Consider the following 57,671-nt stretch of genomic DNA (forward strand, 5'->3'; position numbering starts at 1 on the left):
TTATCGGCTAATCTTCTTGGCCCAGTGATTCCCGTTTTAGTTGGCCCGGTATCGCCGTAATGACTGGCCCAATGACTACCGTATTAGACAGCTTATCTCTGGAAACCTGCAATTGGCCATTAAAGTTGCCGCAATTTCACTTAACCGATATCAAGGATTAACCTTTAGCCTAAACATTTTATATAGATAAAGTGTTGAAAGAAAAAATTATGATATGCAATCATTTAAGATACAACTATTAGAAAGTAACCTGACTATTGAGCCTCAGGAAAACGGGACCTACCGTATTTTGGAAGGCGAAAAGAAAATTGGCGTAATTTATCCAGAACCTGCGGGAGATCAAGTAATTTGGAATACTCAGGATGAACTTGACTTTGATTTTATTCAACAGATTGGGGAACTAATCACTGAGCACAATATGTAGGATAAAACAGACTATTAAGAGGATTTTCGCAGTAATCTGAAAAATAGTATAGTAGTTACTCACCAGATTATACTTCATAAATAGGAAGATTTGGATTGGTATGTATTTTGTTTACCAAAATTATATATCCAAATATCTACTATGAACGCAAATCTTATATTCCAGAACCTAGAATTGTCCATTCATCAGGACGCATTGCAATCTTTTGCACTTAAATTTACAAATGATGAAGATGATGCAAAGGATCTTGTTCAAGATACGATGCTTAAAGCCATCCGCTATTCTGATCGTTATCAATCGGGCACCAATTTAAGAGCTTGGCTCTATACAATTTTAAGAAATACTTTTATAAACGATTATCGTAGAAATTCCCGTCGGGAACAGGTTGTTACAGTTACTGATGATATCAGTTCAGCACAGCTGAGCAAATCGGCGGCATGTAATTTAGGAGAAGGAAAATTTACGATGAATGACATTCAGTTTGCGCTTAAAAAATTGCAACCAGAGCTTTACACACCCTTCATTAAATATTTCGAGGGCTATAAATATCATGAAATTGCTGATGAACTGAACATTCCTATCGGAACAGTGAAAACCCGTATTCATGTTGCCAGACAACTGCTAAAAAAAACGCTTTCGATCTATCAGGCACATTGGGCTTAAAATCGGATACAGGCAATACCTTCCAGGAGATGACTCGGCTTTGTTGCGGGGGTATTTTTTTTATTATCCAGAAAGATACAAAAACGCTAAAAATTATTGATTTAATGAAATAGAACGAAGCAAGGTTCAACAAAAAAATATCTCGAAATAGTAAACAAAAATTATACTGGTGCGTTTTACACCAATAAAATTAAAAATTTACCACTCAATTAAGAAAAACATTATGGCAACTACAACATCATCTTCAACAAAAAGCACTAAATCAGCTAGTAAAACAGGTAAAATGGAAAACTCTGAATTCCATAAATTCTTCGTAGACGAATTGAAAGACATCTATTGGGCAGAGAAACACTTGTCAAAAGCATTGCCTAAATTGAAGAAAGCAGCCACTAGTCCTGAACTGGCGGCCGCATTTGAAAAACATACCGAGGAAACTAAAACACATATTGCTACTTTAGAACAGGTGTTTAGCTTACTTGGCGAGAAAGCGCAAGCTAAAAAGTGCGACGCCATGGAAGGTTTGCTAGCAGAGTCTGACAGCATCATCGAGGACACTGAATCCGGAACTCTTGTAAGAGATGCTGGACTCATCCTGGCTGCTCAAAAAGTTGAACACTATGAAATTGCTACTTATGGAACATTAGTAGTATTTGCCCAAAATATGGGGCACACTGACGTAGCAGATCTATTGCAGTCCACTCTAGATAACGAAAAAGCAACTGATGTTGCATTGACTAAGATTGCAGTAAGCGCAATCAACGAGCAGGCTGCTGCTGAGTAAGTTTTTATGAGCCCCGGGACCTTGAATATCCGGGGCTTTTTTTTTCCGGAATTCTACAAACTACAATTACCTCTGCAAATTTCTCCTTATTGTGAAGATTGAAAGATTAAATATTCAAAAACGTAGGAAAACGGTTAAGGTATCTAAACGCTCTTTTATGCTGAAACTCACTCAATATACTTTCTTGGCTTTTGTTTAGTTGCTTTATTTGCACAGCCAATTGCCAGTCTGGTCAACAAGGATCTTACTAAAGATTATCTTAATAAGATCCTAGTTATGTACGATACAAGTAATCATTAGTAAGGTAGTATGATTACGGGTTCTTAATCGCATATCCAGCAAACAGGAATAAATGACCTGCAGATTTTCTATCTTCCCAGTAGAGTTCTGGGATATGTATAATCGTTACAACAATATGGATAAAACTTGTATGATGTAACTGATCAGACAATTTCACAATGTAATGAGTCACTTACACTTGCTGAGTCTCCCGCAATAAATGAGATATATCCTTCAAAATTTTGATTCAGGATGTTTTCCGGTAACTCAATAAAATCGCTTCCTTCGCTACGAAGTGCGCTATTTAAAAAATAAATAGCTTTATGGGTTTCCGGAAAATAGATCATAACCATAGCTCTATCTCGTTTTAAACTCCAGGAGAGATCACTAGGAATATCCCATGTAAATTGAACTCCGTTGACAAGTTTCTGTATTTTGGGATTAAGAGCAGATTCAAGAGTTCCTGAACTAATTTTCACAAGGCTGTAGTCAATTCTCTGATTAGGATATTCTCCGATAATAGCGTTTTTTTTTATTTGAGACATTCCTTCATTATAGGCATTTTTGTCAGTACCCTCTACAGCAAATTTAAAACCCACCTTGATAAACGGAATTATCGGTTGAAGAAATTCATTAGCCAATTTGATTTTTTGTCTGTCGGCTAACTGTTTGACACTAGGCTGTTTATTTGTGCGTCCAATATTTCTGATTACATTTTTCCCATTAAGCATATAACTGACAGTTTTGCCAACTTTACCGAAGACTGTACCAGTCGAATCCATTTGCCCCATAAACAATATATTATATATCTAGCAAATATATGTTTAAAACATATATGAAACAATATTGAGACATCGTTGGTTCATGGTTACTACATCTACGGATGTATCAAGGATGTACCAACCATGTATCAAGGATGTACCAAGGATGTATCAACCTACTGAGAATATTAGATTAGTCCTTATTAGGTTATTTAAATGTCTTTCTGGAAATGGTCATAATCCGTTGCTTGGTGAATGCCGTTTATATATCCCCTTTTGTAGGAAGGCGCTTGGTCTTTCTGTAAATGATTTTAATAGCTAACCGGCAGAAATTTCATATAATCATTAAGCTTCATGTGGTCTTCTTTAGTAAAAGGAGCACAAGGTGATTTAATGGATTTAATACGAGATACCCTAAAATCGCGGTATTCATTTCGAAGTTGGCACCATGCAATAAGATGCCAGTTGAAGGCGTAGAATATGAGGCCTATGGGTTCAACCCTGCGGATACTATTTTCTGAACTGTGACTAGTATAGACAATATCTATACAATGCTGAGATGATATAGCTTCTTGCAAAGCTGATAAATGTTCAAACTCGTTTTTGAATGAATCATGAAGCTGAAACTTAATATTATCATTGAGTACTTCCAGCTTTTCCTTTTGCGAATTTTTAAGAACTGCCTTTACTTTATTCAGCGCCGTGGTATAATGTTTATGGATAGATCGGTCGGCAAAGCCTGACGCCAATCTTTCCATCATTAAAAGTGCATTCGCCTCTTCAGTATTAAACGACACGGGCGGAAGAAAATAACCGGAAACAATAAAGTATCCTTTTGGCTGCTCAAAACTGATGGGAATCCCTTGCTCGGTTAATGCCTTTATATCCCGGTAGACCGTTCTGATACTAATTTCATATTGTTCAGCAATTTTCTCTGCAGAAACATACTTTCTGGTTTGAAGGAGCACTAAAATACCAAAAAGGCGGTCGATACGATTCATGTCTTAGAATAAGGTTACTGCTCTGGGCGGGACTGGAATATTGATTTTTATTCCCTGACTCCTAGTAGTTTATGTTCCTTTAGCAACAAAGACGCCACGAATGACGCTTTTATTTGAATTTCTACCATTTCTTACATTTCAAAAATGTAGCCTTCATAACCGAATTCTAATAACTAGTATGAGCTACGTTTCTTAATATTAAAGATACCGTATTCTCTTTTGTTTTCAAAATCAAAAATGTAATTGTTAGAATGCTAATTTCGATAAGTTTGGTGTAATTAAGATGTTCGACGAATTAACATTAACTCGGATGTAATACAGATTCAAGGCTCTGGTAAGCCAGTTTATGCTTTTGAGGAGAAAACTTTTCCAAGTCTAATCCCGATAGGGTATAAAGCAATTATATTAATATATTATAATCCCGATGGGGTATAATTAATTAAATTTACTTATATTTGTACCCGAAAGGGTATAAATATGTTGTCAAATTATTTGAAGAAAAAAAGGAAATCGCTAAATCTTACACAGGAAGATCTGGCGTCAAAGGCAGGTGTTGGGCTTAGAGTTGTTCGTGAAATGGAACAAGGAAAACCAACGTTACGGATGGACAAAGTGAACCAGGTGTTGATGTTGTTTGGCGCAGAACTTGGAGTAATATTAAAAGTAAAAAACGATGAGTAGAAAAGGTTTGGTTTATTTTCAAGGTACTTTGGCTGGTGTGCTTGCGGAAACTGATGATGGTTACGAATTTACTTACCAAGCAGATTACTTGGAGCATAAGAATGCAAAGCCTGTGAGCTTAACGCTACCATTGTCAACCCAGAAATATGAAAGTAAAGTATTGTTTGCTTTTTTCGATGGCTTGATACCGGAAGGTTGGCTGCTGGATCTGGCAACAACACACTGGAAGGTCAAAAGCAATGACCGGTTTGAATTATTACTTCTAACATGCAGGGATGCGATCGGAGCTGTGACGGTTATTCCTGAAATAGATTAAGCTATGGCAAATTGTTGGTTTTGTTATCAGGATGCAGGTACGTCGTCTTATCATGAAAAATGTTCAAGGCGATTTTTTGGTACGGCTAAAGTACCTGAGCTGGAATTGAATAATGAACGCTTAAAAACGTTGGCCGAACAAACCATCAACGAGAGGATCGTTGTGACTGGAGTTCAGCCCAAACTTTCTGTGACCCTGGAAAAGACGAAGGAGCAGAACCGTCTGACTATAGTAGGGCTTTGGGGTGAATACATACTTAAACCGCAGCATCCTGATTTTCCGGAAATGCCGCAATCAGAAGATCTGACCATGCATTTGGCAAGCTTGTTTAAAATGCCAACTTGTGATCATGCTTTAATGGAAGCTTCAGATGGTAGTTTGGTTTATCTTGCCCGGAGGTTTGACCGGGTGAAGGGTCATAAAATTCATATGGAAGATTTCTGCCAGCTTTCTGAATTTTTAACAGAAAATAAATACAAGGGATCTTATGAAAAGATCGGTAAGCTTATCCTGAAATACTGCACGCAAACTGGTTTTGATGCGCTGACTTATTTTGAACTGGTGTTATTTTCTTTTTTGACAGGCAACAATGATATGCACCTGAAAAACTTCTCCGTGCTATATGGGGATGAAGGAGTATGTTTAAGCCCAGCCTATGACCTGATCAATGTGAATTTGGTTAATCCACAGGACGATGAAGAACTGGCCTTGACAATAAACGGCAAGAAGAAAAGAATTAGATTATCTGATTTTGATGTGTTGGCAAGAAGCATGAATATACCTGCAACCACCGTCCGGAACACGTATAATAAATTTTCTTCTGGTAACAAGGAAGTTGGGGAGATGATTACGGCATCTTTTCTAAGTCCCGAAAAAAAGGAATTATACCTCGAAATTTGGGACAAGAAGCAACGGTTGTTTAATTGACAAGACGCTCTTACATATTATAGGTTGTTTCTTCTGGTGAGGGGAAAAATAAAATCCTTATTCCTGCAGTCGCGAAGATAGCCCACGGAATGGATAGCCATGCAAATGTATTTATTTAAGAGCTAAATAGGTTGGTAAATACTAGTTTGTATTTTTTGAAGTAAATACCTTTTCTTTGTAAGTATGGTTTCATACATATCTGCATCGTACGTCTATACAAACGTTGGGTTGCCCATTAAAAACGGTATTCTTGGCATTGATGCAGAAGGGATTATAGCGGAGGTACTTACCCCAGAGGAAGCTGCCCATATAGGGCATAATCACATTAAATATTACAACGGACTGATTGTTCCGGGCTTTGTAAATACGCATTGCCATCTGGAACTTTCACACTTAAAAGGCGCCATTACAAAACATAAAGGCTTGCCGGCTTTTGTACAGGATGTAATGGATTTGCGGAATGCGGAAGAATACAAGGATGAGTATGTGCAGGATACCGCCATGCTGCGGGCAGACATTCAAATGTTTGATTCTGGGATAGTTGCAGTTGGAGATATCTCTAACAGCGCTGTTTCAAGAATGACAAAGCGAGGAAGCTTGATTCATTATCATACGTTTATTGAAGCCTTAGGATTTAATCCTGAAACCGCTGAATTGGCGGTTCAAAGGGCTGTGGCGCTGAAAGATGAATTTGCACCTTTGCCAGCATCTATTGTTCCCCATGCTCCATATTCTGTGTCGGAAGTGTTATTTGATAAATTGAAGAAAATAGCAGAGGCTGATAATAGTATCGTAACGATACACAACCAGGAGACGGCCGATGAAAATGCATTCTTTATGGATAAGGAAGGTGAGTTTTTGGAATTATATTTTATGCTGGCGCTGGATATAGAATTTTTTAAGCCTTCTGGCAAAACCTCCCTTCAAACCATTTTGCCTTTACTGTCCAATACGCAGCCAACCTTGCTGGTCCACAATACTTTTACTTCGGCCGAGGATGTTGCCTTTGCAAAAAAAGCACATACTAATTTATATTGGTGCCTTTGTCCGAATGCCAACTTGTACATTGAAAACCGGTTGCCGGATGTAGATATGCTAAGAGCTGCGAGACTTAAGATTACGTTGGGTACGGATAGCCTGGCCAGTAATGATAAGCTGAGCATTTTTGACGAAATGCTTATTTTGCAGGAGCGGTTTGATGTACCTGTTGACGAGTTGCTAAAGTGGGCCACCTTGAATGGCGCTGAGTTTTTAGGTTTGGGCGACCGTTATGGCAGTTTGGAAAAAGGGAAAAGGCCTGGTATTAACCTGCTGGGGTTTACAGAGTTGGATGGAAAGATTAAATTGGCTGAATTCTCCAGGCGTTTGTACTAACTTGTGTGACGAGTTTATTATACAAAAGAAAAGGCATGAGGAAATGAATTTCCACTAGTTTTGTTTTTTAGAAATACAGCATTGACAAAAAAATGAGTAAGATACATTTAGCGATAAGGATAACAGGAAAAGTACAGGCGGTTACTTTTAGGGAGACTACCAAATACGTCGCCGATCAGTCTGGTATTAGAGGTTTGATTAGAAATGAAAAAGACGGATCTGTTTATATTGAAGCAGAAGGGGAGCAGTGGGAGCTGGATTCTTTTATAGAATGGTGTAATGAGGGGCCAGACAGGGCGAAAGTGGAGCACTGTGAGGTAACTCCAGGGGAAGTAAAAGATTTTAAGGACTTCGTAATTCTTAAAAAATAAGGATGTCAGTATTTAAGAAATTTGCAGGAGATACCGCTATTTATGGGCTGAGTACCATGGTTTCCCGGATGATCGCATTTGCATTGACGCCGATTTATGCAAGGGCATTGCCTGTTGGCGGGAACGGTATTTTTACGGCGATGTATGGGTATGCTTCTCTCATCAATCCTATTCTGGCGTTCGGGATGGAAACTACTTTTTTTAGGTATTTGCAAAAAAGGTCTGACAATAAACAGCTGGTTTATAACAATGCTTTTGGAGTAGTTATCAGTACTTCTTTGGTTTTTTTATTGTTTTCGCTTCTTTTTCTGAATGGTATTATACACTTTTTGCAGGCGGGTGATTTGAAAGATCAGGCTGATTATGCTTTTTATGTGAAATGCTTTTTGGGGATACTGGTTGCTGATGCATTTTGTGTGATTCCTTTTGCTAAGATCAGGGCAGATAGCAGACCTGTAAGGTTTGGGACAATTAAATGCCTGAACATTTTTACGGTAGTGTTTTTTAATGTTTTCTTTTTGTTCATCGTACCTGTTTTTATAGAGCAGCATTTGCCCGGGGGAGCATGGATGGCGGGCTGGTACAGGCCGAAATGGGTAGGCTATGTTTTTTTGTCTAACGTAATAGCCAGTGTTTCCACCATTCTTTTTTTACTTCCCGAAATTACGAAAATGAAGTTGAAGTTTGATTTGACTATGTTTAGGGAAATGTTTGTGTATAGCTGGCCGGTGTTGATAGCCAATATTTCTTTTATCATTAATGAATCACTGGATAAGGCAATGCTGAAGCATCTGCTGCCTGATTCGATTAGCGATCAGGAGGTGGGTATTTATGGTATGTGCGCTAAAATAGCGCTGTTCCTGAGTATTTTTGTACAGGCTTTCCGTCTTGGTGCTGAGCCTTTCTTTTTTAGTCATTCGAAGAATAAAAATGCGGGGGAGACTTATGCCCGAATTATGAATTATTTTGTGATCGCAGTTTCTTTAATTGGGGTTGCGCTGATTGCCAATATCAACCTCCTGGCTACTGTAATTGTAGGTAGCGAGACGCATATCAAAAATCATCATCTTGTTTATAATTTGTACTGGTCGGGTTTGGGAGTAGTGCCGCCATTAATATTTGGGTATCTGAGTTTGGGTATTTATATGAACTTGTCGGTATGGTATAAATTATCTGACCAAACCAAGTATGGTTTATATATTTCTGCAATTGGGGCTTTGTTTACAATTGTATTGAATTGGTTGTTGATTCCGAAATATAGTTATATGGCTTCTGCATGGATCTCTTTTGGTGCTTATGCGGGCATGATGGTGCTCTCGTATTTGTGGGGACAAAAGAACTATCCAATTCCTTATAGTGTTAAGAAAAACGTAGGTTATATCCTTGCATCAGGGATCATCGTCTTTTTGTCTTTCCATGTTTTTAAGCGCAATGTTTTTGTTGGCAACGGACTTTTAATGTTGTTTGTTTTTGCAGCATATTTTATGGAACGAAAGGAGCTAATCGCAATTTTAAAAAAGAATTAATATTTAAAAAAATGAATATAAAAATCATAAACAACTCTACCCACCCACTTCCGCAATACGAAACTGCTCATGCAGCTGGAATGGATATGCGAGCTTTTGTAGAAAGCGCGATCACGATTAAACCTTTACAGCGTGTTTTAGTTCCAACTGGTTTACACATAGAATTGCCTGTTGGATACGAAGCACAGATCCGTCCGCGTAGCGGATTAGCTTATAAACATGGAATTAGCATCGTTAACTCCCCAGGTACTATAGATGCAGATTATAGGGGCGAGATTAAAGTGCTTCTTGTTAATCTTTCGGATACCGACTTTATAGTAAATGACGGCGATAGGATTGCGCAGATGGTAATTGCAAAACATGAAACCGTTAGCTGGACTACAGTTGAGGAATTGAGTGACACCGCGCGCGGTGAAGGGGGATACGGGCATACCGGTAAATAGGTGAATAATGAAGGCTAAATGGTTTTTGCTTCTTGGATTATCATATAGCGATCCGCTGTGGGCGCAGGTGCCTAGAGTTACGGCTATTGATACCACAATGGTAAAAGGTTTGTTTTTTGCAGGGCTTCAGGATAAATTGAGCGAAAATTACAGCAAGGCCGCCGAGAGCTTTAGTAGAATTCTTACCATCGATCCGAATAATGCTGCTGTTTATTTTGAGTTGGCAACAGTTAATTACCGACAAAATAAAATGCCAGAGGCAGAAATAGCCATTAAGAGAGCTACAGAAATAGATGCCGGTAATATATGGTATTGGAAATTTCTGGTGGAGATGTTCAAACGTAAGGGCGATATGAATGCGCTTGTGAGCACTTTTAATCAGCTGATCAGTTTGGATCCAAATAATGATTCTTACTATTTCGACAGGTCAAACGCCTTCTTGCTGGCAGGTAAAGTTGAGGAAGCTACCAAAAGTTATAACGAGCTGGAGGCAAAATTTGGACCATCAACAGAGCTGACTAAGGCGCGGCAGAGAATTGGAAATAAAAAGGCTGGAGATAGTAAAGGACCAGCTGAGGGCAATGATCTGGAAGCGTTAATCAAGGCTAAACAGGAAGATCCGGATAATTTTGAGCTTGACCTCGCGATAGCGGATGCCTATAAAGCAGAAAAGAAAAATGCTGAAGCCACGGTTGCGCTGCAATCTGCATTTGCCAACCCTAGCATGCCCGTTGACCAGAAGGTTAAGATCATTATGGTATTGTTTACTGGCACAAAAAATCAGCAGCGAATGAATGATGCGAAAGAGCTTGCGAATATTGCTGTGAAAACGCATCCGAATGATGCGGCTGTGAGAGGTGTATACGCAGAGGTGTTATATCAGCAGGGTGAATTGCAGAAAGCACTAACAGAGTTTCAATCTGTATTAAAAATTACCGATCAGCTTTATAAGGCCTGGGAGCAAGTATTGAACATACAGATTAAGCTTGGTTTGTTTAAAGAGGCGATGAAGACTGGAGATGACGCGCTGGCCATTTATCCAAACCAAGGTATTTTATACTATTATTTGGCTATGGCCATGAATGGTAATGGCCAATATGCAGATGCGCTGACACAAATTAAATCTGCTTTGCAATTAGATACAGAAAATGCCGTTTATATGGAGTTGTACAAGACGTTAAATAAGAAGGTTAATGAGAAGAGAGATATTAAATAAATTGCTGCTTGTACTGTTAATGCTTACTGTAATCGCATGTAAACCGAAGAAACATTTGGTTAAATCCAGTGTTACGCCCGTGCCTCTGGCCACTAATAAAAAAGCAGAAAACCTGATACAACTCAAAAGTAAAGATATTAGTTTTAATACGCTGGCCATCAAATCTAAAACTGTACTTGATTTTGCAGGAAGCAAAAATGGTGTAACGATGAATATCAGGATGGAGCGGGATAAACGCATTTGGGTAAGTATTACTGCTGTTATCGGCATTGAAGTGGCCAGGGCATTAATTACGCCGGACAGCATTAAGGTTAGGAATAACCTGCAAAGTACTTATCTTAAAAAACCTTTCAATTATGCCTATCGCTATACCAGCAGAAATGTAAACTTCAAAATGCTACAGGCAATTTTTGCAGGTAATACAATTCCGGACTTCATGACTGAGCTTTCTGATATCGATCGGCAAAATGCCGCATGGGTTATAAAGGGTGAGGATGGAACTTTAGCTTTTACGGTGCTTTTTAATAACTTATTGAAAGTGCAGGAAAATAATTTAAATGACCTTAGTTCTGGTCAGGCGCTTAAAGTTGCCTATGGGGCTTATCAGCAGGTTAATGATGGATTATTTCCTTCCACTATTAGCATCAATTCTATGGCGGGCACTAAAAAAGTAAATATTGAGATGGATTACCAAAAGGTTGATAGGAATGTGCAACTGGACTTTCCTTTTAGTGTTCCTAAAAACTATGAACTTGTAAACTGATTTTTATACTTTTGAACAGATGAGACCACACAAATTATTGCTATTTCTGTTTCTTTTATTTTCTGTATCTGCCGCGGTAGCACAAAACAGTACCGAACTGAAAAGGAAGAAAGAAGCCCTGCAACGTGAAATTGACCTGCTGCAAAAGAATGCAAATCTAGCAGCGAGCAATAAAAAGCTAACTTTAAGCCAGATTAATGCACTAAATACTAAAATAAGGCTGATGCAAAGTAAAATTGGTGTCATCAACTCTGAGATGAAGAATCTGGATACTCAAATCCATGAAAACACCAATACCGTACATACATTAAAGGACCAGTTGGAGCAATTGAGAAAAGAGTATGCAAGTATGATCAGGTTTGCACAACGCAATAAGAATGCTTATGATAAGATGATGTTCATTTTTGCGGCTAGTGATTTTAATCAGGCCTATAAGCGAATTAAATACCTGCAGCAGTTTGGTCAGTATAGAAAGAAGCAGGCAGGTTATATCAATGGAAAAGAAAAGGACCTTAGCTACAAGATTGTGGTGCTTGACAAGAATTTAAAAGAAAAAAGTAGCTTGTTGCATGAACAAGAGAGTGAGCGAAGTAAGTTGGGTAAAAGTAAGAACGAACAAGCGAAGGTACTTAACAAATTTAGCAGGGAAGAAAAACAATATAAACAGGATATTGCATCAAGAAGGAAACTGCAGATTGCGATAGACCGCAGTATCCGTGCGGCAATTAACAGGGAAATTGAGGCCGCTAGAAAAGAAGAAGAAGAGAAAGAGCGATTGGCAGCTGCGAGAGCTAAAGCAGACAATCTGCCTGCCCCTGCAGCATCTAAAGTAAAAACAAGCGGTGCATATCTTACTGCTACACCAGAATCTGCAAAGCTTTCTGCTGCTTTTGAAAGTAATAGGGGTGCGTTACCATGGCCTGTTTCGGTAGGTTCGATTACTGAAGGATTTGGAAGACACATGGAAGGTCAGGCTTCATATACTAATGATGGTGTAAATATTGAGACCGCTGAGAATGCTGCGGTAAGGGCGGTATTTAATGGACAAGTTAGGGCGGTAGATATTCAACTTGGTAAATATTATGTATTGATTAAGCATGGGGAGTATTTTACTGTTTATCAAAACCTTAAATCTGTGAGTGTAGCAAAGGGAGATAATGTGACTACAAAGCAGTCCATAGGTGTTGTAGCCAATTCAGAAGGCACCCCGCAATTGCAGTTTCAGATAAGAAGGGGTGCTGCTGCTCAAAATCCTGAAGCGTGGATTGCGAAATAAAAGTTATTATTAAATAGTTATATTTGTAAACTTAAAATAGATAAGCGATGTATAGTGCGACGTTAGTTGAATTTCTGAACATGGGTGGTGGAGAGATCATGTTGATCCTTGCAGTGGTGTTGTTGTTGTTTGGTGGTAAAAAATTGCCTGAGCTTGCCAGGGGATTGGGGAAAGGGATAAGGGATTTTAAAGATGCATCTGAAGGTGTAAAGAGGGAAATCCATCGGAATATAAATTCCGTAGGTATTGCAGACGAAATTGATTCGGTAAATAACGAGAACCATACCGGCAGCAGGTATCATCCGGAGGAAACGGTTGCCAGTAATTTAACTACTGCAAACGAAGGTATTAATCTGGAAAAAAACACAGCTGTTGCTGAACCTATAAACAATAGAATAGAAACTGATAAAACTAACCTTTAACTAAAATATCATGTTAAACACAACAATATTAGCCGCTTTAGGTGGCATGGAGATTGCCGTTATCCTGGTTATCGTTCTTTTACTGTTTGGAGGAAAGAAAATTCCTGAACTGATGAAAGGATTAGGGAAAGGCATTAAAGAATTTAAAGACGGAAAAGATGGTTTGGACGAGGATGAGCCAATAGACCGCAATCGTTCCAATACCAACAAGCCTTTATAGGTCTTATCTTTTAATTTAATTGTATTCCTGAAGTTTGAAGAAGTATAACTCTCTTAAAGAGATAAAAGCGCTTATAGATAAAAAGGTACTTACGCTACCGCAGTTATTAGAATATTATTTCCAGCAAATAGAAGATTATAAACACCTCAATGCATTCAATGAGGTGTTTTTTCTTTCTGCTTCTGCTCAGGCTAAACGCGTTCAGGAAAAAATAGAAAATGGCACCGCCGGTAGACTGGCAGGTATGGTAATTGGTCTTAAGGACAATATTTGTTACAAAGACCATGAAGTAACGGCATCTTCAAAAATGCTGGAGGGATTTGTTTCGCCGTATTCGGCCACAGTTACTGAAAGGTTGTTACAGGAAGATGCCGTTATAATTGGCAGGTTAAATTGTGATGAATTTGCAATGGGAGGTTCTAATGAAACCTCTTTTTATGGTCCGGTAAAAAATGCTGCCGATCCTAGTAAGGTGGCAGGTGGTTCCTCGGGTGGCTCTGCAGTCGCGGTTCAGGCCGACATGTGTCTTTCTGCGCTTGGAACAGATACCGGTGGTTCTGTTAGGCAACCAGCCGCATTTTGCGGATGCATCGGTTTCAAGCCTACCTATGGAAGGATATCGCGTTATGGGGTTATTGCATACGCATCTTCATTTGATCAGGTGGGGACTATTACCTCTTCCGTTAGCGACGCGGCTTTACTACTTGAAATTCTTGCTGGAGCAGATGAATATGACAGTACCGTTTCTCAATTGGAAGTACCTGCCTATTCTTCCAATTTGATTTCTGGTGGCAAGCGTAAAATTGCAGTGCTGAAGGAAACGCTGGAAAGTGAAGCGCTTGATTCAGAGGTTAGGGTATCAATATTGGAAGCGCTTGAGTTATTTAAAGAGCAAGGCCATACTGTAGAATATGTTTCTTTTGATTTGCTGGATTATCTTGTGCCGGCTTATTATGTGCTAACCACTGCCGAGGCTTCTTCTAATCTATCGCGTTATGATGGCGTACATTATGGTCATCGTAATATGGAAGCTGCAAGTTTAAATGAACTTTACAAGAAATCTCGTGCGGAAGGATTTGGTGAAGAAGTTAAGAAAAGAATCTTACTGGGTACTTTTGTATTAAGTGCGGGCTATTATGATGCTTATTATCAAAAAGCCCAGCAAGTGAGACGGTTAATTAGGGAGAAAATAGAGGCATTGCTTGCAGAATATGATGTAATTATAACTCCTGTAGCACCAACACCCGCATTTAATATTGGCGATAATATGACTGATCCGCTGGTGATGTATCTGGCAGATATATTTACGGTGCTGGCTTCTCTTACAGGAATACCTGCAGTGGCAATACCGCTGGGCAATAACACGGACCGTTTGCCGTTAAGTATTCAATTGATGGCCAAACACTTTGCGGAGGAAGAATTACTTTCACTTTCTCATGCTTTTTTAAAAGAAGACTAAAAAGATTGAACAGTGCCTATGAAAATACAAGTACACTTTTTATCGTATTGCATTTTGGCTTTAACCGCATTTCCGGCAGCTGCACAAAATCTTCCAATTCCTTTAAATGATACTACAGCGGTTCCGGTTTTGCCGGAGAACCCGTTGTTTATGAATTATAATTTCGATTACAAAAACAGGCTCGATTCTATACAAAAGACTGTTCCACTTGCCTACAATGAACAGGTCCAAAAATACATAGATGTTTATAGTGGTAGAAAGGAGATGATGGGGAAAATGCTTGGTCTCTCTGAATATTATTTTCCAATCTTTGAGAAAGCGTTAGAGAGTTATCATATTCCAAACGAAATTAAATACTTACCCATTATAGAATCATCAATGAACCCGCATGCAGTTTCCAGGGTTGGTGCTACCGGGCTGTGGCAATTTATGTATGCAACTGCAAAAGGTTATGGGTTAAACATAGATAATTACGTTGATGAACGTAAAGACCCCATACAAGCTAGTTACGCCGCTGCCGCTTATTTTAGGGAGGCATACGATCAATTGGGCGACTGGGTTTTAGCTATCGCTGCATATAATTGCGGCATGGGTGCGGTTAAACGGGCTATGGAAAAGGCAAATTCAAGTGACTTTTGGGCCATCAGACGTTTCCTGCCAACTGAGACGAGGAATTATGTGCCAGCATTTATAGCGGCAGTTTATGTGATGAGTTGTCCGAATAAACATCAAATCCAAACGCAACGCTCCGCTTATTTGAAAAATACGGACACCATACAGGTTAATCGTTTTATTTCGCTTTCTACACTTGCCAAAGCAATGAATATGGAGGAGGATGATCTGTTTAGTCTCAATCCATCTTATCGAAAAAAAATTGTAAACGGATCGGAAGCGAGCCCAAAGCGTATTATTTTACCAAAGGTGAGTTTGTCAGATTTTGCTGTACTTTATGATTTGCTTAATAAAGATGATGAACCCGAAATGAAAGTTCTGCTTGCTGCTAACGTAGTTCATAGCGTATCAAGAAATGTTAGTGCGAAAGTTAAAAGCTTGTTTTTTTACCATAAGGTGTCTTCTGGTCAGAGTCTTGGGGCTATTGCTAATAAGTATCATATAGAGGTACAGGATCTGAAAGTTTGGAATAGACTAAAAGGCTCCGGTATCGTTCCTGGACAAAAGCTAAAAATTTATAGTGCTCAGGAAGAGAAGAGTGGCTCAAGGCCATTTGGAGGCTAAAATACTCCTTCTTTTTTGTTTAAATCCCTCTTTATTCGATATCTATCTTATAGTTAAGAAGCCTATTTTTATTTTAAGGCTATATAAAAGAATTGTAACTTTGACCTTTTACAATTATCCATTTTTATGAGTAAAATCAATAGAAAACAAGACGCCTTAGATTACCATTCTCAGGGGCGTCCCGGAAAAATCCAGGTAATACCAACTAAGCCTACAAATTCGCAAAGAGATCTCGCTCTTGCTTATTCTCCAGGTGTAGCTGAACCTTGTTTGAAAATAGCTGAAAATAAAGAAGAAGTTTATAAATATACCGCCAAGGGTAACTTGGTAGCTGTTATTAGTAATGGCACCGCAGTATTGGGGCTTGGAGATATTGGTCCGGAGGCAGGCAAGCCTGTTATGGAAGGTAAGGGGCTTTTGTTTAAGATTTTTGCAGATATTGATGTATTTGACTTAGAGCTTGATACAAAAAATGTAGACGACTTTGTAAAGATAGTTAAGGCCCTGGAACCAACATTTGGAGGAATAAATCTTGAAGACATTAAAGCACCTGAATGCTTCGAGATTGAACGCAGACTAAAAGCGGAAATGAACATTCCAGTGATGCATGACGACCAACATGGTACCGCTATCATTTCTGCTGCGGCATTGCTAAATGCCTGTGAGCTGCAGAAGAAAAAAATGGATAAGATTAAAATTGTAGTAAATGGAGCCGGTGCGGCAGCTATTTCATGTACAAGATTATACGTTTCATTAGGGGCTAAAAAGGAAAATATAGTCATGTGTGATCGCTCTGGTGTGATTAGAGATACACGTGAAAATTTGGAGCCAATTAAGGCGGAATTCGCAACTTCCAGAAAGCTGGATACATTAGAAGAGGCCATGAAGGACTCTGACGTATTCATTGGTCTTTCTTCGGCGAATTGCGTGAGTCAGGATATGTTAAAATCAATGGGTAAAAACCCTATTGTTTTTGCAATGGCTAATCCTGATCCTGAAATTGCCTACGAGCTTGCCATTACCGCGCGTAAAGATTTGATTATGGCAACCGGACGTTCTGACTACCCTAACCAAGTGAATAATGTGTTGGGATTTCCTTACATATTTAGAGGAGCTTTAGATGTAAGGGCCACTGGAATTAATGAAGAAATGAAAATAGCTGCAGTTAAGGCTATCGCAGAACTTGCTAAAGAATCTGTGCCCGAAGCTGTAAATATGGCATATAACGAGAATAACATCAAGTTTGGTAAACAGTATATTATTCCAAAGCCAATGGATATCAGGCTTTTGACTAACGTATCTACAGCTGTTGCCAAAGCTGCAATTGAATCTGGGGTTGCGAGGAAGGTAATTGCCGATTGGGATGCTTATATAGAAGAGCTAAAGCGTAGACTTGGCGGAGATGACGCGATTATGCGCGCTATTACGAACAAGGCTAAATCTGATCCTAAACGTGTTGTGTTTGCTGAAGCCGACAATTATAAAATATTAAAAGCTGCACAAATTGTTAAGGATGAAAATATAGCAGTACCGATATTGCTTGGAAATAGGGTTGCAATAGAAAAGATTATTGAAGATAATGCGCTTGAGCTTTCAGGTGTGTTGATTATGGATCCATTCGAAGAAAAGGAACGTGCAAAGAAATATGCAGCGTTTTTATATCAAAAGAGACAGAGAAGAGGTATTACCATGATTGAGGCGACAAAGATGCTTCGTGATCGAAATTATTTTGGTGCTGCGATGGTTGAATTTGGTGAGGCAGATGCCATGATTTCCGGTTTAACGAAAAACTACGCAACTACAATTAAGCCTGCATTACAGGTGATAGGCACTGAAGAAGGAGTAAATCGTGTTGCAGGAATGTACATGATGATGACAAAAAAAGGGCCTGTCTTTTTTGGGGATACTACAGTGAATGTGGATCCGACAGCAGAAGAACTGGTAGACCTAACTTTGCTGTTGGAACGGGCGGTAAGTAAGTTTAGTATTACGCCCAGAATTGCGCTTCTATCTTACTCCAACTTCGGTTCCAATGAAGGTGTTAGTCCGGAAAAAGTAAGGAAGGCGGTTAAGATACTTCATGAGAAGCACCCTCATATCGTAGTAGATGGAGAAATGCAAGGTAATTTTGCCATAAATAATGAATTGCTTAAAGACAATTTTCCTTTTAGCCGGTTAGTTGGTGCAGCAGCCAATACCTTAATATTTCCGAATCTGGAATCAGGAAATATTGCGTACAAATTATTGCAGGAACTTGGCGAAGCTGAAGCTGTAGGGCCAATATTACTTGGATTAAAAAAACCAGTGCACATTGTGCAATTGGGAAGTTCAGTAAGAGAGATCGTGAATATGGTAACTATCGCTGTTCTTGATGTGCAGGGTAAAGAAGCAGAGGCCAAAATTAAAAAGAATGGTTCATTAAAAGGAGTTTCAAAAAAATAGCATATGTACGAGTATATTGACGGCAGATTAACTTTTAAATGTCCCGCTTATATTGTAGTTGAGGTTGGAGGTATTGGATATCATCTCAATATTTCATTAAATACCTATAGCCTTTTAGGGGATGCCGAGCGTTGCAAGATCTATACCTGGCTTCACATAAAGGAAGATGCGCACACCTTATATGGCTTTGCCGATGAGGGAGAAAGAAGGTTGTTTCTTCATTTAATATCCGTTTCTGGGATTGGCCCTAACACAGGTAGAATGATGTTATCTTCGATTACTCCAAATGAAATTCAGACTGCTATTGTAAATGGGGATCTGACTTTGATACAACGCATAAAAGGTATTGGGGTAAAATCAGCACAAAGACTAGTGCTTGAGTTACAGGATAAATTAAAGAAAGAAGGATCAGGATCTTTAATTGCCGCTCCGCTTAGCAATACGGTGCGAGAGGAGGCTTTATCTGCTTTAATGATGTTGGGTTTTGCTAAACCTGCATCTGAGAAGGTATTGGACAATGCAGTGAAAAACGGCGGTTTAGATTTGTCTGTAGAACAGATGATTAAATTTGCCTTAAAGAACTTATAACCTATTGCAATTGAGAAGACTTTTAACGCTTATTTTCTTTTTAATAGTGTATTTAAGTGGGTTGAATGCCTTTTCGCAGGTATACCCAACTAAGGGCCATACAGACACGTTAAAGAATAATTTTAGCGTAAAAGAAAAGGTACGTTTGGGAATTAGACCCGTTTCTGATGCTTTTAATCCCCTTCCAGGTAATTTGCGCAGAGTGGTGGAGTATGATGCTGTAAACAAGCAGTATGTGATTAAGCAAATGCTTGGTGATAAGCAAATGGCAGTGCCTCAATATCTGACCGTTAATGAATACCAAAGATTAATAAGCAGCGAGATAAAGCGAGAAAATTGGCGAGCATTTTCCAGCCAGGAAGTGGAAGAAGTACGTAAAACGGGGATCATACCGAGCTTAAAAGTAAACAGCAAAGCATTTGAACGTATTTTTGGAGGAACAATAATAGATGTTCAGCCCAGAGGTGAAGCGGAGCTGACATTTTTAGGCCGCATCAATAAAAATGAGAATCCACTTTTTAACGAACGACAAAGGGTTCAGGGAAATTTTGATTTTAATCAGCGGATACAGATGGATGTTATTGGAAACATCGGTACCAAGTTGAAGATCAACATGAACTATAATACAGAGGCTCAGTTTGATTTTGAGAATCAAGTTAAACTGGATTATACAGGAGGAGAAGACGATATCATCAAGAAAATAGAGGCTGGAAATGTTAATTTGCCTTTAAATACGACACTAATTACTGGAACTCAGGCGTTGTTTGGGATTAAAACGCAATTGCAATTTGGTAAGCTGAACATCAATACAGTTTTTACGCAGCAGAAGTCGCAATCACGTGAAATACAAATTAGCAATGGGGCTCAGCAAAATGAGTTTAAGATAAGCGGAGATAATTATGAGGCCAATAAGCATTACTTTTTGGCACAATACTTTAGGAACAACTACAATAAAGCACTCGCAAATCCACCGACCATTACATCTGGTATAATTGTTACTAAAATTGAAGTTTGGATTACCAATAAGGCTGGAAATACGCAGGATTCAAGGGATGTACTGGGTTTTATAGATTTAGGAGAAAATAATCCTTACAATTCGGTTCAGTTAAGTGGCGCGGGTTTTTCGGCACTTCCATCTGGATTTAATAATCCGCTTTTTCCAAAGGCATCAAACAACTTATTGGAAAAATTACCGGCAGGAGCCAGGCAAACCAACTCAAATGATATCATCTCGTTTTTTCAAGCCAATGGAGGAACGGATAATTTTGCCAAGCTTACGTACGCGCGTAAATTGGCCGACAGAGAGTTTACCTTTCATCCAAAGTTGGGATATATTTCCTTGAATAATGCCTTAAATACGGACGAAGTATTGGCAGTTTCGTATCGATATACCTATAATGGGGTAGAGTATCAGGTTGGTGAATTCTCTACTGACCTACCCTTTGACCAAGCCTCGCCTAAAGTGCTATTTGCCAAATTGTTGAAGAATGAGACGACTAAAACTAATTTGCCAACATGGGACTTGATGATGAAAAACATCTACAGCATTGGTGGTTTTCAGATCAGTGCACAAAATTTTAAATTAGATATTTTTAGAACCGATGAGGCTACTGGAATAGATAGACCTGTGATTAGTGAAGGAGAAAAACTAGATCAGTTTAATAAACCTTTGAAAAATAAATTGTGGCTTCAAGTGGTTGGTCTGGATAAATTGAACCAACAGAATGAGCTTAAGCCTGATGGTATTTTTGACTTTGAAACGGATAACGAGCCTTTTAGCTCAACTGGTAATATTCCTGGAGGTACCTCATTCGGCAACGCGGGTGCCCAAACCAACACCAGCAACAATATGGCTGTTTTAGTAACCAATACCAAAAATGGATATATCACCATTGATCCACTTAACGGAAGGATTATTTTTCCGCAACTGGAACCGTTTGGTAAGGACCTTGCTTCGCAATTTTTGCCATCTGAACAGGCTTTTATAGACAAGTATACTTACACCGCACTATATGACTCAACCAAAGTTATAGCCCAGCAGCTTTTTACAAGACAAAACAGATATGTTATAAAAGGAAATTACCAGTCGGAAATTTCATCGGAGTTTAGTCTCAATGCCATCAATGTACCAGAAGGATCAGTAAAAGTATTTTTAGGAACCATTCCCCTACAGGAGGGAGTTGATTTTACTGTAGATTATCAGGGAGGAAGAGTAAAGATTCTTAATACAGGATTGCTGATATCTGGACAACCCATTAGGATATCAACCGAGAACAATGAACTTTTTGGATTGCAACAGCGGTCTTTGTTTGGTACTCGGCTGGACTATAAGGTTAATAACAAATTAAATTTAGGGGGTACATTCATGAGTTTATCTGAAAAGCCCATTACTCCGAAAGTTAATTTAGGTGAAGAACCCATATTCAATACCATTTGGGGTATGGATTTGAACTACAGTTCGGCATCAAGATTTTTAACCAAATTGGTAGATAAATTACCGTTTTTATCTACAAAAGCGCCCTCCAACATTACCTTTTCTGGTGAATTTGCTCAGCTTGTACCCGGTCATCCAAAGGCCCTTGATGTGGGTGGGTCGACAGGTGGAGTGAGTTTTTTGGACGATTTTGAGGCATCACGGTCGATAATAGATTTGAAAAGTGCCATCGCATGGCAATTATCTGGTACCCCGCAGATGTTTTCAGAATCGCAGTTGATTGATAATCTCGCTTATGGTTACAATAGGGCTCAGATTGCATTTTATAATATTGATCCAACCTTTTATAACAAAACAGCAAGTAGCCTGCCGGCCAGTTTAAGAGGAAACAGAACGGAATTGTCAAATCACTATGTGCGTGAAATTATAGAGCAGGAAGTATTTCCATTTAAAGAAACCGCCATTGGGCAAGCAGTTTCATTGCCTACTTTAGATCTTGCATTTTATCCAATGGTTAGGGGTCCGTATAATTATACACCAACTGGATTCAATGCCAATGGCTCGCTTACAGGTCCAAAATCTAGATGGGGTGGGTTGTTTAGACGCTTGGAGACAAACGATTTTGAAGCACTTAATATAGAGTTTATTGAATTGTGGGTAATGGATCCGAACATTTATAAGCCTAATTCTGCAGGTGGTGATCTATACTTCAATCTTGGAAATATATCTGAAGATATTTTAAAAGACGGGAGAAAATCATTAGAAAATGGCTTACCTGCTAATGGAGATCAAAGTAAGTACGACGAAACAAATTGGGGTAGGGTACCGAAACTACAGCCTGTTGTTCAGGCCTTTGATAATGATCCAGGATCAAGAAGACTTCAGGATGTGGGACTGGATGGACTGGCCAGTGCTGATGAGAAAAAGAAGTTTGCCGCATTAATTACACAGATAAAGGCGCAGTTAAACCCAGATGCTGCTGCGGCGCTTGATAACGATCCATCATCCGATGATTATTCTTATTACAGGAGTGGAGCGCTTGATCAGTCAAATGCAGGTATCTTAAAAAGATATCAACGTTATAATGGTACTGAAGGGAACTCTAAAACACCTCAGCAGTCTCAGGAAGATTTTGGTGTAGATAATTCTGCGAGTACTTCACTTCCGGATGGAGAGGACGTAAACAGGGATAACAACATGACCCAGAGTGATGAATATTATCAATATAAAGTTTCTATGCGTCCCGGAGATTTGCAGGTAGGACAAAATTTTGTTACGGATAGAATCACCTCTCAAGTAAAGCTTGCCAATGGCACTACACAACCAGTTACCTGGTACCAGATCAGAATACCGATAGCACAATACCAGCAAAAAATAGGGAATATTCAAGATTTTAAATCTATCCGTTTTATTAGGATGTTTATGACCAATTTTGCAGATACATCAGTTTTGAGGTTTGGTAAGATACAATTGGTTAGGGGAGAGTGGAGACAATATAACGTTAACAATGATCCTGCACAGGTTATCGTAGATCATTCTTTATTACCAGTTGGTGCTGACAATTCAACCATCGAAGTTGCCACAGTAAATATTGAAGAGAATGGAAGACGCACACCAATACCTTATGTAGTGCCGCCAGGTATTGAGAGAGAAAGGGATTTTAGTAATTATCGTGGTAATACCAAACAGAATGAACAGTCGCTCTCCGTCAATATTAGAAACCTAAGAGATGGTTACGGTCGCGCTGCCTTTAAAACAGCTATTAACGATTTCAGGTCGTATAAACGTTTGGAGATGTATGTACACTTGGAGGCCCTTGGAAATACACAGTTGAACGATAATGATTTGAATGCTTTTTTAAGAATTGGTGCAGACAATCAAGACAATTATTATGAGTATTCATTGCCACTTAAAGTTACCATGCCCGGCACTAGTGATCCTTACGCCATTTGGCCGGACCAGAATAAAATAGATATCAAGTTGGAAATGTTCCAGAATGCAAAGTTAGCCAGGAACAAAGCATTGCTGAACGGACAGCCCTGGCCAGTAAATGTTCCTTTTAATTATGTGGAGAATGGCTATTCGATCACCATTAAGGGCCAGCCGGATATGAGTAAGATCAGGGTATACATGTTAGGACTTAAAAATCCTTTGAGGAATGGGTCCAATCCTATAAAAGACGATGGGCAGGATAAAAGTGCCCAGGTTTGGTTTAACGAGCTTAGGTTAACGGAGTTTGATGAGCGTGGTGGATGGGCAGCGACTGCCAGGATGAATGCGCAATTGGCTGACTTTGCTGATGTCAATGTTTCTGCAAGTAAAAGTACGATTGGATTCGGTTCCTTAGAGAAAAGGGTTAGTGAAAGAAATCGAGCCGATAATGTTTTCTTTGATGCCTCATCGAGTATGGAACTGGGCAAATTCTTGCCGAAGAAATCTGGGATACGTGTACCGATGTTTGTGAGTTATTCCAGTCAGGTAAGCACGCCACAATATGATCCAAGAACTCCAGACATAGAACTGAAAAATGCACTGAATGTTGCCACAAAAGCGGAGAAAAAAGAAATACTAAACTATGCCCAAGACTTTACTACGAGGAATAGTATAAGCTTCACTAATGTGAGAAAGGAGCGTACCAATTTGGAGAAAGCCCCAAATGTTTGGGATATTGAAAACTTAAATGCGAGTTATGCTTACACCAAATTTTCACATCGTGATTTTATTAACCAGAACAATATACAACAGACCTACAGGGCATCTTTAGCTTACAATTATGCTAGCCAGTCTAAAATATATACCCCATTTGATAAGTTGATTAAATCTAACAAGTTGGCATTGTTAAAGGAATTTAATTTTAGCTTGTTGCCAAGCGCTATCAATTTTAGGATAGACCTTGACCGTTATTATTCAGAAAATAGCTTACGTAATAATGATCCCAATAATTATATTCCCATAAACACTACTTATAATAAGAATTTCCTGGTGACCAGGGTTTACGGTATAACCTGGAACTTGAGTCGTGCAATGACCCTTGATTTTGATGCCACAAATTATTCCATTATTGATGAGCCGGAGGGCAGAATTGAGGGAATTAAGCGTGATACGCTTTGGCAGAATTTGAAAAGGTTGGGTAGAAACACAGACTATACACATAACTTGAACCTGACTTACAATTTACCTATCAATAAAATACCTGGTTTGGAGTGGGTAACTGTTACAACAAGGTATGGAACCAATTTTAATTGGCAAACTGAACCGCTTTCTACTTTGAGGGATCCAAACATTAATCTTGGTAATACGATACAGAACTCAAGGGTAATTCAGGTTAATCCCAGTCTGAATCTAACTGGGCTTTATAATAAATTTGGGTTTGTTAGAAAAGCAAATTCTATAGGAGAAAAACAATCTGGGACAGGGTTCTTTGTTGGGATTTTAACTGGCGTTAAGAATATTGCGGGTGCTTACACAGAAACCAAAGGTATATTCTTGCCAGGCTATTTACCTAAAACGAATTATCTTGGTTTGGATAACATTAATGGCGCACCTGGCTTAGGGTTTGTTCTGGGAAGCCAAAGAGATATCAGGAGCCTGGCTTTAAATAGTGGTTGGATTACGAGTGATACACTACAATCTCAGCTATACATAAATACATTTAGGGAAGACTTAAGTCTTACTAGTTTAATTGAACCGATTCGCGATCTTAGTATTACCCTTACGGCTAATAAGAACAGGACTTTAAATTATTCGAGTAATTTCCGTTATGATAGTAATCTTCGGGATTTCAGAAATCTTAGTCCTTTTACTACTGGAGATTATAGCGTGTCATTCATTACACTTGGTACAGCGTTTACTGAAAAATCTGGAAGTACGGTTTCCCAACTATACACAAATTTTATGAATAACCGCCAGGTAATTTCAAGACGATTGGGGGGGGGCAATCCTAATTCTTCAGGCACATCCGGAGGTTTTGCAGATGGCTATGATAAGAATGCACAAGATGTATTGGTGTCGGCATTTTTAGCGGCATATACTGGGAAAGATGCATCTTCTGCTAGTTTGAGTACCTTCCCAAAAATACCGTTGCCAAACTGGAGATTAAATTACCGTGGCTTAACACGCATCCCATACTTGGCTGATAAATTTACCTCGATAGACATTAAGCACTCTTATCGATCTGTCTATAGTGTAAATGGTTTTAATTCGCTGATCAGGTATCAAGAAACAGATGGGGCATCTAGTACCAGAGATGCAAGTAATAATTTCCTTCCAAATTATCAGTATAGTCAGATTACTATTGCAGAGCAGTTTTCTCCATTGATTGGAATAGACACCAGACTAAAAAATAATCTTACTGCAAACTTTGAGTTGGGAAAATCCAGACTTCTGGGGCTAAGTCTCTCTAACAGTCAGCTTGCACAACTATCAGAAAATAATATGGTTTTTGGAATTGGTTACCGTACTACAAAATTTCGATTCCCTTTTGGTTTGTTTAGCCAGGTAAAGATGGATAACAATATGGATTTTAAACTTGACGTAGCATTGCGAGATAATAAGACCGTAATATACCGTGCAGACATTGCCGAGGCTGAAGTTTCATCTGGAGCAAAGAACATTACCATGCGCCCAAGTGTAGATTATATTCTTAATCAGCGCTTCAATATTAGACTTTTTTACGACTCTAATATTACTAAACCTTATACCTCTCAAACATTTAATACCTCTTTTAGTAATTTTGGATTTAGTTTGAGGATTACACTGAATTAGGATTGTGATAAATAGACAGAATAATTACCTTTGAAACGCAGGTAACTTACTTTGCATAAAAATTATATTAATACATAAATTTTAGGACATGAATTTTCCATCAGAATTAAAGTACACAAAAGACCACGAATGGCTTAGAGTTGAAGGTAATGATGCTATTATTGGTATTACTGATTTTGCCCAGCGCGAATTGGGTGATATTGTTTATATCGATATTAATACTGTTGGAGATGAAGTAGCAAAAGATGATGTATTTGGTACTGTTGAGGCAGTGAAAACTGTGTCTGATCTTTTTATGCCAGTTACAGCTACTGTTTTGGAAGTTAATGATGCGTTAAACAATAGTCCCGAGCTAGTTAATTCTGATCCCTATGGAGAAGGATGGATGGTAAAGGTGACTTTAGCAGATGTTGCTTCAGTTGATGAGTTGCTAGATGCCGATGCGTACAAAGCTCTTGTTGGGGCATAATTAATGGGATTTTTAAGAAAGTTAAAATATCAGGGTTGGGCAATTGTCTGGACTGTTTTTATTTTAATACTTTGCTGCATAAGAATGCCTGCTTCTACGGGATCGGGCTTTTTTTTTGTTGGTTTTGATAAACTTGTTCATTTGGGCTTTTTCTTTATACTTACGGTGCTGCTTTTCTTTGGGCGCATTCTGGAAAAGAAGAGTTTTAAGTTTCGGTTCTTAACCATTTTTAATATACTTATTATTACCTCAGCAATAGGTGCTGGAATTGAATTGATCCAGTGGAAGTTCTTCCCATATCGCTCTGCTGAAGTTTGGGATTTTGTGTGCGACATGCTTGGCGTTCTAATGGCAGTTAGTAGTTATGTGCTTTTACATAAATCGGATTATAATGAAAAGAAAAATTAGTGTGTTGATGTTTTTTCTTTGTACAGTAGCACTTGGCGGTTGTGGAATTTTCAATTCAGGTTGCAAGTGTCCAAAGGTTAGTTATAGCGCTTACCCTAAAAAATAGTCTCTTTTAATATCACAATCTCTATTTGGATTTATTATAAATTAAGGCTAAATTGCGCCCTAATAATAAATATAAACAGATGAAACTTTCGCAGTTGAATCCTGGAGAAACGGGAACCATTGTAGCATTTACTGACCTTGAAATGTCTGTTAAATTGATGGAGATGGGTTGCCTGCCTGGTGAGCTTGTTGAAGTAGAGCGTTTTGCGCCCTTAGGTGATCCAATAGCGATTCGTGTTGCAGGCTATCAACTTTGCCTTAGAAAAAGTGAAGCATCTGTAATCATAATCCAATAGAAACTTGGCGAGCTACATTAAAATTGCTCTTGTTGGAAATCCCAATACTGGTAAATCTACCCTATTTAACCTCCTGACAGGGTTAAATCAGAAAATAGGTAATTTTCCGGGTATCACAGTTGATAAGAAAGTAGGTTATTGCAACCTTCCTAATGGTAGCAGTGCGGAAATTATAGATCTTCCAGGAACTTATAGCTTATACCCAAAAAGTAAGGATGAAAGTATTGTATTTCAAGTATTGGCAGATGCACAAAACGCCAGTCATCCAGATCTAATTGTTCTTGTTGCGGACGCAACTAACCTAAGGCGCAATTTATTGCTGTGTTCCCAGGTCGCCGATTTAGGTATTCCAATGTTATTGGTGCTGAACATGACTGATATGGCACGAAAGGAGGGCATTCATATTAATGTAGATAAACTTGCCAATCGTTTGGGAATTCAGGTTGTAGAGATGGCTGCCAGGAAGAATGAAGGGCTAGATAAACTTAAAAACGCACTTTCCAATATAGGCTCCATAAGTACGCAATTACCTGGGATTGATGTTTCCATTTTTGCAGCAGATGCTATTTGTGAGATTAGATCTAAGCTTAAGACCTCAAATAACTATTATGCTTTACAGGTATTGCACCAGCATGAATACCTGGGTTTTCTTAGTGAAGAACAACAGGAAGAAATTGAAGAGATAGAACAATCGCATGGTTTTGAATCATCTAAAATCCAAGCGGCGGAGACTATTGCACGATACAGGCATTTGAGTACTGTGCTTACCGATGTGATAAAGTTAACAGGTGCTGAGCGAAAGTTTAGGCTGACTGACAGATTGGATTCTGTTTTAACAAATAGATTCTGGGGCTTTTCTATCTTTTTATTGATTCTATTTTTTGTCTTTAATGCTATATTTTCATGGTCTGCTTATCCAATGGATCTTATTGAATCAGGATTTACCTGGATAACTGGCTTTGGGCATGAGCATTTGCCAAAGGGTGTATTTACTGATCTTTTACTAGACGGAGTGGTTGCAGGGTTAGGGGGTATTGTTATTTTCATTCCACAAATTGCAATACTTTTTGCCTTAATTTCGATTTTGGAAGATACCGGCTATATGGCTAGGGTTACGTTCATGATGGACAAGATCATGCGCAAGTTCGGTTTAAGTGGTAAATCTGTTGTACCCATGATTGGGGGTATTGCGTGTGCCGTGCCTTCTATAATGAGTGCTAGAAACATTGAAAACTGGAAAGATAGGATGATCACCATAATGGTTACACCATTGATTAGTTGCTCTGCCAGGTTGCCTGTCTATTCCCTTATGATTACCCTTGTTGTGCCTAATAAAAGGTACTTTGGTTTCATCAGTTTGCAGACGCTTACTTTTATGGCAATGTATATTATTACGATTGTAGCAGCTATGCTTGTTGCTTTTGTTATGAAATTTATTTTGAAGGCAAAAGAGCGTTCCTACTTTATTATGGAGCTTCCGGTTTATAGAATGCCAAGGTGGAGCAATGTATTTTTAACGATGTACGAAAAGTCTAAAACCTTTGTGTTGGAAGCGGGTAAGGTAATTATAGCTATTTCTATTGTCCTCTGGGTTTTGGCAACTTATGGTCCACCCAAAAGATTTGAAAGGATTAATGCAAAATATCTATCACTCGATAAAAAATACGAAGGTATTGCACTAACTCAGCGAGACAGTGTAGTGTTTGGTAATTTGCAAAAGGATATGGCTGCGGAGAAATTGGAGAATTCTTATGCTGGTATGTTGGGCCAATCTATTGAACCGATAATTAGACCATTGGGCTACGATTGGAAAATTGGAATTGCGTTGATCACTTCATTTGCTGCAAGAGAGGCGTTTGTAGGAACAATGGCAACGATTTACAGTGTAGATAATGTGGACATTGATGGAGGAGAACTCAGATTAAGGGATAAGATAAGGGATGCTGTTGATCCGGAAACGGGGTTGCCAATATTTACTTTTGCCACAGCATTATCTCTAATGCTGTTCTACGCATTCGCCATGCAATGTATGAGTACAGTTGCGGTAGTTTACCGTGAAACCAAGTCATGGAAATGGCCTGCTATTCAATTTGGTTATATGACGGCTCTGGCTTACCTAGCCAGTTTAATTGCCTATCAATTACTAAAGTAATTACTTAACTTGTGTTTGTGGAAAAAGAGAGCATCTTAGCACAATATATGCCAGTTAACGCAGCCCCTGTAATTGCGCGGTGGATAGACTATTTTCAGTGCGAATTTAAGATATCTAAATCACGTGCTACCAAATTGGGTGATTATAGACATCCTTTTAAAGGGTTAGGGCATAAAATCTCAGTAAATAATAACCTAAATCACTATTCTTTTCTGGTAACAACAGTTCATGAATTTGCTCATCTCTTGACTTGGAATGATCATAAAAATAAAGTTAAGCCACATGGGGAAGAGTGGAAGCGAAATTTTAGAAGAATGATGGTTCCATTCTTAGAAAAGGAAGTTTTCCCGGAGGATATCCAACTAGCAATAACGCGTTATTTAGACAACCCATCAGCTGCAAGCTGTACAGATCTTAACTTATCAAGGGCTCTAAAAAAATATGATCAAGCTGATACTGACAATGCTCATAAGCTAGAAGAACTCCCGCTAAATGCTACTTTTACTATAAAGGATGGGAGACGATTTAAAAAGGGTGAGCGTTTGCGTAAAAGGTATAGGTGTACCTGCCTTGATAATGGGAATATTTATTTGTTTAATCCGCTCGCTGAAGTTAGCTTAACTGGGACATAAACTGCATTATTATTAATTAGCGTCCATTTTAACTTTAATTTCTCATTTCTAAACAGAGAAGGGTATTGTGCTAGACTATCTATAAAATCATCTTTTTGATGGACATTCAAGTTTGCGCTATATCCTCCAGGTATTTTGCTCTTTAATAGTAATGAACCGACTTCTACTCCCGGGATAAATTGATCAAATACTAGCTCAAAGCTATTTTTACCTGCAAGAGCATCATTTAATACTTGGATGGTATCTTGGAAATTCATGGTATTAAGGTTGTTATTTTTAATTTCCTTGAAAGATATCGGTTTAAGAGCATCAACAGATGAAGCCGTTTTTATCTCTTCTAGGAAGGGTATGTTTTTTCTTATGTAAACCCGCTTATTGCTAAAAATGATTTCTCTGTCTTTTGTGAGTTTACTATTTTGTTTGATCAAGATGAGACTGTCTTGTTTGAAATAGTATTTCTCGCTATTTCCACTTAAACCTTCATTGCCAGTATACTTTACCAACATAGTTGGTTTTCCTTGAGAACTATATTTCTTTACATGGAAAGAAGATTCACCATTTATATAAATGAGGCTTACGTAATTTTCCATAGATTTTAGACTTTCGTCTATAGAATCTGCATATAAAATGATTTGCTGTGTGCTTAGACTTTCTGTAGTGTTTTTGTTAATGAGCTCGGCCTGAGGATGTCTATTGCTTTGTTTGCATGCACTGAATACCCATAGTATAACAAGAAGGAATGTTGTTGCTTTCATAAAATATCCTGAGTAAGGTATAGTTCCATTATCGTGCCAAGCAAATTATTAGGAGAGTAGTGGTTCAATAGTACCTAATATTTTGCTGTTAAGAAGAAAACATTTTCAATGATCTTTTTTAATTTGAATGGCTATATTATGCCTAACACATTTCCATTTAAACACTTTTCTGATCTTTGTTTTTTTCCACCCATTGCTTTGAAAATGATTTTTCTGCAATAACTGGCATGTTTCGGTACTTACCCCATATTTTTCCAAACAACGTCTTCAAAAAGAAATTTTTAATCTTACCACCTAGCATATCCATCCTGGAACGCTTCAGCATACTTGTTTTCCACAGCTTCCATCCAATTTCTTCAATCTTAGTATTATCATGGTTTGCTGCAGCATCTCGTCTGTTTAATAATAGCATTTTATGGATGTCTATTTTAACAGGGCATACTTCAGAACACTTTCCACACAAACTAGATGCATAACTAAGGTGCTTAAAATCTTTCATACCCTTAAGATGCGGGGTAATGATAGACCCGATTGGCCCACTATAGGTGGTATTATAAGTATGGCCACCAATATTTTTATATACAGGACAAGCGTTTAAACAAGCGCCACATCTGATGCAGTACAAGCCTTGTCTTTGGTCTTTTTGAGCTAGGAGGTTAGTACGTCCATTGTCGAGCAAAATTACATACATTTCTTCAGGCCCATCGGTTTCAGATCCACGTTTTGGACCACTAAGAATCGTATTGTAAACAGTTAGGTTTTGACCAGTGCCATGACTAGCCAATAATGGCCAGAAAAGATCTAGATCGGCTATTGAAGGGATTATTTTTTCAATACCTACTATCGCTATATGCACTTTTGGGAATGTGGTACAAAGTCTTGCATTGCCTTCGTTTTCTGTAAGGGCAATACTTCCTGTGTCTGCTATTAAAAAATTCCCTCCACTTATCCCAATATCTGCATTTAGATATTTTTCACGAAGTAACTCACGTGCTTTTTGAGTAAGCTGTTGCGGTGTGTAATCCAATGGGGTCCCAAATTTTTCGTTAAAAAGTTTAGCGATATCTTCCTTGCTTAAATGCATAGCAGGAGTTACAATGTGGTATGGGGGTTGACCAAGTAATTGAACGATATACTCGCCCAAATCACTTTCCAGCGAATCAATATTGTTTTTTTTAAGAAAATCATTTAGATGAATCTCTTCCGTTGTCATGGATTTTGACTTGATTACCGTTTTGCCGCCAACCTTAGAAATAATATTAAGAATTTCTCGCTGTGCTTCGTCGGCATCATTGGCCCAAATTACTTTGCCGCCCCTTTTCTGGAAGTTAGACTCAAACTCTGGGAGCATTTTGTCTAGATTTTCCATAACTCTCCATTTAATAACGTGAGCTTTTTTCTTAGAGTTTTCCAGGTTCTCAAACTTAGATAATCCTCTTTCGACCGCTACGTTGTATTTCCCTATGTTGTGATTGATAATTTTACGATGTCCTTGATCGAATGCTTTCTCATCTGCCTTTACCAAAAATTCTTCCGCGATCTTAGTCATGTTCAAACTTAAATAAATTTGAGCTTATATTCAATAAACATATTCTTCATAATGAAAATACAGGCACATAGAAAGGGCCGCTTCAAAACTGTTGTTGCTTATTCTTTTGGTGTGCCGTCATCATTTTTGTCAACAACAGGCCGCTTGGCGCCATTTGCCAATTCCCATGCAGTGAAGTATACTAATTGAGCTCTTTTTGCCAACATTGGAAAATCAATTTTACTTACCTCATCTCCCGGTTGGTGATAGTCTGCATGTACTCCATTAAAGTAAAAGATAACTGGAATACCATGCTTGGCAAAATTATAATGATCTGAACGATAGTAAAAGCGGTTTGGATCTGTACGGTTATTATATCGTTCGTCCAAATTGATATTTACATAGTCTTTATTTGCTTTTTTACCAATTCTATCTAAGTCGCTGCTTAACATGTCTGACCCAATAATGTAAACAAAGTTATTACTGCGCTCATGATCCTTGTCGCCCCTGCCAATCATATCTATATTCAGGTCTGTTATTGTATTTTCTAAAGGAAATACTGGATGTTGAGAGTACCATTCAGAACCCAGAAGTCCTTTTTCTTCTCCGGTTACGGTCATAAATAGAATACTTCTCTTTGGGCCTTTTCCAGCTTTTTTAGCTTTTGTAAAAGCTTCTGCAAGTAATAACACTCCAGTAGTACCGGATCCGTCATCATCAGCTCCGTTATTAACTTTGTCTTTTCCGGAAGTAGTAAGGCCAATATGGTCATAGTGAGCTGTAACTACCAAAATTTCCTTTTTAAGTTTAGGATCTGACCCCTCCAGAAAGCCTAATACATTCTCAGCTCTAACTGGTTGTTCAACTTTGCTTGCACTAGCGCATATGCTAATTTTTAATTCTTGTGATATAGGTTTTCCAATGTTTGCAATTTTCTTGTTTATTGCTTCAATGCTAGCTCCTGATGCTGATAAGATTGAATTGGCAATAGCAGTACTGATATTGATGACAACCATTCCTTGCGGTGCTTTCATCTTCTCAATATTCTCTTGTGTTTTCATTACTAAAGGGGAGGGAAGTAAATCAGTTTTTAAGCTTGTTTTCTTATCATCTATCTCCGGGTCTATTACAAAAACTGCCAGTACTTTACTGTCCCTAAAGTATTTAAGTTTTGTATTCAAAGCTACTGCCTCACCTCCTGTTGATGAGCCTGCTGTTTGGCCAGACTTAAATAACATCACCACTTTACCGGCAATATTCTGTCCTTCAAAGTCATTGTAACTTAGTGTGTTTATTCCATATCCAATAAAAATTATACTGTTTGTGTTGAATGCAAAGCCATTGATAGAAGTAGACTTACTATTAATGTAAAAGTCAGTGAGCGGTTCAGCAGGCTTACCTTCAATAGTTAGGATCTGTTTAAACGTATAAGTAACCATGTCTATCTTTTGGAAGTAATCTCCATTGATCGGACCTTTCAGTCCAAGTCCTTTGAAATGGTTTTTTATATAGTCTGCTGCCATCCAACCACCTTTTGTTCCAGTTTCTCTGCCTTCATATTCATCAGATGCGAGTACTGATAAATGTTTATAGGCATTTTCTTTATTAATAGTCTTGCTAAATTTAACCGCATCTCTGTTTTGTGCGATGGCACTGAATACCATTATTAACAAAAAGCTTGTGTATAGAAATTGTTTTTTCATAATTTTTTAAACCCTTAATAGAAATTTTTTCTACTCTGTTACCGTGCCAGTCACCTCCAAATTAGTATTCAGGAAAGTTGTCACCATTCGTTTTGCTAGGTCATCATATGTTATACAAGTAATATTAGCGTTGTTATGCTTTCTTGAGGGTTCAGCAGCTGTTCGTCCAACAAACAATCGCAGCCCGAATGCGCAGGGGCTTATTAGCGGTTATTGCTACACCATTTGCGCTTCCGCACACTAGAATTCCAAAATCATGTTCTTTACTTTCTACAATCGAAGAAAGAGGATGAGCAAAATTAGGATAATCAACAGAATCAGTGGTATACGAACCAAAATTCCTTACTTCATATTTGTTAAGTAAAAATGTTTTCAGCATTTTTTTATATTCAAACCCCGGATAATTAGCACCAATGGCAATCTTAATCTTCTGTTCAGTTGGCATAATTCTCAAATTAGAATGAGATATTTTAAAGAATTGTAAAGCTTTGATTATCTGTTTACCTTATGCTGCTAAAGCTTTTTTTCGTTTTCGTTCAATATTTGCAGAAATATAAATACTCATCTCGTATAAAAGAAACAATGGCGCTGCTACTATTAGCATCGTAAAAGGATCAGCAGTAGGGGTAACTACTGCTGCTACTATTAAAATGATAACGGCTGAGTACCTTCTGCTAGAGCGCATAAATGCAGGAGTCATTATTCCTATTTTCGATAGAATATAAACGATCACGGGTAACTGAAAAATAATGCCGGAGCCCAGGGTAAGTGTCATGATGGATGACAAGTACGAATCTATTGTAAATGTATTCTGTATCTCCGGGCTGACAGTGAAATTGATTAGAAAATTTACAGAAAGTGGACAAATAATATAATAACCGAAAATAATACCCGTAAAAAATAATATGGATGCAAAGGCAACGAACCCACTTGCAGATTTTCTTTCATTTTCATGAAGTGCAGGTTTTATGAAAAGCCACAGTTCAAAAAGCAAATATGGAATACCTAATATTATTCCGGTCATTACGCAGGAATTTAGCTGAAGCGTGAATTGGCCAGACATTTCTGTATTAATGATCTTGGCATCCAAAGTTCGAATACAAAATTCTTCTCCGATTGATGGAAAACGTTCGTAAAGCTTGCACATCATTCTATAAGTCCAGAAACTAGGGTTTTTTGGGCCCATGATGATGGTGTTAAAAATAAAATCTGTGTAGTAGAATGCACCAGCAGTTAGCACTACTACAACTGCCAATGCACGTAGTAAGTGTTTTCTAAGCACGTCAATATGGTCAAAGAAAGACATTTCTGCTTCCAACGTTTTACCTTTTTCTTTTATAGCACCTATAAGGTCCCTTGTTTTATTGTCACTCATGTACTTTATTTGGAAACAAAAATACCATTCTATTTATATAGAATGGTATTTACGTTTTAAATGTTATGAAAAGTTTTTATTATTCAGAAAATTCGAAAGTCTCCATAAACTTGGTAGTAAAATTACCAGCTCTGAAGTTTGGATCCTTCATTAATTTAAGGTGAAAAGGAATGGTTGTTTTTATGCCTTCTATCACAAATTCACTTAGTGCACGCTCCATAGTACTAATAGCTTCCTCTCGCGTTTGCGCCACACAGATTAGTTTAGCAATCATAGAATCGTAGTTTGACGGTATTTGATAACCCGCATATACATGAGTATCAACTCTAACTCCATGGCCGCCTGGTGAATGAAAGTTAGTGATTTTCCCTGGACAAGGCCTGAAGTTATTGAAAGGGTCTTCGGCATTGATCCTGCATTCGATGGCATGCATATCTGGAAGATAGTTTTTTCCTGATATCGGAACACCTGATGCTACCTTGATTTGTTCTTTGATTAAATCATAGTTGATCACCTCTTCAGTTACGGGATGTTCTACTTGTATCCTGGTATTCATTTCCATAAAATAGAAATTACGATGTTTATCAACCAGAAATTCTATCGTGCCCGCACCTTCATATCGAACGGCCATGGCGCCCTTAATTGCGGCTTCACCCATCTTTTCACGAAGCTCAGGTGTCATAAAAGGAGATGGAGCTTCTTCAACTAATTTTTGGTGCCGACGCTGTATAGAGCAGTCTCTCTCTGATAAATGGCAGGCTTTACCATATTGATCTCCAATAATCTGGATCTCAATATGACGAGGATCTTCTATATACTTCTCTAAGTATAACCCATCATTCCCAAAGGCAGCAGCAGATTCTTGGCGGGCACTATCCCAGGCATTTTCAAAATCTTCATCTTTCCAGACAACACGCATACCACGTCCACCACCACCAGCTGTAGCCTTTAAGATTACCGGATATCCCATTCCATTTGCTAATTGGATACCTTCCTTTACATTTTCAAGCAAACCTTCAGAACCGGGAATAGTTGGAACACCAGCTTTTTTCATTGTTTCCTTAGCAGATGCTTTATCACCCATGGAATTGATCTGCTCAGGTGTAGCGCCTATGAATTTGATTCCATAATCCCTGCAAACAGAAGAGAATTTGGCATTTTCAGATAAAAAGCCATAACCTGGATGTATCGCATCAGCGTTCGTAAGTTCGGCTGCAGAAATTATATTTGGAATACTTAAGTATGAATCTTTACTGGGAGGCGGACCAATACAAACAGCCTCATCCGCAAAGCGTACATGCAAGCTTTCCCTGTCTGCAGTAGAATAAACCGCAACGGTTTTTATGCCCATTTCCTTACAAGTACGAATAATGCGTAAAGCGATTTCACCCCTGTTGGCAATTAATATTTTCTTAAACATATTATATTTTCTTTTCGTCACCCTGAAATTCAGTTTCAGGGACTAAATATTAAGTTGAGATGCCGGCGTCACCATCGGTATGACGGATTACATTGGCTCTACTAAGAATAAAGGCTGGTCATATTCTACAGGTGAGGCATTGTCTACTAAAACCTTAACTACTCTTCCCGAAATTTCACTTTCAATTTCGTTGAATAGTTTCATCGCCTCGATAATACAAATTACCTTACCTACCGAAACCTCATCACCTACATTTAGAAAAGAAGGTTTGTCAGGGGTTGATGAGCGGTAAAATGTACCAATCATTGGAGATTTTACCGTAATATATTTAGAAGTATCTTCGACAGCCGCTTCAGAAGATTTGGTTTCTGGAACAGACACCGGTTGAGGAGCCGCCGCCGCTGGTAATGCATAGGTTGCAACAGGAGCAGGAACAACTGTCGGAGTTTGATTTGTTTTAATGGTGATCTTGAAATCTTTCTGCTCTATAGCAACTTCATTTACTCCCGAACGGGAAACAAATTTTATAAGTTCCTGAATTTGTTTAATATCCATTTTTGGTGTTATTTTAAGAAAACAATGTGTTTTTACAATTAACTAAGGTATGATTTTTTATTATATAAATTTAATAAGCCCATTTTAAGTATACAGCGCCCCAGGTAAAACCACCGCCAAAAGCAGCAAGGATGATGTTGTCACCTTTCTTAAGCTGACTTTCCCATTCCCATAAACATAATGGGATGGTGCCGTTAGTTGTATTTCCGTAACGTTGTATATTAATCATGACTTTTTCAGACCCCACTCCCATCCTCGAGGCCGTTGCATCTATTATTCGCTTGTTTGCCTGATGTGGTACCAACCACGCCACATCTTCAGATGTAAGTTGATTGCGTTCCATAATCTCTTCGGCAACATCAGCCATATTAGTTACAGCAAACTTAAAGACTGCCTGCCCTTCCTGATAAACAGAATGCTCATCGTTATCAATCGTTTCGTGCGAGGCGGGTCTTGCCGAGCCACCAGCTTTCTGGTGCAGATATTGCATTCCTGATCCGTCACTTCTTAATATAGAATCCATAATTCCATTACCTTCTTCGTTAGGTTCTAGCAGCACGGCGCCACACCCATCACCAAAAATAATACAGGTTGTACGATCTTTATAGTTTATAATGGAAGACATTTTATCTCCCCCAACAACAAGAACTTTTTTATGTTTACCAGATTCAATAAATTGTGAAGCAGTTGAAACGCCGAATATAAATCCTGAACAGGCAGCTTGCAGGTCGTAACCCCAAGCATTTTTTGCGCCAATTTTATCTGCAAGTATATTCGCTGAGGCTGGGAAAGGTAAGTCCGGTGTTGTTGTACAAAAAATGATCAGTTCAATTTCATCTGCGCTAATACCTCTTTTCTTCAGTAATCCATTTACAGCATGAACAGCCATATCTGACGTGCCAAGGCCTTCTCCCTTCAATATTCTTCGCTCCTTAATTCCAGTCCTAGAAGTGATCCACTCATCTGTTGTATCTACTATAGACTCCATTTCTTTGTTGGTAAGAACGTAGTCAGGAACGTAGCCATGAACAGCTGTGATTGCAGCGCGAATTTTACCCATATTTATTTAATTATTAAACGCAGCCTGAATTTTACCAACAAGTCCAGTTGTCACCATATCTCTAGATTGAAGAATCATATTTTTTACTGCAGTAGGACTTGATATGCCATGACCAATGATTACCGGTGCATTTACGCCAAGTACTGGGCTTCCACCATAATTCTCGTAGTTGAAGCGGTCAAAAAATTCATCCTTTAAGCCCCGTTTTTTAGTCAGCACATAAAATGATTCTGCCAATTTTAACATAATATTTCCTGTAAATCCATCGCATACAATTACGTCAGCTTTTTCATTGAAAAGATCTCGACCTTCAACATTACCTACAAAATTGAAAAGCTGCGTATCTCTCATTAATGGGAATGTGGCCAGACTAAGCATATTTCCTTTTTCATCTTCCTCTCCAATATTGATTAGCGCTACTTTTGGATTTGGAATTCCCATTACGTTTTCGGCATATAAGCTACCAAGTACGCCAAATTGAAGCAGGATATCGGGCTTACAGTCAGCATTTGCGCCCACATCTACCATCAATCCAATGCCGCCACTAAGTTTCGGCAGGAAGGTAGATAAGCATGGTCTGATAATGCCTGAAATAGTTTTAACACTAAAGACAGCACCAACCAACATAGCACCTGAATTTCCGGCGCTTGCAAACGAATCGATCTCGCCGTCTTTAAGTAGTTGGAATCCAATGGAAATGCTGGATTTTGGTTTTTGAACAATAGCCTTTGTAGGGTGCTCACCCATACCAATAACTTCTTCAGTATGAACATACTCAAAATTATCGGGATTAAATCCGTTTTCGGCAAGCAAAGGTTTTATCTGTTCCGTATCTCCAATAAGCACAATTTGCTCACCTGGTGATAACAATGGATGGGCTGCTATTGCTCCTAAAACATTAGCTTTAGGAGCATAGTCTCCGCCCATTATGTCGAGACCTATTTTCATAGTAAAAATCAGTTTGTGTATGAGGCAATAAGTGCCATAATTTAGTCTCTAAGTTAAACTTTCAAAGACTTAAAATACAAACTATTTTTAGAAAATTAAGCTATCGCGGTGTTTTCAATAACCAATTTACCGTTGTAGTATAAGCTACCATCAACGTTGTAAGCGCGGTGCGGCGTATGTATTGCACCGGTGGTTTGACAAGTAGCTAAAGAAGGAGTCTCTGCTTTATAGTGAGTTCTTCTTTTATCTCTTCTACTCTTGGAAATCTTGCGTTTTGGATGTGCCATTGCTGATTTATTTAATTATTATTTTAATTTTTTTAATGCTGCCCAACGGGGGTCATCATTCGTTTTTTCTTCTTCTTGTGATCCAACAGCCATACTTTCCAGTCGGGCTATCATTTCCTGATCGCACTGCTGGCCATCGCCATTCTGCTCACAGATTTTAATATAAGGAACCGAAATGGTAATGAACTCATAAATCAGGTCAGCTATATTAATTTCACTTTCCTTTTTATTAAGCATAATGATCTCCATGTCATCACTCTCCAGTTCATCCTCAGCAAATTTAACAATCTGCCTTTCCCGCACACTTATTGGTGAATTAAATTCTGCTAAACATTTGTCGCAATCCAAAACTATCATTCCATCTATCTGAAATTGTAGAATCAGCATTGTTTCTTGCTTATCTAATTCAACCGTTGCTTTTAAGACGCCTTTTTTAACTAAAGAGTAGTCATAAGCGTCAAAAAAGCTGTTATCAATGTCAAAATCAAACTGATTTTTGCCAATTTTTAAGCCTGTAAATGGGATTGAAAATTGTTTTAATGCTTTCAATAGTAACAAAATTTTAGCCCGCAAATGTAAGAAATAAATTCATTGGGTGCAAATAGTTTTATTACCTAATTTGCATCATCTTTTAAATCAAAGGCAGTCTCTACTAATTTACCTCCGCTTCTAAGCTGGTTTCTTAACAAATCTTCCTGTTCCTTCCTGTTTTTTACAATGAGAATTGCGGTAAATATTGCTTCAATAAACGACGATGGGTCCGCTTCGTTCTTTCCTGCAATGTCATACGCTGTTCCATGGTCGGGGGAGGTTCTTACAAATTTCATTCCCGCTGTATAATTAACACCAGTGCTAAATGCTAGGGTTTTAAAAGGGATAAGTCCCTGATCGTGGTACATTGCCAAAACCGCATCAAACTGTTTATAGCTGCCTTTGCCAAAGAAGCCATCGGCTGGATATGGCCCAAAGCAGATCACACCCCTATCAAAAGCTTCATGTATGGCTGGTATAATTACTTGTTCTTCTTCTTCACCAAGTAAACCATTGTCGCCAGCATGAGGGTTTAAGCCTAAAACAGCGATCTTTGGTTTTTCAATCCAGAAATCTTTTTTTAAACTTTCATTCATCATGATGAGTTTGTTGATAATCTTTTCTTTTGTAATGCTCTGTGCTACTTCAGTTAAAGGGATGTGGCCTGTAACTACACCAACGCGTATATCTTCGCTTAACAGAAACATGAGTACATCCTTACTTTCACTGCGTTCCTGAAGGTATTCAGTATGCCCTGGAAATTTAAAGGTAGCAGATTGGATATTATGCTTGTTAATGGGTGCAGTAACCAATGCGTCAATCTTTCCATTCACAAGATCATCAGTAGCCTTTTCCAAAGAAAGTAGCGCATATTTTCCTCCTGTTTCATTGGCAACACCTAATTCTATCTTTACATCTTCTTCCCAACAGTTGATCATATTCACTTTCTTCGGATTTGCCAAATTCGGTTCATTGATCAAATTGAAAACAAAATCACTCATACCTAATGCTTTTCTATGATAAGATGCAACCTTGGTGTGTCCGTAAACTATTATTGTACAATAATCCAGGATTACTTGTTCTGCTAACGACTTAATGATTACCTCTAAACCGATACCGTTTACGTCACCTATGCTAATCCCGATTTTAATTTTATCGCTCATATCCAAATAGAAATTTCGCGCAAAATACAGAATTTCAATCTAATGTTAATCCGATAGTGATAAAACTTTAGTTATTTTGCACCTTTAATACAACGGGCTATGAGTTTGGTAAAGGCGAAAAAACATCTTGGACAACATTTTTTGACTGACAAAAAAATTGCCGCAAAAATTGTGAATGGCCTTGTTCATACCGATCAGTATCAACAAGTTTTGGAAGTTGGGCCAGGGATGGGTATCCTCTCAGACATTTTGCTGGAAAGAACAGATTTGGAAACGTTTTTAATAGATATTGATGTAGAATCTTATCACTTTTTACAGAATAAATATCCCCATTTGGGAAAACGACTCATTAATGGTGATTTTCTTAAACTTAACCTCTCTCAGATATTTGATGGTAAATATGCCATTATTGGTAATTTTCCATATAACATATCTTCACAGATTCTGTTCAAAATATTGGAGAATCGCGATAATGTTGTGGAAATGGTTGGCATGTTTCAAAAGGAAGTTGCGGAACGCTGCGCATCCAAAGAAGGTTCTAAGGATTATGGTATATTAAGTGTGCTTATACAAGCCTATTATGACATAGAATATTTATTCACCGTAAAGCCGGGCACCTTTAATCCGCCGCCTAAAGTCAACTCCGGAGTGATCAGATTAAGCAGAAATAATGTCGAAACCCTGCCATGCGACGAGAAATTCTTCTGGCGTACAGTAAAGGCCGGGTTTAATCAAAGGAGGAAGACCCTACGTAATGCATTGTCTGGTATAGTTCCGAAGGACAAAATGGACAGTCATCCATATTTCGATAAAAGAGCAGAGCAGCTCAGTGTTGCCGATTTTATTACTTTAACACAGCATTTGACTCGGCTTGTGCAATAACAAAGAAGAAGACATGAGTAAAGGAAAAATTTTAATAGTGGATGATCTGCATCCTGCATTTAAAGAAGGTGCAGAAGCCTTGGGCTTTGAGGTACATGATCAGCCGCTGATTACCAGAGATGAGACCCTTGCCATTATTAGTGGTTATATAGGTATTGCAGTCAGAACAAAGTTTCAGATTGATAAGGAGCTCGTTGAGGCCGCTACAAATCTTAAATTCATAGCCCGTGCCGGTGCCGGTCTGGATAATATTGATGACGCATTTGCGAAACAAAACGGGATTGTTTTAATCAATGCTCCTGAAGGTAATATGGATGCAGTCGGTGAGCATGCAACAGGTATGCTTCTTTCCCTAATGAATAATTTCCGTCTGGCGGATCAGCAAATCAGGGGCGGTTTGTGGGATAGAGAGGCAAATAGAGGATTTGAGTTAAAAGGAAAAACTGTAGGGATTATCGGTTATGGTTTCATGGGTAAAAGCTTTGCAAGAAAGCTTTCCGGATTTGAGGTAAATGTGATAGCCTATGATAAATATAAGACGGGATTTTCAGACTCACTTGCTAAAGAAGTAAGTATGGAAGAAATCGTAAGACAGAGTGATGTGCTCAGTCTGCATATTCCATTAACTGAAGAGACAAGACAGCTAGTAAATGAAGAATATCTATTTCATTTCCGCAAACCCATATTTTTCATTAATACAGCCAGGGGCGAAATTGTAGATACAATGGCTGTGTTGAATGGTATTAAGCAAAATAAGATTCTGGGAGCAGGATTAGATGTCTTGCAAACAGAAAAATTTCCCGCACTAGCCAACCAATCCTGGTACAAAGATTTGATTACTTCCCAGCGGGTTTTACTTACGCCGCATGTTGGCGGATGGACATTCGATTCCTATCGTAAGATATCTGAGGTACTGGTTAATAAATTAAAATCAGCGTATTAATTTGCTTTTCTGATAATACCATATTATCTTCGTTACTATTCAAAGCAAGACTATGTAGGTGAAATAGCCGATATAGTCTTGTTTGTTTTTTATAGGAAATTACATAACAAATCGAGCTATGATAGACGTAACATATTATACCCAAGATGGTTTAGATAGACTGAAAGACGAATTACAGTATTTAAAAACTACAGGAAGGCATCAGATATCTAAAGCTATAGCAGAAGCAAGGGATAAGGGCGACCTATCGGAGAACGCTGAGTACGATGCAGCCAAAGAAGCACAGGGTTTGCATGAGGCCAAGATATCTAAAATGGAAAATACGCTATCAACTGCAAGACTAATTGATGAGTCAAAGTTAGATGCGTCAAAAGTGTTGGCACTATCCATCGTAAAAATTAAAAACATTAAGAACGGTTCAACCATGTCTTACCAGCTTGTTGCAGAGTCCGAGGCAGATTTAAAAACAGGTAAAATTTCTGTAAAATCGCCTATTGCACAAGGTCTTCTTGGTAAATCTGTAGGTGATAAAACTGAGATTCAGGTGCCTGCTGGGAAAATTGAGTTCGAAATATTGGAGATAAGCAGGTAATAAGGGTTATGGCAACTATTTTTTCTAAGATCGTCAATGGTGAAATTCCAGCACATATTGTGGCCGAGACAAGCGAATTTTTGGCATTTCTAGATGTTAATCCCTTAGTTATGGGCCATATTCTTGTGATCCCCAAAAAGGAAATCGACTATTTGTTTGACATGGATGAAGAAAGCTATTTCGGTTTGACGCTATTTGCAAAAATTGTGGCAACCGGATTAAAAGAAGCCTTTCCATGTAAAAAGGTGGGGGTGGCGGTGATTGGGCTCGAAGTACCTCATGCGCATATTCATCTTATTCCAATGAATCAGGTAAATGACATGAATTTTAGTAAAGAAAAACTCAGACCTACTGCACAAGAACTCGAAGAGGCTGCAGCAAAAATAAAGGCTGCATTAACTATAGATTAGACTATTCAGCCCTGCTCTTTTATTTAAGCTTGTCATTATTTTTATGCCGCTCAGCATCACGAATATTCTTTTTAATCATGTTTTTATCTAATGCCTCGGTTAAGTCTATGCCGGTTTGGTTCGCCAAGCAAATCAACACAAAAAGAACATCTGCCATCTCATCTCCAAGGTCTACCTTCTCATCACTTTTTTTGAATGATTGTTCTCCGTATTTTCTAGACATGATCCTTGCTACTTCGCCAACTTCTTCCATTAAGATCACAGTGTTGGTCAACTCGTTAAAATAACGAACTCCAGTTGTATTTATCCAATTGTCTACAGTTTCCTGAGCCTCTTTAATCGTCATTATTTTTCAATTATTCTTTGTTTTTACTGTCAATTATTATCGTAACTGGCCCGTCATTTAGTAAGCTAATCTTCATGTCGGCACCAAATATGCCCGACTTTATTCTTTTGCCCAGCAAAAGTGATAATTTTTCAATCATTTTGTCATAAAGAGGTATTGCCTTTTCTGGTCTAGCCGCCTTTATAAAGCCCGGCCTGTTCCCTTTTTTAGTAGAGGCAAAAAGTGTAAACTGGCTAATCAGCAAAATATTTCCATCTATATCAATAAGTCCTTTATTCATCAGGCCGTTTTCATCGCCAAATATCCTCATGGCCGTAATTTTACCTGCCAACCATTCTAAGTCTTCCTGTGTATCATTATCTTCAATGCCCAATAATACTAGGAGGCCATGTTCAATTTCACCGGTAAGTTTACTTTCAACTCTGCAGCTCGCATTTGTTACTCTTTGGATAACAGCTCTCATAAAATATGATTAAGCTCGTGTTTCATTGCCATGAAAAATACTCAGATAACTTTCGTACCTGCTCAATTCAATTTCTCCAATTTCAACTGCTTTAATCACTGCGCATCCAGGTTCGTTTACATGTCTGCAATTGTTAAAACGGCACTTATTCATCAAGCTTCTTATTTCTCTAAAATAATGCCCCAACTCTTCAGGCCGAATGTCAAATATCCCCAATTCTCTAATCCCAGGGGTATCTATCAAATATCCACCAAAAGGAAGTGTGTGCATCTCGGCAAATGTAGTGGTGTGTTGTCCTTTATCTGTTGCCTCAGAAACATCACCTGTTTTGATGCTCCTGCCAGGTAACAAAGCATTTATCAAACTAGACTTTCCTACCCCAGAGTGCCCGGAAAACAGAGTTGTCTTGTCTTTAAGCAATGCCTCTATTAAGGGGATATTTGCACCAGTCAACGCAGAAACGGAATAGCATGGGTAATTAATATGTTCGTAAATACTTTTATACTCGTCTAGTATGGCCAATCCTTCTTTATGAAAAAGATCCAGCTTATTGAAGATCAGTACAGCAGGAATACTATAGGCTTCAGCCGTAGCCAGAAACCGGTCTATAAAACCGAGTGATGTTCTTGGTGAGGCGAGTGTTACTACTAAAAATGCCTGATCCATGTTGGCCGCAATTATCTGTGCCTGCTTAGATAGGTTTATTGATTTACGGATAATGTAGTTTTTCCTTTCGTGAAGTTTGTCAATTACACCCTTATCAGAGTTAGGTTCCAGTTCAAATTCAACCAAATCGCCCACTGCAATAGGGTTAGTAGTTTGAATACCCTGTATTCTAAATTTGCCTTTAATCCTGCAATCGTAATCATTGCCATCCTCCCCATGTACATTGTACCAGCTTCCTGTTGATTTTATAACTAATCCCTGCATATAATACTCAAAGTTAATAATTTCTGTGGGGATGTATAAGGCTTATAATACAAACGTTTTGAGCAGTTAAAGTGAAGAGAATAAAGTAGATAAAAAAGTTTTGTAAAATCAGCATCCTAAATAGAAATTACGACAAAATAAATTACTCTTTTATGCACAACCATTAAAAACAATAAACCTATTAATCAGCTTAAATATACGCTCGCTTTTTAATCGAACAACACGTCAATATAAAACATCGTTGAAACATGGTTGGTACATAGTTAATACATGTATGTATGTATCAACGATGTACCAACCATGTTTTAACAATGTACCAACCATGTACCAACTATGATTGTTTATACTTTATAGGGTGGTATTCTATGATGTTGAAAAGAGAAGGTTACCCGACAGGAATGATTCCTAATAGGAAGAAGGCTAAGGCAGCACGAAAAAAACATTTGCTTATTAAATAAATATAACCTTACTTTACGCCAGAACATAGTTAGTGTAAAAAATACAATGTATAGACATTCATCAATTACTACCATTACTAGCACCACCGGGATCTCTCGGGGAAGGTAAGCTAATGGGAAAACTGAAAAGATAAACCAACAATAAAGCGCCTTCCTCTAAACAGGAAGGCGCTTTTTTTATAACCTGATATTATGAATATTTTAAAATTCGGAGGTACTTCAGTAGGTTCAGAAGGAAGCATCCAGGCACTAATCGCATTGTTATCGCCAGATAAAGAATTAGGCTATCCAGTTGTTGTACTTTCTGCAATGAGTGGGGTTACCAATAAACTATTGGAAATGGCCGAGCAAGCCAAGAACCTTGGAGAATATACCTCACTGCATAAAGAGGTTGAGGAGCAGCACTTCAGGGTAATCAGAGCTTTATTGCCTGCAAGTGCACAAAATCCTGTGCTAACTAAGCTTAAGATTTTTTTCAATGAACTGGAAGATATCTTGCAATCGGTATACAACCTTCGAGAGCTTAGTCCTCAAACCAAAGATCTTATCCTAAGCTACGGAGAGCGGTGTTCAACTGTAATGATAAGTCACATTGCTAAACAGAAATTTCCTGAGGCAATTTATGCCGATGGATCAGCATTGATTAAAACAGACAATAACTTTGGACAAGCAAAAGTAAATACTAACCTCTCTGAAATGCTAATCAGAGATTTTTACAATGCAAATAAAGATAAGTTGATTTTCGTAACTGGATTTATTTCCAGCAATGACGAAGGAAGGGTTACTACACTTGGACGTGGTGGTAGCGATTATACTGCTGCAATTTGGGGCGCAGCGCTTGACGCAGAAGAAATCCAGATCTGGACAGATGTCGATGGAATGCTCACTGCAGATCCACGTATGGTTAGCAAAGCATTTTCCTTACCTGAACTGAGCTATACAGAGGCCATGGAACTTTCCTATTTCGGTGCTAAAGTAATTTACCCACCAACTATGATTCCTGCATTCTTAAAAAGGATTCCAATTGTTATAAAAAATACTTTTAATATCGATTTCCCGGGTACTTATATTAAACATGGTGTCAGTCCTTCAAACCTCCCCATAAAAGGTATTTCGTCAATTGATGAGATCAGTGTACTTAACTTATCAGGTAGTGGAATGGTTGGCAAGGCCGGATTTAGCGGCCGCCTGTTCTCTCTCTTATCTCGTGAGCAAATTAATATAGTACTCATTACCCAATCTTCTTCTGAACATAGCATCACGTTTGCTGTTAAGCCTGCAGACTCATTGAAAGCGTTATCGCTCATCAATAAGGAATTTGAACTTGAACTTCAGGCCAAAAAATTGGAATACCCTGAAGTAGAGAACGGGCTGTCTATTTTAGCTATTGTAGGCGAGAACATGAAGCGTACCCCAGGCATGTCTGGTAAACTATTTAGTGCCCTGGGTCGTAACGGCGTTAACGTGCGCGCTATCGCGCAAGGATCATCAGAATACAACATATCAGTGATTATTTCTAAAGCTGATCTCTCAAAGGCAGTAAATGCAGTACATGACGCCTTCTATTCAGACCTAAAAAAAACGCTGCATATATTCTGTGTCGGCACCGGAAACATTGGTAAAACACTGTTCAAGCAGCTTCAAAGTCAAATGCCATTTCTGTCAGATAACAATGATCTTCAAGTAAAGGTAATGGGTATCAGTAATACCCGTAAAATGTACCTTAATCCAAATGGTATTAACCTTGACACATGGGAGCAAGAGCTAAATCAACAGGACACCCCCGCAAGCCTGCCAGAATTTATTAAAAAGATGAGGGCGATGAACCTGCCAAACTGTGTTTTTGTAGACAATACAGCAAGTCATAATCCGGTAGAGTTTTATCTTGATATTTTGCAATCCAGTATTTCTGTGGTTACCTGTAATAAACTTGGTAACTCGGCAGAGTATGAACAGTATGATAACTTTAAGCAGGCAGCCAGAACCTATGGTGTAGATTTTTTCTATGAAACTAATGTAGGGGCTGGATTACCTATTATTCGTACCCTTAGGGATCTTATGCTAAGCGGCGATAAAATCTCCAGTATCGAGGCTATTTTATCGGGTACGATATCTTACATTTTTAATAATTATAAAGATGGAGTACTGTTCCATGAAGTAGTTAGAGAAGCGCAAGATAAAGGTTACACAGAGCCAGATCCGCGTGATGACCTTAATGGTAAGGATTTTATGCGCAAGATGCTCATCCTTGCCCGTGATGCTGGTTACCCTTTGGAAGAGCAGGACATAGTACTTCAAAATATGCTGCCTCCAAGCTGTATGGCGGCAGTTACAGTAGCAGATTTTTATCAAGAATTGGAAAACAATGCCAGTTACTTTGAAAATCTAAAAGATACTGCAGCCACTGAGGGAAAGGTGCTTCGCTACATTGGAAAACTTGAGAATGGGAAAGTAGAAATCACACTTCAAATGGTAGATGAGCAACATCCATTCTTTACATTATCAGGCAGTGATAACATCATCTCTTTTACCACTAACAGATATAAAGATCGCCCATTGGTTGTAAAAGGGCCGGGTGCAGGAGCAGAAGTGACTGCCGCAGGCGTATTTGCAGATATTATTAACGTAGGAAAAAGATAAAAACCCAAATGAACAATTCAATAAAAGTATTTGCCCCTGCCACCGTAGCAAATGTAGTATGTGGTTATGATGTGCTTGGTTTTGCAGTTAATGCACCGGGTGATGAAGTAATCATGAAGGTTAAGGATACAAAGGGTATTTTCATATCAAAAATTACAGGGGATGACGGTAAACTACCCTTAAATCCTGAAAAAAATACGGTAAGTGCCAGTGTACAGCATTACTTAAATCACATCGGTCACCCAGATTTCGGGATAGATATCGAACTGCATAAAAAAATGCCTATAGGCAGCGGACTAGGATCTAGTTCAGCAAGTACGGTAGCTGGACTGTTTGCTATTAATACCTTATTTGATAATATATTGACAGCAAAGGAGCTTGTACCTTTTGCCATGAAAGGTGAAGAACTGGCTTGTGGTTACGGACATGCTGATAATGTTGCGCCAGCGCTTATGGGTGGTTTTGTGCTTATCAGAAGCTATGAGCCACTGGATATCATCAGTTTGCCATTTCCGGAAGATTTACACGCCGCTATCGTTTACCCAGAGGTAGATGTTCCAACAAAAGATGCGAGGGAAATGATCCGCTCAAAGGTACTGCTCAAAGATGCAGTTACCCAATGGGGCAATGTTGCAGGGCTGGTAAGCGGTCTTTTTATGAGGGATTACGAATTGATCGGCAGGAGTATGACTGATGTGCTTGTAGAGCCAACTCGTGCAATCCTTATCCCTGATTTTTATGTTTTGAGGCAACTTGCACTTAATGCAGGAGCAATTGGTTTTGGAATCTCCGGTTCTGGCCCATCTGTTTTTGCTTTAACCCGAAACGCTAATGACGCGCATAAGATCACAGACCAATTGCAAAACCACCTGAAAAAAATGGCCATCAATAGTCTTTCCTTTGTCTCTGAAGTAAATAAAAAAGGCCCTATTATAATTGATTAATCAAATGAAACTATATAGTACAAACAACCATAGCCTGCAGGCAGCGTTTCAAACTGCTGTTTTTAACAGCATGCCGGCAGATAAGGGCCTTTATATGCCCTCTGTTATTCCTGAGCTTGATGCAGAATTTATTCAAAACATTGAGCGGTTTACTTTATCTCAAATCGCCTTTAAAGTAGCCTCTGTATTACTTAAGGAAGCCATACCATCTGAGGATTTACAAAGCATCATTGATGACGCCATTAATTTTGAGGCTCCTGCTGTAAAACTTGATGAGAACATTTACGTTCTGGAGCTTTTTCACGGGCCATCCCTCGCATTTAAAGATTTTGGAGCCAGGTTTATGAGCCGTGTGATGGCTTATTTTTTAAAAGAAAATGAGAAAATGCTGGACGTTCTTGTTGCCACTTCTGGAGATACAGGTGGAGCTGTAGCATTAGGGTTTCTCGGTGTAATTAACACTCGTGTTACTATACTTTATCCAAAGGGTAAAGTAAGTGATATTCAAGAATTGCAGCTTTGCACAAATGGACAAAATATCCGCGCAATAGAAGTAGATGGTACTTTTGACGATTGCCAAGCATTGGTTAAGCTGACCTTTGCAGATGAACAGTTAAATGAGAAATTGCGACTTACCTCTGCAAATTCTATTAATATTGCCAGGCTTATTCCTCAAACTTTCTATTATTTTAATGCCTATGCACAATTAAAACGCCAAGGTATAGAGGAAATAATATTCTCTGTGCCATCAGGTAATTTTGGGAATATTGCTGCGGGTTTACTGGCCTTTAAAATGGGCCTACCGGTAAAACAGTTCATTGCTGCCACTAATGTTAATGATACCGTTCCAAGGTATTTAGAAACAGGGGTGTATGAAACTAAGCCTTCAGTACAAACTTATGCTAATGCAATGGACGTAGGGGCACCAAGTAATTGGGTGCGCATTATGGATATGTTTAAGGGTGATGTTTCGGCCATTAAAGACATCGTTACCAGTTACAGTTTTACTGATGACCAGACGCTTGCCGGAATGAACCAAATTTATGATCAGTACCAATATGTTGCTTGTCCGCATACAGCTATTGCATACCTGGCACTTCAGCATTATCGTGAGCAGACAAATAGCACAAGTTCTGGCGTATTTCTATCTACTGCACACGCCTGTAAATTTCTTGATGTGTTTCCTGAAAATATCAAATCAGCAATTGAAATACCTGAACAGGTCAAGAGATTAATGGATCAGCCAAAAATAGCAACATCATTAAATAATAATTACCAGGCTTTTCGCAGTTATCTTTTAGAAAACAGATAAGCCATTGCATCCTATAAAAAGCAGGGTTTACTCCTGCTTTTTATAAAACCGCATCACTACTATATCACCCATCATGAAATAAAGCGTGGTATCATTGCTTATCGAATAGGTATTCACTTTTTTAAGCATTTCGGTAAATACGGCTTCTCCTTCGCCCGGACAAGCCATTTTTGTTGTAGCAAAGGGCTCATTAAAACTAATATTACTATCGTCAGCTATCAATGCTCCAGAAAACGAATTACAAGCAGTACTTCCGCTAAATTTTTTCTCACGGGTATTGAATTCTATAAATGGCTTTTTACCTGGATATAGGCCATTAAAAGCCATCCTTGGGCCTGAAACATGATTTAGTTCCCAAACACCGCCAAGTTGCGACAAGCCTTCGCTGCCAATTGTACCCGGCTTAATGGTTGTACAAGCAACAATCGAACTAATAATAAACACAACAAGTATCAATTGATTCTTCATAATTTATGAACAATGGAAAATGTAAGATACAAAGAGTATTTCAAAAATATGCTAGAATACCCCCTGAACTATCTTCTTTGTAGGCTCTGGATTACCCATTGTATAAAAGTGTAGTACAGGAGCACCCATAGCCTTCAGCTCTTTACATTGATTGATCATCCATTCAATGCCCACCGCTTTTACATCTTTTTCATTGTTGCATGCCTGTACTGCTTCACTTAGTTCTATTGGGATGTCCAGATGAAAAACTTTGGGTAAGCTTATAAGTTGTTTACTGCTTGTAATGGGCTTAAGTCCAGGAATTATAGGAACGTTAATGCCGTTGGCACGGCATTTATCCACAAATTCCTTGTATTTCGAATTATCGAAGAACATCTGCGTTACAATAAATTCAGCACCCATGTCTACTTTTAGTTTCAGGTATCTAAAGTCGGTATCCAGATTTGGAGATTCAAAATGTTTTTCTGGATAACCAGCTACACCTATGCAAAAATCAGTACGTTCTGAAGTACCCATATCGTCGTGCAGGTATTTGCCCTTATTCAAATCAGCCACTTGCCCTAAAAGATCTGATGCAAACGCATGTCCGTTTGGAGTAGGTATAAAGGCCGAATCACTTTTTCTTGCGTCACCGCGAAGTACCAGTACATTGTCAATCCCTAAAAATTGCATATCTATCAGGGCATTTTCAGTTTCCTCTTTCGTAAAACCGCCACAAATCAAATGCGGTACTGCATCAACTTTATATTTATTCATAATAGCGGCACAAGTAGCTACTGTACTTGGGCGTTTACGATAGGCAACTTTTTCCAGCAAACCATTTGCATGCTGCTTATATATGTAATCTTCTCTAAGATACGTCACATCTATAAAGGGAGGATTAAACTCCATTAACGGATCAATGGCGTCAAATATACCTTTGATACTCTGACCTTTTATCGGTGGTAATAATTCAAAAGAGAACAAGGTATTACCCTTGGAGTTGTTGATATGGTCAATTATTTTCATTTGTCTGGTTCTGTATTGGCGTAATAAATTCAGGCTAATTTTAATAAGCTAAGTTCGGGCTTAACCATCTTTCCACTTCATCAATGGTCATATTCTTTCTTGTCGCATATTCTTCAACCTGGTCTTTGGTAATCTTACCAAGACCGAAATAACGTGATTGAGGATGCGCAAAATAAAAGCCGCTAACTGCTGCAGTTGGGTGCATCGCATAGCTTTCTGTTAAATGAAGTCCAATCTTGTTTTCTGCATCAAGCAGTTCAAATAAAGTCCCTTTTTCAGTGTGTTCCGGACAGGCTGGATATCCCGGCGCCGGACGAATTCCTTCATACTCTTCCTTAATCAGGTCTTCATTACTCAAACTTTCCGCTTTTGCATAACCCCAATAATCCTTACGCACCAGTTCATGCATCCTTTCTGCAAAAGCCTCGGCCAGCCTATCCGCTAAAGCCTTGGTCATAATGCTGTTGTAGTCATCATAATTGGCTTCAAATTCAGCAACCAGTTCATCGCAGCCAATTCCGGTAGTTAAAGCAAAACCACCAAAATAATCCGGTACACCAGTTTCTTTTGGTGCAATAAAGTCAGAGAGTGCATAATAAGGCTGACCGGCAACCTTTTCTGCCTGTTGGCGAAGGGTATGGATCATCACTTTATTTTGTTCCTGCGTATCGGGGTCTATAACCGCTAACTCAATGTCATCCCCAACAGACTGCGCCGGCCAAAAACCTATTACTGCTTTTGCGGCTAGTAATTTCTCGTCTACAATCCTTTGTAATAGCGTCTTAGCATCAGCAAATAGTTTTTTAGCCTCATCGCCTACTACTTTATCTTCCAATATACGTGGATAACTACCGCGCAATTCCCATGTTTGGAAAAAAGGTGTCCAGTCGATATATGGAACCAGCTCTTCTAGCGGATAATTCTCAAAAACACGCGTTCCTAAAAAGGAAGGAGCGGGGGCCACTAGGGCCGTATCTAATTTAAAATTATCAGCCCTGGCCTCTCCAATCGTTTTGAAGCGTTTATCAGATCGTTTGTTTAAATGAGCCTCACGCGCTTTATCGTATTCCTCACGGATACCCGAAATATAGGCGCCACGGGTATCCTTGTTCATTAATGTACTACATACCGTAACACTCCTTGATGCATCCAATACGTGAATTGCCGGACCAGAATAATTAGGCGCAACCTTAACTGCAGCATGTATGCGAGATGTTGTAGCCCCACCAATAATTAGCGGAATGGTAAAGCCCTCCCGTTCCATTTCTTTGGCAAAATGTACCATTTCGTCTAGCGAAGGTGTAATCAGTCCGCTTAAACCAATAATATCTGCATTAATTTCTTTGGCCTTTTTAATGATATCCTGCGCAGGAACCATCACGCCCATATCAACAATTTCGAAGTTGTTACAGGCCAATACTACACCAACAATGTTTTTACCTATATCATGCACATCACCTTTAACAGTGGCCATTAACACCCTTCCTGCCGACGAGTTCTGATCCTGATCTGGATTGTCCAGTTTTTCTTGTTCAATAAAAGGCAGTAAATAAGCCACAGCCTTTTTCATTACACGGGCAGATTTAACCACCTGCGGAAGGAACATTTTACCAGCACCAAAAAGATCGCCCACAATATTCATCCCATCCATTAATGGGCCTTCAATCACATGTATTGGTCGGGGGTACTTTTGTCTGGCTTCTTCCACATCTGCATCAAGGTATTCAATAATGCCCTTAACCAGCGCATGCGATAAACGAGATTCAACTGGTTCTTTTCTCCACTCTTCATCACGTATAATCTCCTTGCCTTTAGATTTTATGGTATCCGCAAATTCTACTAATCTTTCAGTAGCATCATCTCTCCTGTTTAGTAAAACATCTTCCACAAGGATAAGCAACTCAGGAGGTATCTCCTGATAAACTTCTAACATTCCCGCGTTTACAATACCCATATCCAAACCAGCTTTAATAGCGTGGTATAAAAAGGCAGAGTGCATTGCTTCTCTTACGGTATTATTACCCCTAAAAGAGAAAGAGATGTTAGATACTCCGCCACTTACCTTAGCAAAAGGAAGATTTTCCTTAATCCATCTGGTAGCATTTATAAAATCTACTGCATAATTATTATGCTCTTCCAAACCTGTTGCAACGGTAAGTATGTTCGGATCAAAGATGATGTCTTGCGGTGGAAAACCGATCTCATCAACCAATATGTCATAAGATCTTTTACATATCTCTTTTCTTCTTTCAAAATTATCTGCCTGTCCCTTTTCATCAAAAGCCATCACTACTACGGCAGCTCCATAAGTCATCACCTTCCGTGCACTTTCCCTGAATTTGTCCTCACCCTCTTTTAAAGAAATGGAGTTTACAATTCCTTTGCCTTGCAGGCATTTTAACCCAGCTTCAATCACCGTCCATTTGGACGAATCCACCATGATTGGAAGTTTAGAAATATCAGGTTCAGAGGCAATCAAGTTCAAGAACTTGGTCATTGATGCTTCAGAATCAATCATTCCCTCGTCCATATTCACGTCAATCACCTGCGCACCCCCTTCTACCTGCTGTCTTGCAACAGTTAGGGCGGCTTCGAAATCTCCGCTAAGGATAAGCTTTGAAAATTTGGGCGAACCTGTAATATTTGTACGCTCACCAATATTTACAAATATACTTTCAGGGGTAATAGCCACCGGCTCTAAGCCACTTAACCGCATATAAGTAGAAATTTCAGGGATCTTTCTCGGTTCTACACCCTTAGCTTTTTCAGCAATACAGCCTATATGATCTGGCGTGGTACCACAGCATCCACCCACAATATTTACAAAGCCATGTTGTATAAAATCTCCAACCAGGCGTGCAGTTTCATGCGGCATCTCATCATAAGCGCCAAATTCATTTGGTAACCCCGCATTTGGATAGGCAGATACATAACAGCCCGCCTTGGCAGAAAGCTCTTCAATATGCGGTCTCATGTCTTTAGCGCCCAGCGCGCAATTAAAACCAATACTCAATGGCTCGGCGTGAATTACAGAGTTCAAAAAAGCCTCAACCGTTTGACCAGACAATGTTCTGCCCGAAGCATCTGTAATGGTGCCTGAGATCATGATCTCTATTTTTTTGCCTATTACGGTCTCATATTGTTTAATAGCGTAAATGGCAGCTTTGGCGTTTAATGTATCAAAGATAGTTTCAATTAGCAGCACATCTGCACCGCCATCAACCAAGCCCCTAATCTGTACATCGTAAGCATCCACCAGCTGATCAAAAGTAAGCGCCCTGTAACCTGGGTCATTTACATCAGGAGAGATGGATAGCGTCCTGTTAGTAGGGCCAACAGCACCAGCAACAAAGCACTGCCTGCCAGGATTAAGCGCCATAAATTCAGTAATGGCTTCTTTGGCAATTTTGGCGCCTTCAAAGCTCATTTCATAATCCAACTCTTCCATCTGGTAATCTGCCAGGGAAATGCGCTGTGTACTAAAAGTATTTGTTTCAATAATATCAGTTCCGGCCTTCAGGTATTCTGTATGAATAGCCTTGATAATGTCAGGCCTTGTAATGTTAAGCAAATCATTGTTTCCCTTTACATCACAAGGGTGATCTTTAAAACGCTCCCCTCTAAAATCCTCTTCGGTTAAAACATAGCGCTGGATCATAGTACCCATTGCACCGTCGATAATCAGAATACGTTTTTCTAATTCTTCTCTAATGTTCATTTAAATAGTATCCATATGAGTTGATAATAAGCTGTTTTTGATAGTGGACAAAGCCAAAACAAGTGCCGAACGAATTACAAACAAAGCTTAAGGGAAATATTGAAGTCTGCTAACCGATTGGCACCAATGCTATCAACTAACTTATCTTTCAGAGGCCAAATAACCGGCTTCAGTAGAATGTAGCACCTTGTAAGCACAGGTTGCTAAGACTTCGCAGGGTCTAATCCCTCCGTCTTTCTCTATAAGCAGTACAAAAATGCAACAAAGAAAAATGATTTCCAAAAAAACAGCTATTAATACGAATAAAGTTCGCTATATGGCGCTCTTTACACCCACAAGGGGAATTTAATTTTGATATGGCGCGTTCGTCGAATAATAAGGGGAGTTGGTCGTCACTTACCCAGTACTGGTATAGTATCCCAAATACCCTTGCAACGTTTTTGTCATCGCTGCGTCTTAATAACAAACAAAAGAAAAAACCTCAAAAATTCAAACGACATGAAAACTCTAACAAAAACATTCTTCGCAGCAGCATTAACAGCAGTAGTTCTAACTTCATCTGCATTTACAACATTTGCAGCCGGGCAAACCACCACAACCACTACAAGAATTACAGCAGCAAATGGCTTTAACAAAATTTGGGTGAGCGGAAACGTAAAAATTGTGCTAACACAGGGTGAGAAAGAAATAGTTCAGGTATCTGATAGCTTCAATCCTGAGAAAACATCTGTATTAACCAATGGCCAAACGCTGTATATAAATTCAATGGAATCCTCACAAGTAACAATCAACATTACGGTTAA

General features: G+C 38.7%; 53 protein-coding genes and 1 riboswitch (1 of these 54 running past the window's edge). Of the genes, 33 read left to right on the top strand and 20 right to left on the bottom strand.

Translation table 11 applies throughout. The annotated features are described in order from the left end of the window. Positions 1–214: 214 nt before the first annotated feature. From ACVWYN_RS11025 to ACVWYN_RS11035, 3 genes are all read left to right on the top strand, one after another. Positions 215–424, top strand: a complete 210-nt coding sequence (locus ACVWYN_RS11025; RefSeq protein WP_457288916.1) for a hypothetical protein — start codon at positions 215–217, stop codon at positions 422–424. 141 nt (positions 425–565) lie between these two features. Next, on the top strand, positions 566–1,087 hold the full coding sequence (locus ACVWYN_RS11030; protein WP_457288917.1) for a sigma-70 family RNA polymerase sigma factor: 522 nt from the start codon (positions 566–568) through the stop codon (positions 1,085–1,087). Positions 1,088–1,310: 223 nt separating this feature from the next. Further along, positions 1,311–1,868, top strand: coding sequence for a YciE/YciF ferroxidase family protein (locus ACVWYN_RS11035; protein WP_457288918.1), 558 nt, complete (start codon positions 1,311–1,313; stop codon positions 1,866–1,868). 443 nt (positions 1,869–2,311) lie between these two features. Here ACVWYN_RS11035 and ACVWYN_RS11040 read toward each other — a convergent pair whose 3' ends face one another. After that, on the bottom strand, positions 2,312–2,938 hold the full coding sequence (locus ACVWYN_RS11040; RefSeq protein ID WP_457288919.1) for a DUF6266 family protein: 627 nt from the start codon (positions 2,936–2,938) through the stop codon (positions 2,312–2,314). Between the two features lie 281 nt (positions 2,939–3,219). Beyond that, positions 3,220–3,909, bottom strand: a complete 690-nt coding sequence (locus ACVWYN_RS11045) for a helix-turn-helix transcriptional regulator (protein WP_457288920.1) — start codon at positions 3,907–3,909, stop codon at positions 3,220–3,222. Between the two features lie 477 nt (positions 3,910–4,386). On the opposite strand from ACVWYN_RS11045, the gene ACVWYN_RS11050 reads away from it, so the two are divergent. From ACVWYN_RS11050 to ACVWYN_RS11155, 22 genes are all read left to right on the top strand, one after another. Then, positions 4,387–4,590, top strand: a complete 204-nt coding sequence (locus ACVWYN_RS11050) for a helix-turn-helix transcriptional regulator (RefSeq protein ID WP_457288921.1) — start codon at positions 4,387–4,389, stop codon at positions 4,588–4,590. Continuing rightward, the gene (locus ACVWYN_RS11055) at positions 4,583–4,906 is read left to right on the top strand and encodes a HipA N-terminal domain-containing protein (protein WP_457288922.1); all 324 of its coding nucleotides are present in this window, start codon (positions 4,583–4,585) and stop codon (positions 4,904–4,906) included. The genes ACVWYN_RS11050 and ACVWYN_RS11055 overlap by 8 nt, the downstream gene beginning before the upstream one ends. A gap of 3 nt (positions 4,907–4,909) precedes the next feature. Continuing rightward, entirely contained in the window at positions 4,910–5,833 is a 924-nt protein-coding gene (locus ACVWYN_RS11060; protein ID WP_457288923.1) for a HipA domain-containing protein, read from the top strand. Between the two features lie 183 nt (positions 5,834–6,016). Next, a complete protein-coding gene (locus tag ACVWYN_RS11065; protein ID WP_457288924.1) occupies positions 6,017–7,207 on the top strand; it encodes an amidohydrolase family protein in 1,191 nt (396 codons plus the stop codon). Between the two features lie 92 nt (positions 7,208–7,299). Then, positions 7,300–7,578, top strand: coding sequence for an acylphosphatase (locus ACVWYN_RS11070; RefSeq protein WP_457288925.1), 279 nt, complete (start codon positions 7,300–7,302; stop codon positions 7,576–7,578). 2 nt (positions 7,579–7,580) lie between these two features. Continuing rightward, complete coding sequence (locus ACVWYN_RS11075; protein WP_457288926.1) at positions 7,581–9,104, top strand: MATE family efflux transporter; 1,524 nt, start codon at positions 7,581–7,583, stop codon at positions 9,102–9,104. A gap of 11 nt (positions 9,105–9,115) precedes the next feature. Beyond that, positions 9,116–9,547 carry a dUTP diphosphatase gene (dut, locus tag ACVWYN_RS11080; RefSeq protein WP_457288927.1) on the top strand — a complete coding sequence of 144 codons (432 nt, stop codon included), beginning with the start codon at positions 9,116–9,118 and terminating at the stop codon, positions 9,545–9,547. A gap of 7 nt (positions 9,548–9,554) precedes the next feature. After that, complete coding sequence (locus ACVWYN_RS11085) at positions 9,555–10,763, top strand: tetratricopeptide repeat protein (protein ID WP_457288928.1); 1,209 nt, start codon at positions 9,555–9,557, stop codon at positions 10,761–10,763. Continuing rightward, positions 10,741–11,526, top strand: a complete 786-nt coding sequence (locus ACVWYN_RS11090; RefSeq protein WP_457288929.1) for a DUF4292 domain-containing protein — start codon at positions 10,741–10,743, stop codon at positions 11,524–11,526. Before ACVWYN_RS11085 ends, ACVWYN_RS11090 begins: the two co-directional genes overlap by 23 nt. A gap of 19 nt (positions 11,527–11,545) precedes the next feature. Continuing rightward, the gene (locus ACVWYN_RS11095; protein WP_457288930.1) at positions 11,546–12,802 is read left to right on the top strand and encodes a murein hydrolase activator EnvC family protein; all 1,257 of its coding nucleotides are present in this window, start codon (positions 11,546–11,548) and stop codon (positions 12,800–12,802) included. A gap of 47 nt (positions 12,803–12,849) precedes the next feature. Continuing rightward, a complete protein-coding gene (locus ACVWYN_RS11100) occupies positions 12,850–13,224 on the top strand; it encodes a Sec-independent protein translocase subunit TatA/TatB (protein WP_457288931.1) in 375 nt (124 codons plus the stop codon). Between the two features lie 10 nt (positions 13,225–13,234). Further along, on the top strand, positions 13,235–13,444 hold the full coding sequence (locus tag ACVWYN_RS11105; protein ID WP_457288932.1) for a Sec-independent protein translocase subunit TatA/TatB: 210 nt from the start codon (positions 13,235–13,237) through the stop codon (positions 13,442–13,444). A 34-nt stretch (positions 13,445–13,478) separates the two neighbouring features. Then, complete coding sequence (gene gatA, locus ACVWYN_RS11110; RefSeq protein ID WP_457288933.1) at positions 13,479–14,903, top strand: Asp-tRNA(Asn)/Glu-tRNA(Gln) amidotransferase subunit GatA; 1,425 nt, start codon at positions 13,479–13,481, stop codon at positions 14,901–14,903. Positions 14,904–14,921: 18 nt separating this feature from the next. Then, a complete protein-coding gene (locus ACVWYN_RS11115) occupies positions 14,922–16,139 on the top strand; it encodes a transglycosylase SLT domain-containing protein (RefSeq protein WP_457288934.1) in 1,218 nt (405 codons plus the stop codon). A gap of 126 nt (positions 16,140–16,265) precedes the next feature. Then, complete coding sequence (locus ACVWYN_RS11120) at positions 16,266–18,581, top strand: NADP-dependent malic enzyme (RefSeq protein ID WP_457288935.1); 2,316 nt, start codon at positions 16,266–16,268, stop codon at positions 18,579–18,581. Positions 18,582–18,584: 3 nt separating this feature from the next. Further along, a complete protein-coding gene (gene ruvA, locus ACVWYN_RS11125) occupies positions 18,585–19,169 on the top strand; it encodes a Holliday junction branch migration protein RuvA (RefSeq protein ID WP_457288936.1) in 585 nt (194 codons plus the stop codon). A 10-nt stretch (positions 19,170–19,179) separates the two neighbouring features. Then, positions 19,180–26,367, top strand: coding sequence for a T9SS outer membrane translocon Sov/SprA (gene sov, locus ACVWYN_RS11130; RefSeq protein ID WP_457288937.1), 7,188 nt, complete (start codon positions 19,180–19,182; stop codon positions 26,365–26,367). Positions 26,368–26,455: 88 nt separating this feature from the next. Continuing rightward, on the top strand, positions 26,456–26,836 hold the full coding sequence (gene gcvH, locus ACVWYN_RS11135; protein ID WP_457288938.1) for a glycine cleavage system protein GcvH: 381 nt from the start codon (positions 26,456–26,458) through the stop codon (positions 26,834–26,836). Between the two features lie 3 nt (positions 26,837–26,839). Next, the gene (locus tag ACVWYN_RS11140; RefSeq protein WP_457288939.1) at positions 26,840–27,244 is read left to right on the top strand and encodes a VanZ family protein; all 405 of its coding nucleotides are present in this window, start codon (positions 26,840–26,842) and stop codon (positions 27,242–27,244) included. 185 nt (positions 27,245–27,429) lie between these two features. Continuing rightward, on the top strand, positions 27,430–27,645 hold the full coding sequence (locus ACVWYN_RS11145) for a FeoA family protein (protein ID WP_457288940.1): 216 nt from the start codon (positions 27,430–27,432) through the stop codon (positions 27,643–27,645). Between the two features lie 4 nt (positions 27,646–27,649). Continuing rightward, complete coding sequence (gene feoB / locus ACVWYN_RS11150) at positions 27,650–29,797, top strand: ferrous iron transport protein B (protein WP_457288941.1); 2,148 nt, start codon at positions 27,650–27,652, stop codon at positions 29,795–29,797. 17 nt (positions 29,798–29,814) lie between these two features. Then, entirely contained in the window at positions 29,815–30,429 is a 615-nt protein-coding gene (locus ACVWYN_RS11155; protein WP_457288942.1) for a SprT-like domain-containing protein, read from the top strand. Here the strand turns inward: ACVWYN_RS11155 and ACVWYN_RS11160 are convergent. From ACVWYN_RS11160 to pdxA, 12 genes are all read right to left on the bottom strand, one after another. Beyond that, positions 30,384–31,184: a hypothetical protein gene (locus ACVWYN_RS11160; RefSeq protein WP_457288943.1), complete on the bottom strand. Its 801-nt coding sequence runs from the start codon at positions 31,182–31,184 to the stop codon at positions 30,384–30,386. The genes ACVWYN_RS11155 and ACVWYN_RS11160 overlap by 46 nt on opposite strands. Before the next feature lie 157 nt (positions 31,185–31,341). Further along, a complete protein-coding gene (locus ACVWYN_RS11165; protein ID WP_457288944.1) occupies positions 31,342–32,733 on the bottom strand; it encodes a LutB/LldF family L-lactate oxidation iron-sulfur protein in 1,392 nt (463 codons plus the stop codon). A gap of 98 nt (positions 32,734–32,831) precedes the next feature. Continuing rightward, entirely contained in the window at positions 32,832–34,415 is a 1,584-nt protein-coding gene (locus ACVWYN_RS11170; protein ID WP_457288945.1) for a M28 family peptidase, read from the bottom strand. Between the two features lie 151 nt (positions 34,416–34,566). After that, on the bottom strand, positions 34,567–34,860 hold the full coding sequence (locus ACVWYN_RS11175) for an RpiB/LacA/LacB family sugar-phosphate isomerase (protein ID WP_457288946.1): 294 nt from the start codon (positions 34,858–34,860) through the stop codon (positions 34,567–34,569). 60 nt (positions 34,861–34,920) lie between these two features. Continuing rightward, on the bottom strand, positions 34,921–35,790 hold the full coding sequence (tatC, locus tag ACVWYN_RS11180; protein ID WP_457288947.1) for a twin-arginine translocase subunit TatC: 870 nt from the start codon (positions 35,788–35,790) through the stop codon (positions 34,921–34,923). Positions 35,791–35,869: 79 nt separating this feature from the next. After that, complete coding sequence (gene accC, locus ACVWYN_RS11185; protein WP_457288948.1) at positions 35,870–37,210, bottom strand: acetyl-CoA carboxylase biotin carboxylase subunit; 1,341 nt, start codon at positions 37,208–37,210, stop codon at positions 35,870–35,872. 87 nt (positions 37,211–37,297) lie between these two features. After that, entirely contained in the window at positions 37,298–37,765 is a 468-nt protein-coding gene (accB, locus tag ACVWYN_RS11190; protein ID WP_457288949.1) for an acetyl-CoA carboxylase biotin carboxyl carrier protein, read from the bottom strand. Positions 37,766–37,835: 70 nt separating this feature from the next. Continuing rightward, on the bottom strand, positions 37,836–38,825 hold the full coding sequence (locus ACVWYN_RS11195; protein WP_457288950.1) for a beta-ketoacyl-ACP synthase III: 990 nt from the start codon (positions 38,823–38,825) through the stop codon (positions 37,836–37,838). A gap of 6 nt (positions 38,826–38,831) precedes the next feature. Beyond that, positions 38,832–39,773, bottom strand: a complete 942-nt coding sequence (plsX, locus tag ACVWYN_RS11200; protein WP_457288951.1) for a phosphate acyltransferase PlsX — start codon at positions 39,771–39,773, stop codon at positions 38,832–38,834. A gap of 95 nt (positions 39,774–39,868) precedes the next feature. Next, positions 39,869–40,060, bottom strand: coding sequence for a 50S ribosomal protein L32 (gene rpmF, locus ACVWYN_RS11205; protein ID WP_457288952.1), 192 nt, complete (start codon positions 40,058–40,060; stop codon positions 39,869–39,871). A gap of 18 nt (positions 40,061–40,078) precedes the next feature. Beyond that, a complete protein-coding gene (locus tag ACVWYN_RS11210) occupies positions 40,079–40,609 on the bottom strand; it encodes a YceD family protein (protein WP_457288953.1) in 531 nt (176 codons plus the stop codon). Positions 40,610–40,674: 65 nt separating this feature from the next. After that, the gene (pdxA, locus tag ACVWYN_RS11215; RefSeq protein WP_457288954.1) at positions 40,675–41,754 is read right to left on the bottom strand and encodes a 4-hydroxythreonine-4-phosphate dehydrogenase PdxA; all 1,080 of its coding nucleotides are present in this window, start codon (positions 41,752–41,754) and stop codon (positions 40,675–40,677) included. Between the two features lie 99 nt (positions 41,755–41,853). On the opposite strand from pdxA, the gene rsmA reads away from it, so the two are divergent. From rsmA to ACVWYN_RS11235, 4 genes are all read left to right on the top strand, one after another. Continuing rightward, complete coding sequence (gene rsmA, locus ACVWYN_RS11220) at positions 41,854–42,636, top strand: 16S rRNA (adenine(1518)-N(6)/adenine(1519)-N(6))-dimethyltransferase RsmA (protein WP_457288955.1); 783 nt, start codon at positions 41,854–41,856, stop codon at positions 42,634–42,636. 13 nt (positions 42,637–42,649) lie between these two features. After that, positions 42,650–43,579, top strand: coding sequence for a 2-hydroxyacid dehydrogenase (locus ACVWYN_RS11225; protein ID WP_457288956.1), 930 nt, complete (start codon positions 42,650–42,652; stop codon positions 43,577–43,579). Positions 43,580–43,697: 118 nt separating this feature from the next. Next, complete coding sequence (gene greA / locus ACVWYN_RS11230; RefSeq protein ID WP_457288957.1) at positions 43,698–44,171, top strand: transcription elongation factor GreA; 474 nt, start codon at positions 43,698–43,700, stop codon at positions 44,169–44,171. Between the two features lie 8 nt (positions 44,172–44,179). Beyond that, complete coding sequence (locus ACVWYN_RS11235) at positions 44,180–44,581, top strand: HIT family protein (RefSeq protein ID WP_457288958.1); 402 nt, start codon at positions 44,180–44,182, stop codon at positions 44,579–44,581. A 19-nt stretch (positions 44,582–44,600) separates the two neighbouring features. Here ACVWYN_RS11235 and ACVWYN_RS11240 read toward each other — a convergent pair whose 3' ends face one another. From ACVWYN_RS11240 to rsgA, 3 genes are read right to left on the bottom strand one after another with little or no spacing between them, the layout of a single operon-like run. Then, positions 44,601–44,927 (bottom strand): nucleotide pyrophosphohydrolase, encoded by a 327-nt coding sequence (locus tag ACVWYN_RS11240; RefSeq protein WP_457288959.1) that lies wholly within the window; start codon positions 44,925–44,927, stop codon positions 44,601–44,603. 10 nt (positions 44,928–44,937) lie between these two features. Next, the gene (gene dtd, locus ACVWYN_RS11245; RefSeq protein WP_457288960.1) at positions 44,938–45,390 is read right to left on the bottom strand and encodes a D-aminoacyl-tRNA deacylase; all 453 of its coding nucleotides are present in this window, start codon (positions 45,388–45,390) and stop codon (positions 44,938–44,940) included. A 9-nt stretch (positions 45,391–45,399) separates the two neighbouring features. After that, the gene (gene rsgA, locus ACVWYN_RS11250) at positions 45,400–46,320 is read right to left on the bottom strand and encodes a ribosome small subunit-dependent GTPase A (RefSeq protein WP_457288961.1); all 921 of its coding nucleotides are present in this window, start codon (positions 46,318–46,320) and stop codon (positions 45,400–45,402) included. 650 nt (positions 46,321–46,970) lie between these two features. Here rsgA and thrA point away from each other — a divergent pair. Genes thrA through thrC form a run of 3 tightly spaced genes read left to right on the top strand, consistent with a single transcriptional unit; the run spans position 46,971 to position 51,674 of the window. Next, the gene (thrA, locus tag ACVWYN_RS11255; protein WP_457288962.1) at positions 46,971–49,418 is read left to right on the top strand and encodes a bifunctional aspartate kinase/homoserine dehydrogenase I; all 2,448 of its coding nucleotides are present in this window, start codon (positions 46,971–46,973) and stop codon (positions 49,416–49,418) included. 8 nt (positions 49,419–49,426) lie between these two features. Beyond that, positions 49,427–50,362 carry a homoserine kinase gene (locus tag ACVWYN_RS11260; protein ID WP_457288963.1) on the top strand — a complete coding sequence of 312 codons (936 nt, stop codon included), beginning with the start codon at positions 49,427–49,429 and terminating at the stop codon, positions 50,360–50,362. A gap of 4 nt (positions 50,363–50,366) precedes the next feature. Beyond that, on the top strand, positions 50,367–51,674 hold the full coding sequence (gene thrC / locus ACVWYN_RS11265) for a threonine synthase (RefSeq protein ID WP_457288964.1): 1,308 nt from the start codon (positions 50,367–50,369) through the stop codon (positions 51,672–51,674). 27 nt (positions 51,675–51,701) lie between these two features. On the opposite strand, the gene ACVWYN_RS11270 is transcribed toward thrC, so the two are convergent. Genes ACVWYN_RS11270 through metH form a run of 3 tightly spaced genes read right to left on the bottom strand, consistent with a single transcriptional unit; the run spans position 51,702 to position 56,868 of the window. Then, a complete protein-coding gene (locus ACVWYN_RS11270; RefSeq protein WP_457288965.1) occupies positions 51,702–52,142 on the bottom strand; it encodes an META domain-containing protein in 441 nt (146 codons plus the stop codon). A 51-nt stretch (positions 52,143–52,193) separates the two neighbouring features. Next, complete coding sequence (locus tag ACVWYN_RS11275; RefSeq protein WP_457288966.1) at positions 52,194–53,150, bottom strand: methylenetetrahydrofolate reductase; 957 nt, start codon at positions 53,148–53,150, stop codon at positions 52,194–52,196. Between the two features lie 40 nt (positions 53,151–53,190). Beyond that, positions 53,191–56,868 carry a methionine synthase gene (metH, locus tag ACVWYN_RS11280; RefSeq protein WP_457288967.1) on the bottom strand — a complete coding sequence of 1,226 codons (3,678 nt, stop codon included), beginning with the start codon at positions 56,866–56,868 and terminating at the stop codon, positions 53,191–53,193. Positions 56,869–57,006: 138 nt separating this feature from the next. Further along, positions 57,007–57,116, bottom strand: a riboswitch (SAM riboswitch). 250 nt (positions 57,117–57,366) lie between these two features. On the opposite strand from metH, the gene ACVWYN_RS11285 reads away from it, so the two are divergent. Next, positions 57,367–57,671: the start of a GIN domain-containing protein gene (locus ACVWYN_RS11285; RefSeq protein WP_457288968.1), read on the top strand. It continues 310 nt past the right edge of the window; only the first 305 of its 615 coding nucleotides appear in the window; it begins with the start codon at positions 57,367–57,369; the stop codon falls past the right edge of the window.

Source organism: Pedobacter sp. UYP24 (genome assembly GCF_054057295.1).

What these genes read in the sequence shown, in the direction of transcription:
- accC (WP_457288948.1), bottom strand. Translation starts at nt 37,210, where the DNA reads ATGTTTAAGAAAATATTAATTGCCAACAGGGGTGAAATCGCTTTACGC.
- ACVWYN_RS11090 (WP_457288929.1), top strand. Translation starts at nt 10,741, where the DNA reads ATGAGAAGAGAGATATTAAATAAATTGCTGCTTGTACTGTTAATGCTT.
- ACVWYN_RS11145 (WP_457288940.1), top strand. Translation starts at nt 27,430, where the DNA reads ATGAAACTTTCGCAGTTGAATCCTGGAGAAACGGGAACCATTGTAGCA.
- ACVWYN_RS11160 (WP_457288943.1), bottom strand. Translation starts at nt 31,184, where the DNA reads ATGAAAGCAACAACATTCCTTCTTGTTATACTATGGGTATTCAGTGCA.
- tatC (WP_457288947.1), bottom strand. Translation starts at nt 35,790, where the DNA reads ATGAGTGACAATAAAACAAGGGACCTTATAGGTGCTATAAAAGAAAAA.
- ACVWYN_RS11070 (WP_457288925.1), top strand. Translation starts at nt 7,300, where the DNA reads ATGAGTAAGATACATTTAGCGATAAGGATAACAGGAAAAGTACAGGCG.
- thrC (WP_457288964.1), top strand. Translation starts at nt 50,367, where the DNA reads ATGAAACTATATAGTACAAACAACCATAGCCTGCAGGCAGCGTTTCAA.
- ACVWYN_RS11105 (WP_457288932.1), top strand. Translation starts at nt 13,235, where the DNA reads ATGTTAAACACAACAATATTAGCCGCTTTAGGTGGCATGGAGATTGCC.
- metH (WP_457288967.1), bottom strand. Translation starts at nt 56,868, where the DNA reads ATGAACATTAGAGAAGAATTAGAAAAACGTATTCTGATTATCGACGGT.
- dtd (WP_457288960.1), bottom strand. Translation starts at nt 45,390, where the DNA reads ATGAGAGCTGTTATCCAAAGAGTAACAAATGCGAGCTGCAGAGTTGAA.
- ACVWYN_RS11270 (WP_457288965.1), bottom strand. Translation starts at nt 52,142, where the DNA reads ATGAAGAATCAATTGATACTTGTTGTGTTTATTATTAGTTCGATTGTT.
- greA (WP_457288957.1), top strand. Translation starts at nt 43,698, where the DNA reads ATGATAGACGTAACATATTATACCCAAGATGGTTTAGATAGACTGAAA.
- ACVWYN_RS11100 (WP_457288931.1), top strand. Translation starts at nt 12,850, where the DNA reads ATGTATAGTGCGACGTTAGTTGAATTTCTGAACATGGGTGGTGGAGAG.
- ACVWYN_RS11095 (WP_457288930.1), top strand. Translation starts at nt 11,546, where the DNA reads ATGAGACCACACAAATTATTGCTATTTCTGTTTCTTTTATTTTCTGTA.
- ACVWYN_RS11240 (WP_457288959.1), bottom strand. Translation starts at nt 44,927, where the DNA reads ATGACGATTAAAGAGGCTCAGGAAACTGTAGACAATTGGATAAATACA.
- ACVWYN_RS11260 (WP_457288963.1), top strand. Translation starts at nt 49,427, where the DNA reads ATGAACAATTCAATAAAAGTATTTGCCCCTGCCACCGTAGCAAATGTA.
- ACVWYN_RS11085 (WP_457288928.1), top strand. Translation starts at nt 9,555, where the DNA reads ATGAAGGCTAAATGGTTTTTGCTTCTTGGATTATCATATAGCGATCCG.
- ACVWYN_RS11195 (WP_457288950.1), bottom strand. Translation starts at nt 38,825, where the DNA reads ATGGGTAAAATTCGCGCTGCAATCACAGCTGTTCATGGCTACGTTCCT.
- ACVWYN_RS11075 (WP_457288926.1), top strand. Translation starts at nt 7,581, where the DNA reads ATGTCAGTATTTAAGAAATTTGCAGGAGATACCGCTATTTATGGGCTG.
- ruvA (WP_457288936.1), top strand. Translation starts at nt 18,585, where the DNA reads ATGTACGAGTATATTGACGGCAGATTAACTTTTAAATGTCCCGCTTAT.
- rsmA (WP_457288955.1), top strand. Translation starts at nt 41,854, where the DNA reads ATGAGTTTGGTAAAGGCGAAAAAACATCTTGGACAACATTTTTTGACT.
- ACVWYN_RS11115 (WP_457288934.1), top strand. Translation starts at nt 14,922, where the DNA reads ATGAAAATACAAGTACACTTTTTATCGTATTGCATTTTGGCTTTAACC.
- thrA (WP_457288962.1), top strand. Translation starts at nt 46,971, where the DNA reads ATGAATATTTTAAAATTCGGAGGTACTTCAGTAGGTTCAGAAGGAAGC.
- rsgA (WP_457288961.1), bottom strand. Translation starts at nt 46,320, where the DNA reads ATGCAGGGATTAGTTATAAAATCAACAGGAAGCTGGTACAATGTACAT.
- ACVWYN_RS11055 (WP_457288922.1), top strand. Translation starts at nt 4,583, where the DNA reads ATGAGTAGAAAAGGTTTGGTTTATTTTCAAGGTACTTTGGCTGGTGTG.
- ACVWYN_RS11275 (WP_457288966.1), bottom strand. Translation starts at nt 53,150, where the DNA reads ATGAAAATAATTGACCATATCAACAACTCCAAGGGTAATACCTTGTTC.
- accB (WP_457288949.1), bottom strand. Translation starts at nt 37,765, where the DNA reads ATGGATATTAAACAAATTCAGGAACTTATAAAATTTGTTTCCCGTTCG.
- dut (WP_457288927.1), top strand. Translation starts at nt 9,116, where the DNA reads ATGAATATAAAAATCATAAACAACTCTACCCACCCACTTCCGCAATAC.
- ACVWYN_RS11175 (WP_457288946.1), bottom strand. Translation starts at nt 34,860, where the DNA reads ATGCCAACTGAACAGAAGATTAAGATTGCCATTGGTGCTAATTATCCG.
- ACVWYN_RS11065 (WP_457288924.1), top strand. Translation starts at nt 6,017, where the DNA reads ATGGTTTCATACATATCTGCATCGTACGTCTATACAAACGTTGGGTTG.
- pdxA (WP_457288954.1), bottom strand. Translation starts at nt 41,754, where the DNA reads ATGAGCGATAAAATTAAAATCGGGATTAGCATAGGTGACGTAAACGGT.
- ACVWYN_RS11060 (WP_457288923.1), top strand. Translation starts at nt 4,910, where the DNA reads ATGGCAAATTGTTGGTTTTGTTATCAGGATGCAGGTACGTCGTCTTAT.
- ACVWYN_RS11225 (WP_457288956.1), top strand. Translation starts at nt 42,650, where the DNA reads ATGAGTAAAGGAAAAATTTTAATAGTGGATGATCTGCATCCTGCATTT.
- rpmF (WP_457288952.1), bottom strand. Translation starts at nt 40,060, where the DNA reads ATGGCACATCCAAAACGCAAGATTTCCAAGAGTAGAAGAGATAAAAGA.
- gcvH (WP_457288938.1), top strand. Translation starts at nt 26,456, where the DNA reads ATGAATTTTCCATCAGAATTAAAGTACACAAAAGACCACGAATGGCTT.
- ACVWYN_RS11235 (WP_457288958.1), top strand. Translation starts at nt 44,180, where the DNA reads ATGGCAACTATTTTTTCTAAGATCGTCAATGGTGAAATTCCAGCACAT.
- ACVWYN_RS11035 (WP_457288918.1), top strand. Translation starts at nt 1,311, where the DNA reads ATGGCAACTACAACATCATCTTCAACAAAAAGCACTAAATCAGCTAGT.
- ACVWYN_RS11165 (WP_457288944.1), bottom strand. Translation starts at nt 32,733, where the DNA reads ATGACTAAGATCGCGGAAGAATTTTTGGTAAAGGCAGATGAGAAAGCA.
- ACVWYN_RS11030 (WP_457288917.1), top strand. Translation starts at nt 566, where the DNA reads ATGAACGCAAATCTTATATTCCAGAACCTAGAATTGTCCATTCATCAG.
- ACVWYN_RS11140 (WP_457288939.1), top strand. Translation starts at nt 26,840, where the DNA reads ATGGGATTTTTAAGAAAGTTAAAATATCAGGGTTGGGCAATTGTCTGG.
- ACVWYN_RS11045 (WP_457288920.1), bottom strand. Translation starts at nt 3,909, where the DNA reads ATGAATCGTATCGACCGCCTTTTTGGTATTTTAGTGCTCCTTCAAACC.
- ACVWYN_RS11120 (WP_457288935.1), top strand. Translation starts at nt 16,266, where the DNA reads ATGAGTAAAATCAATAGAAAACAAGACGCCTTAGATTACCATTCTCAG.
- ACVWYN_RS11025 (WP_457288916.1), top strand. Translation starts at nt 215, where the DNA reads ATGCAATCATTTAAGATACAACTATTAGAAAGTAACCTGACTATTGAG.
- ACVWYN_RS11050 (WP_457288921.1), top strand. Translation starts at nt 4,387, where the DNA reads ATGTTGTCAAATTATTTGAAGAAAAAAAGGAAATCGCTAAATCTTACA.
- ACVWYN_RS11170 (WP_457288945.1), bottom strand. Translation starts at nt 34,415, where the DNA reads ATGAAAAAACAATTTCTATACACAAGCTTTTTGTTAATAATGGTATTC.
- ACVWYN_RS11040 (WP_457288919.1), bottom strand. Translation starts at nt 2,938, where the DNA reads ATGGGGCAAATGGATTCGACTGGTACAGTCTTCGGTAAAGTTGGCAAA.
- plsX (WP_457288951.1), bottom strand. Translation starts at nt 39,773, where the DNA reads ATGAAAATAGGTCTCGACATAATGGGCGGAGACTATGCTCCTAAAGCT.